This window comes from Curtobacterium sp. MCPF17_018 (assembly GCF_003234135.1).
In the GTDB taxonomy this organism is placed as follows: Bacteria; Actinomycetota; Actinomycetes; order Actinomycetales; family Microbacteriaceae; genus Curtobacterium; species Curtobacterium flaccumfaciens.
In genome coordinates, this window is record NZ_QKSJ01000003.1 from 173,014 (window position 1) to 229,913 (window position 56,900).

General features: G+C 72.3%; 53 protein-coding genes (2 of these 53 only partly in view). 32 read left to right on the top strand and 21 right to left on the bottom strand.

Annotation, left to right across the window (positions count from 1 at the left end):
* Window positions 1–74: the start of a hypothetical protein gene (locus DEJ27_RS05210; protein WP_017885770.1), read on the bottom strand. The gene continues 130 nt to the left of window position 1, outside the view; the window shows 74 of its 204 coding nt (coding positions 1–74); its start codon is at window positions 72–74; its stop codon lies off the left edge, out of view.
* Between the two features lie 283 nt (window positions 75–357).
* Here DEJ27_RS05210 and DEJ27_RS05215 point away from each other — a divergent pair, with 283 nt between their 5' ends.
* The 5 genes from DEJ27_RS05215 to DEJ27_RS05235 all read left to right on the top strand — a co-directional run bounded on the left by DEJ27_RS05215 (window position 358) and on the right by DEJ27_RS05235 (window position 5,729).
* Window positions 358–2,196: a TPM domain-containing protein gene (locus DEJ27_RS05215; RefSeq protein ID WP_181430092.1), complete on the top strand. Its 1,839-nt coding sequence runs from the start codon at window positions 358–360 to the stop codon at window positions 2,194–2,196.
* 123 nt (window positions 2,197–2,319) lie between these two features.
* Window positions 2,320–3,045, top strand: a complete 726-nt coding sequence (locus DEJ27_RS05220; protein WP_110859024.1) for a PspA/IM30 family protein — start codon at window positions 2,320–2,322, stop codon at window positions 3,043–3,045.
* A 44-nt stretch (window positions 3,046–3,089) separates the two neighbouring features.
* Complete coding sequence (locus DEJ27_RS05225) at window positions 3,090–3,911, top strand: arginase family protein (RefSeq protein WP_110859025.1); 822 nt, start codon at window positions 3,090–3,092, stop codon at window positions 3,909–3,911.
* Window positions 3,912–3,966: 55 nt separating this feature from the next.
* Complete coding sequence (locus DEJ27_RS05230; RefSeq protein ID WP_027465800.1) at window positions 3,967–5,370, top strand: NAD(P)/FAD-dependent oxidoreductase; 1,404 nt, start codon at window positions 3,967–3,969, stop codon at window positions 5,368–5,370.
* A 2-nt stretch (window positions 5,371–5,372) separates the two neighbouring features.
* Window positions 5,373–5,729: a Fe-S oxidoreductase gene (locus DEJ27_RS05235; protein WP_175330772.1), complete on the top strand. Its 357-nt coding sequence runs from the start codon at window positions 5,373–5,375 to the stop codon at window positions 5,727–5,729.
* Between the two features lie 1,013 nt (window positions 5,730–6,742).
* Here DEJ27_RS05235 and DEJ27_RS05240 read toward each other — a convergent pair.
* The gene (locus DEJ27_RS05240) at window positions 6,743–7,561 is read right to left on the bottom strand and encodes an ABC transporter ATP-binding protein (protein ID WP_027465801.1); all 819 of its coding nucleotides are present in this window, start codon (window positions 7,559–7,561) and stop codon (window positions 6,743–6,745) included.
* Window positions 7,561–8,463 (bottom strand): siderophore-interacting protein, encoded by a 903-nt coding sequence (locus tag DEJ27_RS05245; RefSeq protein ID WP_258370296.1) that lies wholly within the window; start codon window positions 8,461–8,463, stop codon window positions 7,561–7,563. Before DEJ27_RS05245 ends, DEJ27_RS05240 begins: the two co-directional genes overlap by 1 nt.
* Window positions 8,464–8,529: 66 nt before the next feature.
* Between DEJ27_RS05245 and DEJ27_RS05250 the strand changes: the two genes are divergently transcribed.
* The 7 genes from DEJ27_RS05250 (at window position 8,530) to DEJ27_RS05280 (ending at window position 16,182) form a co-directional block, all read left to right on the top strand.
* The gene (locus DEJ27_RS05250; RefSeq protein WP_146244650.1) at window positions 8,530–9,540 is read left to right on the top strand and encodes an alpha/beta fold hydrolase; all 1,011 of its coding nucleotides are present in this window, start codon (window positions 8,530–8,532) and stop codon (window positions 9,538–9,540) included.
* Entirely contained in the window at window positions 9,537–11,081 is a 1,545-nt protein-coding gene (locus DEJ27_RS05255) for an ABC transporter substrate-binding protein (RefSeq protein WP_111090445.1), read from the top strand. Before DEJ27_RS05250 ends, DEJ27_RS05255 begins: the two co-directional genes overlap by 4 nt.
* A 46-nt stretch (window positions 11,082–11,127) precedes the next feature.
* Window positions 11,128–12,081, top strand: coding sequence for an ABC transporter permease (locus DEJ27_RS05260; protein ID WP_111090446.1), 954 nt, complete (start codon window positions 11,128–11,130; stop codon window positions 12,079–12,081).
* Window positions 12,078–12,944 (top strand): ABC transporter permease, encoded by an 867-nt coding sequence (locus DEJ27_RS05265; protein ID WP_111090447.1) that lies wholly within the window; start codon window positions 12,078–12,080, stop codon window positions 12,942–12,944. Before DEJ27_RS05260 ends, DEJ27_RS05265 begins: the two co-directional genes overlap by 4 nt.
* Window positions 12,941–13,768 carry an ABC transporter ATP-binding protein gene (locus DEJ27_RS05270; protein ID WP_111090448.1) on the top strand — a complete coding sequence of 276 codons (828 nt, stop codon included), beginning with the start codon at window positions 12,941–12,943 and terminating at the stop codon, window positions 13,766–13,768. The genes DEJ27_RS05265 and DEJ27_RS05270 overlap by 4 nt, the downstream gene beginning before the upstream one ends.
* Window positions 13,765–14,550 (top strand): ABC transporter ATP-binding protein, encoded by a 786-nt coding sequence (locus tag DEJ27_RS05275; protein WP_110859032.1) that lies wholly within the window; start codon window positions 13,765–13,767, stop codon window positions 14,548–14,550. The genes DEJ27_RS05270 and DEJ27_RS05275 overlap by 4 nt, the downstream gene beginning before the upstream one ends.
* Window positions 14,551–14,703: 153 nt before the next feature.
* A complete protein-coding gene (locus tag DEJ27_RS05280) occupies window positions 14,704–16,182 on the top strand; it encodes an aminotransferase class I/II-fold pyridoxal phosphate-dependent enzyme (RefSeq protein ID WP_111090449.1) in 1,479 nt (492 codons plus the stop codon).
* Between the two features lie 93 nt (window positions 16,183–16,275).
* On the opposite strand, the gene DEJ27_RS05285 is transcribed toward DEJ27_RS05280, so the two are convergent.
* Entirely contained in the window at window positions 16,276–17,721 is a 1,446-nt protein-coding gene (locus DEJ27_RS05285) for an amidase (RefSeq protein ID WP_111090450.1), read from the bottom strand.
* A gap of 70 nt (window positions 17,722–17,791) precedes the next feature.
* On the opposite strand from DEJ27_RS05285, the gene DEJ27_RS05290 reads away from it, so the two are divergent.
* The 3 genes from DEJ27_RS05290 to DEJ27_RS05300 are packed head-to-tail and all read left to right on the top strand — an operon-like array spanning window position 17,792 to window position 20,745.
* Window positions 17,792–18,091: a hypothetical protein gene (locus DEJ27_RS05290; protein ID WP_110859035.1), complete on the top strand. Its 300-nt coding sequence runs from the start codon at window positions 17,792–17,794 to the stop codon at window positions 18,089–18,091.
* A gap of 44 nt (window positions 18,092–18,135) precedes the next feature.
* Window positions 18,136–19,809, top strand: a complete 1,674-nt coding sequence (locus DEJ27_RS05295) for an ABC-F family ATP-binding cassette domain-containing protein (protein WP_111090451.1) — start codon at window positions 18,136–18,138, stop codon at window positions 19,807–19,809.
* A gap of 24 nt (window positions 19,810–19,833) precedes the next feature.
* On the top strand, window positions 19,834–20,745 hold the full coding sequence (locus DEJ27_RS05300; RefSeq protein WP_111090452.1) for a L,D-transpeptidase: 912 nt from the start codon (window positions 19,834–19,836) through the stop codon (window positions 20,743–20,745).
* 7 nt (window positions 20,746–20,752) lie between these two features.
* Here the strand turns inward: DEJ27_RS05300 and DEJ27_RS05305 are convergent, their stop codons facing one another.
* The 3 genes from DEJ27_RS05305 to DEJ27_RS05315 are packed head-to-tail and all read right to left on the bottom strand — an operon-like array spanning window position 20,753 to window position 24,201.
* Complete coding sequence (locus DEJ27_RS05305) at window positions 20,753–22,048, bottom strand: cytochrome P450 (RefSeq protein ID WP_110859038.1); 1,296 nt, start codon at window positions 22,046–22,048, stop codon at window positions 20,753–20,755.
* Window positions 22,049–22,075: 27 nt separating this feature from the next.
* Window positions 22,076–22,648, bottom strand: coding sequence for a gluconokinase (locus DEJ27_RS05310; RefSeq protein ID WP_110859039.1), 573 nt, complete (start codon window positions 22,646–22,648; stop codon window positions 22,076–22,078).
* Window positions 22,645–24,201, bottom strand: a complete 1,557-nt coding sequence (locus tag DEJ27_RS05315) for a GntP family permease (RefSeq protein ID WP_220035371.1) — start codon at window positions 24,199–24,201, stop codon at window positions 22,645–22,647. Before DEJ27_RS05315 ends, DEJ27_RS05310 begins: the two co-directional genes overlap by 4 nt.
* Before the next feature lie 207 nt (window positions 24,202–24,408).
* Between DEJ27_RS05315 and DEJ27_RS05320 the strand changes: the two genes are divergently transcribed.
* Window positions 24,409–25,107: a FadR/GntR family transcriptional regulator gene (locus DEJ27_RS05320; protein ID WP_181430093.1), complete on the top strand. Its 699-nt coding sequence runs from the start codon at window positions 24,409–24,411 to the stop codon at window positions 25,105–25,107.
* A gap of 124 nt (window positions 25,108–25,231) precedes the next feature.
* Here DEJ27_RS05320 and DEJ27_RS05325 read toward each other — a convergent pair whose 3' ends face one another.
* The 5 genes from DEJ27_RS05325 to DEJ27_RS05345 all read right to left on the bottom strand — a co-directional run bounded on the left by DEJ27_RS05325 (window position 25,232) and on the right by DEJ27_RS05345 (window position 28,711).
* Window positions 25,232–25,837, bottom strand: a complete 606-nt coding sequence (locus tag DEJ27_RS05325) for a GNAT family N-acetyltransferase (RefSeq protein ID WP_110859041.1) — start codon at window positions 25,835–25,837, stop codon at window positions 25,232–25,234.
* Window positions 25,838–25,846: 9 nt separating this feature from the next.
* Entirely contained in the window at window positions 25,847–26,530 is a 684-nt protein-coding gene (locus tag DEJ27_RS05330) for a uracil-DNA glycosylase (RefSeq protein ID WP_111090454.1), read from the bottom strand.
* Window positions 26,531–26,535: 5 nt separating this feature from the next.
* Window positions 26,536–27,255 carry a Type 1 glutamine amidotransferase-like domain-containing protein gene (locus DEJ27_RS05335; protein WP_111090455.1) on the bottom strand — a complete coding sequence of 240 codons (720 nt, stop codon included), beginning with the start codon at window positions 27,253–27,255 and terminating at the stop codon, window positions 26,536–26,538.
* Window positions 27,252–27,779: a phosphoribosyltransferase gene (locus tag DEJ27_RS05340; RefSeq protein ID WP_051596753.1), complete on the bottom strand. Its 528-nt coding sequence runs from the start codon at window positions 27,777–27,779 to the stop codon at window positions 27,252–27,254. Before DEJ27_RS05340 ends, DEJ27_RS05335 begins: the two co-directional genes overlap by 4 nt.
* Before the next feature lie 158 nt (window positions 27,780–27,937).
* Window positions 27,938–28,711 carry an SDR family oxidoreductase gene (locus tag DEJ27_RS05345; RefSeq protein WP_111090456.1) on the bottom strand — a complete coding sequence of 258 codons (774 nt, stop codon included), beginning with the start codon at window positions 28,709–28,711 and terminating at the stop codon, window positions 27,938–27,940.
* Window positions 28,712–28,834: 123 nt separating this feature from the next.
* Here DEJ27_RS05345 and DEJ27_RS05350 point away from each other — a divergent pair, with 123 nt between their 5' ends.
* From DEJ27_RS05350 to DEJ27_RS05375, 6 genes are all read left to right on the top strand, one after another.
* Window positions 28,835–29,923, top strand: coding sequence for an acyltransferase family protein (locus DEJ27_RS05350; protein ID WP_110859045.1), 1,089 nt, complete (start codon window positions 28,835–28,837; stop codon window positions 29,921–29,923).
* Between the two features lie 279 nt (window positions 29,924–30,202).
* Complete coding sequence (locus tag DEJ27_RS05355) at window positions 30,203–31,534, top strand: bifunctional o-acetylhomoserine/o-acetylserine sulfhydrylase (protein WP_111090457.1); 1,332 nt, start codon at window positions 30,203–30,205, stop codon at window positions 31,532–31,534.
* Between the two features lie 280 nt (window positions 31,535–31,814).
* The gene (locus DEJ27_RS05360) at window positions 31,815–33,017 is read left to right on the top strand and encodes a homoserine O-acetyltransferase (RefSeq protein WP_110859046.1); all 1,203 of its coding nucleotides are present in this window, start codon (window positions 31,815–31,817) and stop codon (window positions 33,015–33,017) included.
* Between the two features lie 133 nt (window positions 33,018–33,150).
* Window positions 33,151–34,308, top strand: a complete 1,158-nt coding sequence (locus DEJ27_RS05365; protein ID WP_111090458.1) for a sensor histidine kinase — start codon at window positions 33,151–33,153, stop codon at window positions 34,306–34,308.
* Window positions 34,305–35,627, top strand: coding sequence for a hypothetical protein (locus DEJ27_RS05370; RefSeq protein ID WP_110859048.1), 1,323 nt, complete (start codon window positions 34,305–34,307; stop codon window positions 35,625–35,627). Before DEJ27_RS05365 ends, DEJ27_RS05370 begins: the two co-directional genes overlap by 4 nt.
* 86 nt (window positions 35,628–35,713) lie before the next feature.
* On the top strand, window positions 35,714–36,385 hold the full coding sequence (locus DEJ27_RS05375) for a response regulator transcription factor (protein ID WP_017888182.1): 672 nt from the start codon (window positions 35,714–35,716) through the stop codon (window positions 36,383–36,385).
* A 169-nt stretch (window positions 36,386–36,554) separates the two neighbouring features.
* On the opposite strand, the gene DEJ27_RS05380 is transcribed toward DEJ27_RS05375, so the two are convergent.
* Together DEJ27_RS05380 and DEJ27_RS05385 are read right to left on the bottom strand one after the other, a co-directional pair.
* Window positions 36,555–37,820 (bottom strand): MFS transporter, encoded by a 1,266-nt coding sequence (locus tag DEJ27_RS05380; protein WP_111090459.1) that lies wholly within the window; start codon window positions 37,818–37,820, stop codon window positions 36,555–36,557.
* A gap of 399 nt (window positions 37,821–38,219) precedes the next feature.
* Window positions 38,220–38,405, bottom strand: coding sequence for a hypothetical protein (locus DEJ27_RS05385; RefSeq protein ID WP_110859050.1), 186 nt, complete (start codon window positions 38,403–38,405; stop codon window positions 38,220–38,222).
* A gap of 125 nt (window positions 38,406–38,530) precedes the next feature.
* Between DEJ27_RS05385 and DEJ27_RS05390 the strand changes: the two genes are divergently transcribed.
* Window positions 38,531–38,719, top strand: a complete 189-nt coding sequence (locus DEJ27_RS05390) for a hypothetical protein (RefSeq protein WP_110859051.1) — start codon at window positions 38,531–38,533, stop codon at window positions 38,717–38,719.
* A gap of 3 nt (window positions 38,720–38,722) precedes the next feature.
* On the opposite strand, the gene DEJ27_RS05395 is transcribed toward DEJ27_RS05390, so the two are convergent.
* The gene (locus tag DEJ27_RS05395; protein WP_071404568.1) at window positions 38,723–39,031 is read right to left on the bottom strand and encodes a thiamine-binding protein; all 309 of its coding nucleotides are present in this window, start codon (window positions 39,029–39,031) and stop codon (window positions 38,723–38,725) included.
* On the bottom strand, window positions 39,028–40,341 hold the full coding sequence (locus DEJ27_RS05400) for a glycosyltransferase 87 family protein (protein ID WP_110859052.1): 1,314 nt from the start codon (window positions 40,339–40,341) through the stop codon (window positions 39,028–39,030). Before DEJ27_RS05400 ends, DEJ27_RS05395 begins: the two co-directional genes overlap by 4 nt.
* Before the next feature lie 83 nt (window positions 40,342–40,424).
* Here DEJ27_RS05400 and DEJ27_RS05405 point away from each other — a divergent pair, with 83 nt between their 5' ends.
* Window positions 40,425–41,135, top strand: coding sequence for a YceI family protein (locus DEJ27_RS05405; RefSeq protein ID WP_111090460.1), 711 nt, complete (start codon window positions 40,425–40,427; stop codon window positions 41,133–41,135).
* A 265-nt stretch (window positions 41,136–41,400) separates the two neighbouring features.
* On the opposite strand, the gene DEJ27_RS05410 is transcribed toward DEJ27_RS05405, so the two are convergent.
* Window positions 41,401–42,261 (bottom strand): ADP/ATP-dependent (S)-NAD(P)H-hydrate dehydratase, encoded by an 861-nt coding sequence (locus DEJ27_RS05410; protein WP_111090461.1) that lies wholly within the window; start codon window positions 42,259–42,261, stop codon window positions 41,401–41,403.
* A gap of 24 nt (window positions 42,262–42,285) precedes the next feature.
* Between DEJ27_RS05410 and DEJ27_RS05415 the strand changes: the two genes are divergently transcribed.
* The 4 genes from DEJ27_RS05415 (at window position 42,286) to DEJ27_RS05430 (ending at window position 46,642) form a co-directional block, all read left to right on the top strand.
* Complete coding sequence (locus DEJ27_RS05415) at window positions 42,286–42,918, top strand: HAD family phosphatase (RefSeq protein WP_111090462.1); 633 nt, start codon at window positions 42,286–42,288, stop codon at window positions 42,916–42,918.
* A gap of 9 nt (window positions 42,919–42,927) precedes the next feature.
* Window positions 42,928–44,010, top strand: a complete 1,083-nt coding sequence (locus DEJ27_RS05420; protein WP_110859056.1) for an NADH:flavin oxidoreductase/NADH oxidase — start codon at window positions 42,928–42,930, stop codon at window positions 44,008–44,010.
* 156 nt (window positions 44,011–44,166) lie between these two features.
* A complete protein-coding gene (locus DEJ27_RS05425) occupies window positions 44,167–45,549 on the top strand; it encodes a hemolysin family protein (RefSeq protein WP_111090463.1) in 1,383 nt (460 codons plus the stop codon).
* 55 nt (window positions 45,550–45,604) lie between these two features.
* On the top strand, window positions 45,605–46,642 hold the full coding sequence (locus DEJ27_RS05430) for a hemolysin family protein (protein ID WP_027465832.1): 1,038 nt from the start codon (window positions 45,605–45,607) through the stop codon (window positions 46,640–46,642).
* Between the two features lie 97 nt (window positions 46,643–46,739).
* Here DEJ27_RS05430 and DEJ27_RS05435 read toward each other — a convergent pair whose 3' ends face one another.
* On the bottom strand, window positions 46,740–48,179 hold the full coding sequence (locus DEJ27_RS05435) for a GuaB1 family IMP dehydrogenase-related protein (protein WP_110859154.1): 1,440 nt from the start codon (window positions 48,177–48,179) through the stop codon (window positions 46,740–46,742).
* A 177-nt stretch (window positions 48,180–48,356) separates the two neighbouring features.
* Between DEJ27_RS05435 and DEJ27_RS05440 the strand changes: the two genes are divergently transcribed.
* On the top strand, window positions 48,357–52,130 hold the full coding sequence (locus DEJ27_RS05440) for a multifunctional oxoglutarate decarboxylase/oxoglutarate dehydrogenase thiamine pyrophosphate-binding subunit/dihydrolipoyllysine-residue succinyltransferase subunit (RefSeq protein WP_181419985.1): 3,774 nt from the start codon (window positions 48,357–48,359) through the stop codon (window positions 52,128–52,130).
* Window positions 52,131–52,209: 79 nt separating this feature from the next.
* Here DEJ27_RS05440 and DEJ27_RS05445 read toward each other — a convergent pair whose 3' ends face one another.
* On the bottom strand, window positions 52,210–52,650 hold the full coding sequence (locus tag DEJ27_RS05445; RefSeq protein ID WP_110859058.1) for a GNAT family N-acetyltransferase: 441 nt from the start codon (window positions 52,648–52,650) through the stop codon (window positions 52,210–52,212).
* 115 nt (window positions 52,651–52,765) lie between these two features.
* On the opposite strand from DEJ27_RS05445, the gene DEJ27_RS05450 reads away from it, so the two are divergent.
* Window positions 52,766–53,347, top strand: coding sequence for a hypothetical protein (locus DEJ27_RS05450; protein WP_111090464.1), 582 nt, complete (start codon window positions 52,766–52,768; stop codon window positions 53,345–53,347).
* Between the two features lie 56 nt (window positions 53,348–53,403).
* Entirely contained in the window at window positions 53,404–54,852 is a 1,449-nt protein-coding gene (locus DEJ27_RS05455; RefSeq protein ID WP_110859060.1) for a LamG-like jellyroll fold domain-containing protein, read from the top strand.
* Window positions 54,853–54,858: 6 nt separating this feature from the next.
* Here DEJ27_RS05455 and DEJ27_RS05460 read toward each other — a convergent pair whose 3' ends face one another.
* Window positions 54,859–55,101 carry a zf-HC2 domain-containing protein gene (locus DEJ27_RS05460; RefSeq protein WP_027465838.1) on the bottom strand — a complete coding sequence of 81 codons (243 nt, stop codon included), beginning with the start codon at window positions 55,099–55,101 and terminating at the stop codon, window positions 54,859–54,861.
* The gene (locus DEJ27_RS05465; protein ID WP_216852363.1) at window positions 55,098–55,895 is read right to left on the bottom strand and encodes a sigma-70 family RNA polymerase sigma factor; all 798 of its coding nucleotides are present in this window, start codon (window positions 55,893–55,895) and stop codon (window positions 55,098–55,100) included. Before DEJ27_RS05465 ends, DEJ27_RS05460 begins: the two co-directional genes overlap by 4 nt.
* A 135-nt stretch (window positions 55,896–56,030) precedes the next feature.
* Between DEJ27_RS05465 and aroA the strand changes: the two genes are divergently transcribed.
* Window positions 56,031–56,900, top strand: partial view of a 3-phosphoshikimate 1-carboxyvinyltransferase gene (gene aroA / locus DEJ27_RS05470; protein ID WP_110859062.1) — the 5' portion only. 516 nt of this gene lie beyond the right edge of the window; only the first 870 of its 1,386 coding nucleotides appear in the window; it begins with the start codon at window positions 56,031–56,033; the stop codon falls past the right edge of the window.

Sequence of the window (56,900 nt, forward strand, 5' to 3'; positions counted from 1 at the left end):
CCCGTCGCCGGCGTCGACACCCGGTGGTAGCCGTCCTCGAGCGGGACGACCTCGGTGCTCGTGGTGCGTTCCATCGTTCTTCCCCTTCCGTTCATCCTCGAACAGTGGCGCCAGTCTACCCCGTCCGGGGGACAAGACGTCCACAGGAAGCACGGTCCGGAGCGTTCCCCCAGAGTCTGTCCGTGCCCCTGCGTGGCCTGGATAGACTCCGGGCGACAGCGCACTCGTGGCGCGGTCCGGTGCGGTGCCACGGGGTACCGACCGGCGACGGACGGAGGACGGATGCGAGCGGTCCAGCACGGATCGGGCAAGGACGGATCGAGCGGGCACAGGGGGACAACGCGGCTGTGGAGCCGTGTGACGGCGGCCCTGGTCGCGATGCTCATCGTCCTGGCTCCGGCAGCGACCGCCCACGCCACGGCGCCCGTCGACCTGGGCGGCGCGTACGTCCTCGACGAGGCCGACGCGCTGACCGCATCCCAGCAGGCGCGGGTCGAGCAGGCCGTGCAGGACCTGTACTCCGAGACCCAGACGCAGCTGTTCGTCGTGTTCGTGCCGTCCTTCACCGATCCCACCGACCACACCGAGTGGGGCCGGGCCGTGCTCGAGCAGAACCAGATCGACACCGACGGCATCCTGCTCTCGGTCGCGGTCGACGAACGCAACTACGACGTCCAGCAGACGAACGAGACCGCGATCTCCTCGTCCGACGTGGAGAACGCCGTCAACGACTCGCTGCTCCCCCGGCTCAAGCAGGGCGACTGGTCCGGCGCCGCCGTGGCCTTCGCCGACGGGCTGACCCAGTCGCAGGCCCCGGTGGACCTCACCTGGCTGTGGATCCTGCTGCTCGCCGTGGTCGTCGGGCTCATCGTCGTGGTCCTGGTCATCCGGACCCGGAACAAGCGCCGCACCGCCGCGGCGACCAAGGCGCAGGAAGCCTCGCTCGCCGACCTCGAACGCACCGCCGGCGGCGCGCTGGTCACCATCGACGACGAACTCCGCACCGCCGAGCAAGAGGTCGGGTTCGCGAGCGCGCAGTTCGGCCCCGACGCCGCCAAGCCCTTCGCCGACGCCGTGCAGGCCGCTCAGCGCGAGGTCCGCAAGGCCTTCACGATCCGGCAGCAGCTCGACGACGAGATCCCCGACACCCCCCAGCAGCGCGCCGAGTGGGCGAACCAGATCATCGTGATCTGCGAACGGGCGCACGCCGCCATCGAGGAGCAGACCGAGGCGTTCGACCAGCTCCGGTCGCTCGAGGACGGCATCGAGGACGCGGCCGCGTCGCTCGCCCAGGCCGTGGCCGCCGCACCGGCCTCGGTCGGAGCCGCCGCCGCTGCACTCGACCGCGTCCGCGCCCGCTACACCGGACGCACCCTCGCGACCGTGGCGAACAACGTCGACCAGGCTCACCAGGTGCTCGCCTTCGCCACCGAACGCTCGAACGCGGCCACCGCCTCGATCGCCGCCGGTGACAAGGGCGAGGCCGTCGTCGCCGTCCGTGACGCCCAGCACGCGCTCGCCCAGGTGCAGCAGCTCACCGACGGCGCACTCGCCGCCGAGCAGTCCTTCGACGAGGCCACCGCCCGCGCCGAGGCGATGCGCATCGACATCCAGGGGGACGTCGCCGCCGCCCGCAGCCTGCGCTCGGGCGGGCCGGACCTCGCCGCCGCGGTCACCCGCGCCGAGGCCGTGCTCCGCCAGGGGCTCGACCCGAAGGACCCCGTGGCGGCCGTCGACGCGCTGACCCGGGCGAACACGGAGATCGACCAGGCCATCGCCGCGGCCCGCGGTGCCGAGGAACAGCGCCAGCGCGCCACCCAGGCGCTCGACGCGGCCCTGCGCGACGCCCGGAACCGGATCAGCCAGGCCCGCGACTACGTCTCCCTGCACCGCGGCGGCATCGGCCCCACCGCCCGGACCCGGCTGTCCGAGGCCCAGCGCGCCTACGACGACGCCGTCGAGCTCGCACCGAGCAACCCGGGCCAGGCGCTCAACGCCGCCCGCGCGGCCGAGCAGTACGCCGCCGCAGCGATGGACGCCGCCAACGACGACCTCGGCGGCTGGGGTGGCGGCCAGGGCGGCGGCGGTGGTGGTGCCCAGCTCGGTGGACTCGTCACCGGACTCGTCCTCGGCGGCCTGCTCGGCGGTCGCGGCGGCAGCTACGGCGGCGGCTTCTCCGGCGGCGGCCGCTTCTGACGGGCACGCTCCCCCGCACCCGACACGACCGGACCCGACCCGACCTCCGGCACCCCAGAACCAGACACGACCCGACCCGACCCGACAACACCGTCCACAGGACTTCCACGAAAGGGAACAGCAATGGCCAAGCAGACCATCTTCGGACGCATCTCCACCCTCGTGCGCGCGAACATCAACCAGATCATCGACGACGCCGAGGACCCGCAGAAGATGCTGGACCAGCTCGTCCGCGACTACACGAACAACATCGCCGACGCGAAGACCGCGATCGCGCAGACCATCGGCAACGTGCGCCTGCTCGAGCAGGACCACGAAGAGGACAAGAAGGCCGCGGTCGAGTGGGGCCAGAAGGCCGCCAACGCCTCTGCCGCCGCCGACAAGTACCGCTCCGAGGGCAAGTCGGCCGAGGCGGACAAGTTCGACAACCTCGCCAAGATCGCGATCGGCAAGCAGATCGCCGCCGAACAAGAGGTCAAGGACGCGGAGCCGAACCTGGCGTCGCAGAACGAGGCCGTCGAGAAGCTCAAGACCGGTCTCGCCGGCATGGAGCAGAAGCTCGAGCAGCTCCGCGCGAAGCGGGACAACCTCGTCGCCCGCTCGAAGACCGCCGAGGCGCAGTCCCGCGTCAACGACGCACTCGGCAACATCGACGTGCTCGACCCGACGAGCGACCTCGGCCGCTTCGAGGAGAAGGTCCGCCGCGAAGAGGCGAAGGTGCTCGGTCAGCAGGAGCTGCAGTCCTCCAGCCTCGACGCCCAGTTCGAGAGCCTCGAGGACGTCGGCAAGGACGCCGAGGTCGAGGCACGGCTCGCCGCACTGAAGTCCGGCGGATCCTCGAGCATCTGACGAACGCCCTGACGACGCCGGACCCCAGCTGACAGACTGAGACGATGCACTTCCTCGTGGTCGGTCAGTGGCAGGGTTCGGCGTCGTCGCGCGCGATGCGACTCGGGGACGGCGCGTCGGCGATCGCGGCCGACCTCCCCCGGGCGTCCACCACCGTGGTCGACGTCCCGGCCGGAGCGGGTGACCGCCTCGAGACCGCCGTCGCCCGCTACACCTCCGTGCTCGCCGTCGCCGAACGCGTCGCGGAGGAAACCGCCGTCGCCACCGAGCCGGTGCTCGTCGTCGGCGGTGACGGCGCCAGTGTCCTCGGCGCGACCGCCGCCCTCGCACCGGACACCGCGTTCGTCCGCATCTCCGGGTCCAGCGGGTACCGCGCGCTCAACCGGGCCCAGCCCGTCGCCGCCGAGACCGCCGCCCTGCGCCTGCTGGTCGACCGCCCCGACGACCTGTTCCCCGGCCTGCCGGTGGTGCCGTCGTCCTCGGTCGTCGTCGCCGGGGTCCGCGGGGTCGAGGACGCCGAACGGGCCGCCCTCGACAAGGCCGGGATCGTGCACCTCGACGTCGACGCCGCCACCCCGGACGCCCTCGCCGCAGCGGTCGAGCGGACCGGTGCCGCATCGGTCTTCGTGCACGTCGACCTCGACGTCCTCGACCCGTCCGAGGTCGACGGACTCCTCGAACCCGTCCCGTTCGGCCTCGACGGCGCAGCGCTCGTCGAGCGCATCCAGGCCGCGACGCGCGGCCGGCGCCTCGTCGGCGCAGCGCTCACCGGCTTCGCCCCCGTCGACCCGGACCGGGCGGTGGACGACCTCGGCGTGATCCTGCGCGTCGTCGGAGCGGTGACCAGCGCCTCCCGGGTGGGCTGACCACAGGCACGACGCGACCGGCGGCCCCCCTGCCGCTCCGCGTAGGCTCGGCAGCATGACGGACTACGACCTCATCGTGATCGGAGCCGGCGCTGTCGGCGAGAACGTGGCGGACTACGCCAGGAAGCGCGACCTGTCGGTCGCGATCGTGGAGGCCGAGCTCGTCGGGGGCGAGTGCTCCTACTGGGCGTGCATGCCCTCGAAGGCGCTCCTGCGCAGCGGACACGCCCTCGCCGCCGCCAAGCGGCTCGACGGTGCGAAGCAGGCCGTGACCGGCACGCTCGACGCCGCCCACGTGCTCGCCCGCCGCAACTCGTTCACCTCCGACTGGAAGGACGACAGCCAGGTCTCGTGGCTCGAGTCCGCCGGCATCGACCTGATCCGCGGGCACGCCCGCATCACCGGCCCGAAGACCATCGACGTCGACGGCGAGACGCACACCGCGCGCGCCGCCGTCGCGGTCGTCACCGGTTCCCTGCACACGCTGCCCCCGGTGCCCGGTCTCGCCGAGGCGAAGCCGTGGGGCACCCGCGAGGGCACGAGCGCCCAGCAGGTCCCCGAGAGCCTGCTCGTCATCGGCGGCGGCGTCTCCGGCTCCGAACTCGCGACCGCGTGGGCGTCCCTCGGCGCGAAGGTCACCCTCGTCGCCCGGCACGGTCTGCTCGGCGGCATGGAGCCCTTCGCCGGGGAACTCGTCGCCGACTCCCTGCGCGAACTCGGCGTCGACGTCCGCACCGGCGTCAACCCGGTCCGGGTCGACCGCGACGAGCACGGTCTCGTCACCACGGAGCTCGACGACGGCACCACGGTCATCACGAGCGAGGTGCTCGCCGCCACCGGCCGCGCCGCGCACACGCGTGACCTCGGGCTCGAGACCGTCGGCCTGACCGCGGGCGACTGGCTCGACGTCGACGACACCATGCTCGTGCACGGCACCGACTGGCTGTACGCCGTGGGTGACGTCAACCACCGCGTCCTGCTCACCCACCAGGGCAAGTACCAGGCCCGTGCCGCCGGCGAGGCGATCGCGGCCCGGTACCAGGGCACGCCGCTGCACACCGAGCCGTGGGGTGCACACGTCGCCACCGCCGACCACGCCGCCTCGCCGCAGGTCACCTTCACCGACCCCGAGGTCGCGAGCGTCGGCCTGACCGAGGCGAAGGCCCGCGAGCAGGGGCTGAACGTCCGCGCGGTCGAGTACGACCTCGGTGCGATCGCCGGGTCCTCCCTGCAGGCCGACGGCTACACGGGCCGCGCGAAGATGGTCGTCGACGAGGACCGCGGGGTCGTCGTGGGCGTCACGTTCGTCGGCCAGGACGTCGCCGAGATGCTGCACGGCGCCACCGTCGCCGTCGTGGGCGAGGTCCCGATCGACCGCCTGTGGCACGCGGTGCCGGCCTACCCGACGATGAACGAGATCTGGCTCCGCCTGCTCGAGACGTACGGCCGCCCGGCCTGAGCGTGCGCAACCCGCTGCTCGACTCCCCCGTGTCCCGTGCGGGGTGGGTGTTCGCGACGGCCGTCGGGCTCGCCGTGGGCGTCCCCCTGTCGACCGGGCGGATCCGGGTGGAGGACGGGCTCGTGGTCTGCACGGGGCTGCCGCGCTGGGTCTTCCGGCGCGGAGGCACCTGCGTCGGGTCCGTGTACCTGACCCGCGACAACGACGGCCCGCGGGTGCTCCGGCACGAGCGGGTGCACGTCGAGCAGTGGCGCCGGTACGGCATGCTCATGCCGCTGCTCTACGCCGTCGCCGGGCGGGATCCCCTGCGGAACCGCTTCGAGGTCGAGGCCGGCCTGGAGGACGGCGGCTACCGCTGACGGGTGCGGCGGGCGCTGCGTCCTGCGTCCCGCCGAGGTCGCTTGCGGTCGCCTGCGGTGGCCTGCGGTGGCTTGCGGTGGCACGACACGCCGTGTGCGCGTCGTCGTGGTCGCGCGAACTGTCGTCCCGACGCCGGTCGGGCGGCAGTTCGTGCCACCTCGGCGGGCGTGCCGACCGGCGGCTCGGTCGGTCACAACACCCCGCCGGGTGCGCTGCGAGCGGTCGCAGACCGTCGCCTGCGGCACCCCCAGCCGACGGTTCGTGACCACTCGGCGCCAGGCCCACGACGTGTCCTGACCACTCGGCAGCGAGCCGGCCAGGCGACGAAACGCGACCGGCCCACTGCCTGGAGGCGCGTGGCGCCGCCGCCCCGGGCCTCCAGGCCGCCGCGCCCCACGCCCACTGCACCCGCCTGCCGGTCACAACACCCCGCCGGGTGCGCGGCGAGCGGTCACAGACCGTCGCCCGCGGCACCCCCAGCCGACGATTCGTGACCACTCGACGCCCGGCCCACGACGTGTCCTGACCACTCGGCAGCAGGCCGGCCAGGCGACGAAACGCGACCGGCCCACTGCCTGGAGGCGCGTGGCGGCGCCGCCCCGGCCTCCAGGCCGCCGCGCCCCACGCCCACTGCACCCGCCTGCCGGTCACAACACCCCGCCTGGTGCGCGGCGAGCGGTCGCAGACCGTCGCCTGCGGCGCCCCCAGCCGACGGTTCGTGACCGCTCGGCGCCCGGCCCACGACGTGTCCTGACCACTCGGCCGCGGGCCGGCCAGGCGACGAAACGCGACCGATCGACGGCCTGGAGGCGCGTGGCGGCGCCGGAACAGGGTCACGGCCGGTCACAACACCCCGCCGGGTGCGCGGCGAGCGGTCGCAGACCGTCGCCTGCGGCACCCCCAGCCGACCATTCGTGACCGCTCGCGCGCCGGCCCACGACGTGTCGTGACCACTCGGCGGCGAGCCGGCCAGGCGGCAGCAGGCGGCAGCAGCGGCAGCGCCGCAAGCGCGTCAGGCCGCGCGCCGCCGCGGCACCACGAGGGGCGTGCCGGTCTCGGGGTCGGGGACGACGACGCACGGCAGGCCGAAGACGTCCTCGACGAGGTCCGCGGTGAGCACCGACGCTGGCTTCCCCGCCGAGACGATCGCCCCGTCGCGCATCGCGATGACGTGGGTGGCGTAGCGCGCAGCCTGGTTCAGGTCGTGCAGCACCGCGACGACCGTGCGACCGGCGGCGTGCAGCGTGGAGGCGAGTTCGAGCACGTCGTACTGGTGGGCGATGTCGAGGAACGTCGTCGGCTCGTCGAGCAGCACGATGTCGGTCTGCTGCGCGAGCACCATCGCGATCCACACCCGCTGCCGCTGCCCGCCGGAGAGCTCGTCGACGCTCCGGTCCGCCAGTTCCACCGTCTCGGTCTGCTCGAGTGCGGCCTGCACGGCCTGCCGGTCGGACCCGGACGAGGGGTGCAGCAGGTCCTGGTGCGGGAACCGGCCCCGGGACACGAGGTCACGCACGGTGATGCCGTCGGGGGCGATCGGGGTCTGCGGGAGCATCCCGACCCGCCGGGCGACGGCCTTCGGGCGGTACGAGTCGATCGGCGCCCCGTCGAGGAACACCGTGCCGGCTCGCGGCTTCAGGGTGCGGGCGAAGGACTTCAGCAGCGTCGACTTGCCGCAGGCGTTCGGCCCGACGATGACCGTCAGCTCGCCGTCGGGGATGTCGACGTCGAGCGTGTCCACCACGACCCGGTCGTCGTAGGCCAGGGTCAGCCCGCGGGCCCCCAGCGCGGTGGTCGGGACCGGACCGAGCGCGGTGCCCGCGGCCGACATCAGTGCTCGGCCTTGCCGTGCCGCCAGTACCCCATGAACGCGACCTGCTTGCGGTCGATGCCGACGCCGCGCACCAGGTGGCGGCGGAGTTCCTTGACACAGCCGGCCTCACCAGCGATCCAGGCGTACACGGGGCGCTCGTCGACCGGGGCGGGGACGTCCCACAGCACCTGCTCGTCGACGTCGACGTCGGTGAGCTCGGCGGCCGGCTCGCACGTGGCGGCGGACGACGGCGCGACGGTGGAGGCCCAGGCGTGCACCTGGTCGGTCATCCGGACCCCGTGGGTGGCGCCGTTGCGGGCGATCCAGCGGACCTCGACCCCGGCGGGCGCGGTGACCGGCAACCGGTCGGCGTCGGTGGGCACCTCGATGAAGACGTGGCCGACGGTCGAGACGTCGAGCGCTTCGAGGATGGCGCAGATGGCCGGTGCGGCGGTCTCGTCCCCGGCGAGCAGGATCCGGTTCGCGTGCCCGGGAGCGAACTCGGCGGCCCCGGTCGGCAGGTCCTCCGGCGACTCGGGGACCCGCGGCCCGACGATGCGCAGCTCGTCACCGACGCGGCAGGCCGACACCCAGCGCGACGCCGGACCGGTGTCGCCGTGCGCGACGAAGTCGATGTCGAGCTCGCGGGCGTCCGGCCGGAACGAGCGGACCGTGTACGTGCGGAGCGGATTGCGGGTCTCGTCCGGCAGCGCGCGCCAGGCGGCGTACCAGTCCTCGTCCTCCGGCAGTTCGGAGAAACCGATGCCGGGCAGGGGCAGCACGATCTTGATCCGCTGGTCGAGACCGACCGAGGAGAAGTCGGCGAGCGCGTCGCCAGTCAGTGTCACCCGGACGAAGTTCGGGGTGAGCGACGTGACCGCGGCCACGCGGACGGAGAAGACGCGATACCGGGTTGCCACGGAATCGAGTATGGCATGCCTTACCTAACGTCTCCAGGCCCCCGGAACGGTGCGAGGATCGTCCCCGTGTCCGAAGCCCCCGACGACGAATTCGCCGACCTGCCCGCCCTCGCCAGCGCGAGCGGCGTGGACGCGCCGCTCCGCGCCTCCAGGCAGGTGGTCCGCACCGCGGACGGACAGGAGATCTCCGCGATCCGGTGGGGCGACGACGGCCAGGAGGCCCGGATCACCTACCTGCACGGGCTCGGCATCGACGCCCACAGCTTCGACACCACGGCACTCGCCGTGGGCGAGCCGGCGGTCGCCCTCGACCTGCCCGGCCACGGCCGGTCGTCGTGGCGGGAGGACGCGGACTACGCGGCGACCGCGACGGCACCGAGCGTGCTCGCCGCGCTCGACGCGCTCGCGGTGCCGCCGGGCATCGTCGTCGGCCACTCGCTCGGCGCCATCCTGTCCGCTCGGCTCGCGGCCACCGCACCGGAGCGGGCGACCGGACTCGTGCTCGTCGACATGTCGCCGGACTTCGCGCAGCGTGCGGTGGACCGGATCGCCCGCGCGCTCGAGGCCGAGGAGCCGTTCGAGTCGCTCGAGCAGGTCGTCGACCGGGCGATCGAGGCGCGGGTCGGCGACGACCGGCAGGTGCTGCTGCGCGAGGCCCGGCACACCACGGCCCTCGGAGCGGACGGGCGACTCGTGCGCCGCCACCACTTCCCGCACCTGCCGGCCGGGCGGACGTCGTCGGTGGGGCGCTTCGCCGATGCGTGGCCGGACCTCGAGGCCCTGCGCGTGCCGATCCTGCTCGTCCGGGGTGACCGCGGGTACGTCTCCCCGAAGCTGCACGCCGGGTTCGCCGACCGCCTGCCGGACGCCGAGATCGTGACGGTCACCTCGCGGCACGCGGTGCAGAACCAGGCGCCCCTCGAACTGGCTTCGGCGATCCGGGCATGGGCCGAGCGGCACGGATTGTTGCACCCGATCGAAGAACCGTCGCCGGACGGCGCCAGCCGCCGGTACCCTCGTGCGAGCGCGAGGCCCGATCCAGACCCTCGTGCCCGGAAGGAACCCACCACCCCATGAGTCCGCTCCTGCCCCGTCGCACCGCGCGCACCTCGCGCATCGGGCGCGCTGCCCTCGCCGCCACCGCGGTCGCCGTCGTCTCCGCCCTGGCGCTGGCCGGCTGCTCCGGCTCGTCCGACACCACCGGGGGCAAGGACGCCACGGTGCGCGTCGGGCTGGTGCTCGAGCCGACGAGTCTCGACATCCGCACCCAGTCCGGGGCGGCGCTCGACCAGGTGCTCATCGACAACGTGTACCAGGGGCTCGTCGGCCGGACCGCCGACGGCGAGATCCGTGACGTGCTGGCCTCGTCGCACGAGGTCTCGGACGACGGCCTGACCTACACGTTCACGCTGCGGGACGGCACGACGTTCCAGGACGGCGAGCCGGTCACCGCGGCCGACGTCGTGTGGTCGCTCGAGCAGGTCAAGTCGAACGACTCGTACGTCGACTCCGCCAAGCTCGCGGGCGTCACGTCGATCACCTCGCCTTCGGACGACTCCGTCGTGCTGAAACTCGCGAAGCCGGACTCCGACCTGCTCTGGAACCTGACCGGCCGCTCCGGTCTGGTGCTCGAGAAGGCCGCGGACAACGACCTGTCCGACAGCGCGAACGGCACCGGTCCGTTCGAGGTGGCCGACTGGAAGCAGGGCGACTCGCTCACGTTCGACCGCAACGAGGACTACTGGGGCACGAAGGCGAAGGTCGCGAAGATCGTCTTCCGGTACATCACGGACCCGTCGACCGCCGTCAACGCGATGGCGAACGGTGACCTCGACGTCCTGAACCCGGTCGACGGCACGCTGAAGAGCCAGCTGCAGGGCAACGCCGACATCGCACTGCACAGCGGCAAGACGACCGACAAGTACACGCTGGCGTTCAACAACCGCAAGGAACCGTTCACGGACGAGCGCGTGCGCCGGGCCATCCGGCAGGCGATCGACGCGAAGGCGCTCATCAAGGCGATCGGCGGCACCGGCGTGGAGCAGGGCGGCCCGATCCCGGAGCTCGACCCCGGCTACGAGGACCTCACCGACATCGACGCGTACGACCCCGCGAACGCGAAGAAGCTCCTGGCCGCCGCCGGCCAGCAGGACCTGAAGCTGACGCTCACCTACGCGAACATCTACCCGACCACGATCGGCGACGTGCTGAAGTCGCAGCTCGCCGACGTCGGGATCACCCTGACGGTCAAGCGTGTCGACTTCGCCACCTGGCTGTCCTCGGTGTTCCAGGCACCGAAGTCCGGCGAGCGGGACTTCGACCTGTCGATGGTCGACCACGTCGAGGCCCGTGACTTCGGCAACTGGGCGAACCCGGACTACTACTTCGGCTACGACAACGCGGAGGTGCAGGCGCTCTACGCCCAGTCGATCGCGGCGACCGACGAGGCCACCAAGACCGAGGCGCTCCGCAAGGCTGCACGCATCGTCAGCGAGGACGCGGCCGGCGAGTGGCTCTACACGGCGACCGAGATCACCGCGGTGCGCTCCGGCGTGACGGGCTTCCCGGTCGACGGCGGGAACTCGCGCCTCGACCTGGCGAAGCTCGCGGTCAAGTGAACCGGAGCGGCCGCGGCGGGGTGTCCGTCCCCGTAGCATCGGTGTCGTGACCCGGTTCCTCATCGGGCGGGTGCTCTTGCTCGTCGTCGGCCTGCTCGTGGCGAGCGTCATCATCTTCGCCACGCTCCGCGTGCTGCCCGGTGACGTCGCCCAGGTCGTCGCCGGCACGCAGTCGACCCCGGCGCAGGTTGAACAGCTCCGGCAGCAGCTCGGACTCGACCGGCCCGTCGTGGTGCAGTACCTCGACTGGATCGGTGGGGTGTTCCGCGGTGACCTCGGCCGCTCCCTGGTGACGAACGGTGCCGTCGCGCCGGAGATCGTGCAGAAGCTCGCGATCACCCTGCCGCTCGCCGCGATGTCCCTGGCGACCGCGCTGGTGATCGGCGTCCCGCTCGGGGTGATCGCCGCGGTGCTCCGCCGCCGTCCGGGGGGCGCGGTGATCGGGTTCGCGGCGCAGGCGGTCGCCGCCGTACCCGTCGTGTGGGCCGGCATGCTCCTCGTCGCCCTGTTCGCGGTGACGCTGCACTGGCTGCCGACGCAGGGCTTCCCGCTCGACGGCTGGTCGGAACCCGGGCGGGCGTTCGCGTCGCTCGTGCTGCCCGCGCTGACGATCGGTGCGGTCGAGGGCGCCGTGATCCTCCGGTTCACCCGGTCCGCGACGCTCTCCGTCCTCGACGCCGACCACCTGCGCACCGCCGCCGCCGTCGGCCTCACCCGCACGCAGGCGCTGCTCCGCCACGGTCTGCCGAGCGTCGCCCTCACGGTGCTCGCCGTGCTCGGTGTCCAGATCGCCGGGCTGCTCGTCGGTGCCGTCGTCGTCGAGCAGCTGTTCTCCCTGCCCGGGGTGGGCCGGATGCTCGTGACCGACGTCGGCCGCCGCGACATCACGAAGGTGCAGTCGGAACTGCTCGTGCTCACCGGACTCGTGCTGCTCGTCGGGTTCGCCGTCGATGTCGTGCACCGCACCCTCGACCCCCGACAGCGTGAGGTGCAGGGATGATCCGCCGCCTGGTGTCCCGGCCGACCGGGGTCTTCGCCGTGGTCGTGCTCGGCCTGCTGCTCGTGCTCGCCGCCGTGTCGCTCGTCTGGACGCCGCAGAACCCGTTCCGCGCCGACCCGTTCCACCAGTGGGAGGGGCCGAGCGCCGCGCACTGGTTCGGCACCGACGCCGCCGGCCGCGACATCGCGAGCTACCTGCTCGCCGGCACCCGCACCACCATGCTCGTCGCCGTCGGCTCCGGGGTGATCGCGAGCGTCGTCGGCATCGTCCTCACCGCGATCGGGTCGCTCACCGCCCGCTGGGTGCGCGAGGGCACCGCGGTCCTGCTCGACATCCTGGTGGCGTTCCCGACCCTGCTCACCGCGATGCTCCTGACCGCGGTGTTCGGCGGGTCGCTCGGCGTCGTGATCGTCAGCGTCGGGCTGTCCTTCGGCGTGACGATCGCCCGCGTGGCCCGCGGTGAGATCCGCCGGATCGCCCGGAGCGACTACGTCACGGCGGCCCGGGCGTCCGGCGTCGGCGGTGCCGGGGTGCTCTTCCGTCACCTGGTGCCGAACGCGGCGCCGCTGTTCACCGTGCAGCTTTCGCTCGCGATGGCCACGGCCGTGCTCGCCGAGGCCGGGCTGTCCTACCTGGGCTACGGCGCCGGATCGGACACCGCTTCGTGGGGCAGCCTGCTGTCCGACCTGCAGACCTACATCGGGGTCCACCCGTGGAGTGCGACCTGGCCGGGAGCCGCCATCGCCCTCGTCGTCGCGGCACTGTCGTTGCTCGGCGACGCGGTGCGTGACGCCTCGGACCCGCGGCTGACGACGAGCGACCGGACCGATCCCGGCACGACCACGCCGGGGGTGACCGCATGACCGACCACGCAGCCAACACCGACGCAGCCGGCACCGCCCACGCCACCGCAGCCTCCGGGCTCGAGGTGCGCGGGTTGTCGGTCCGCATCACGGGGCGGACGATCCTCGACGACGTCAGCTTCACCGTGCCTCCCGGCCAGCGCGTCGGCGTGATCGGCGCGAGCGGATCCGGAAAGTCCATGACCTCGCTCGCCCTGATGGGCCTGGAGCCCACCGGCGCCGTCGTGACCGGCAGCATCCGCCTGGACGGCACCGAACTCGTCGGCCTGCCCGACCGCGAGCGCGCGCGACACCGCGGCGCGGGCATCGCGATGGTGTTCCAGGAGCCGGGCACAGCGCTCGACCCGCTGCGACGGGTCGGCGCGCAGATCGCGGAGCCGCTCCGGCTGCACCGCGGGCTCGACCGGCGTGCGGCCCGCGCGGCAGCGATCGACCTGGCGGCGTCCGTGGGCCTCCCCGACCCGGAGTCGCTGCTGCGGCAGTACCCGCACCAGTTGTCCGGCGGGCAGCGGCAGCGGATCTGCATCGCGATGGCGATGGCGGGCGAGCCGTCGTACCTGGTGGCCGACGAACCGACCACGGCGCTCGACGTCACCACCGAGGCCCGCATCCTCGACCTGTTCGAGCACCTGCCGGCGGGCATGGTGTTCGTCACCCACGACCTCGCCGTGCTCGCGCGCATCGCCGACACCGCGGTCGTCCTCGACGCCGGTCGGGTGGTCGAGCAGGGCCGCGTCGCGGACCTGCTCGCCGCACCGCAGCACCCCGCCACCGCCGCGCTCGTCGACGCCGCACGTGCCACCGCCAGGAGGACCGCCCCGTGACCCTCCCCGTCCTCGAGGCCGCCGGTCTCCACCGCACCTACCGACTCCCCCGCCGCGGCCCGTTCGAGCCCGGTCCGGTCCGCACCGCGGTCGACGGCGTCGACCTGACGGTCGCCCCCGGCGCACGGCTCGGCATCGTCGGCGAATCGGGATCCGGCAAGTCCACGCTGGTCCGGTTGCTCGCCGGCCTGGAGGCCCCTTCCGCCGGCACCGTCGCCGCCTCCGGCCGTCCGGTGGTCGCGTCCCGGTCCGCGCGGGCGTTGCGCTGGTTCCGTCGCGAGACCGGGGTGGTGTTCCAGGACCCGTACGCGTCCCTCGACCCGCGGATGCGCGTCGGGGCGATCGTGGCCGAGCCGTTGCGGGCCCTGCAGGTCCCGGGCTCGCACGACGACCTGGTCCGTGCCGTGCTGGAGCGCGTCGACCTGCCCGCCGACACGGTCGACCGATACCCGCACGAGTTCTCCGGCGGGCAGCGACAGCGGATCGCGATCGCCCGGGCCGTGGTGCACTCGCCCCGGATCCTGTTCGGCGACGAGCCGATGAGCGCCCTCGACGTGGTGGTCCGGGCCCGGGTGATCGAGCTGTTCCGGTCGCTCGCTGACGATCTCGGGCTGACGCTCGTGCTGGTGTCCCATGACATCGGCGTCGTGCAGCGGTTGTGCGACACCGTCGCGGTGATGTCCGACGGCCGGATCGTCGAGCACGGGCCGGTGTCGCTCCTCGACGATCCGCAGCACCCGGTGACGCGGGCGCTGGTGTCGGCGGCACCGACGCTGCCGTAGGGCGGCCGGCGCGGCCCGGGGCGAACGTGGGGGTGCCGACGCGGAGCGACACCGTCGACGTCGTACGACGACGACTCCGTCGCACCTCCCGCCGCGCCCACCGAGTCCGGCGTCCTGAGCCGACGGTGCACGCCGCCCGGGTAGACGGGATCCATGAGCGGCGACCTCGACCAGACCCAGGCACCCTTCCTCGACGCGCTCCGGGACTACCACGCCCGAGACCGCTACGGCTTCTCGCCACCGGGCCACCGGCAGGGCCGCGGCGTCGACGCCGACACCCTGGCCGTGCTCGGCAAGGACCCGTTCCGCGCCGACGTGCTCGCCAGCGGCGGACTCGACGACCGGAAGTCCTCGAACGGGTACCTGACCACCGCGGAGTCCCTGATGGCCGAGGCCGTCGGTGCCGACACGGTCTTCTTCTCGACGTGCGGGAGCTCCCTGTCGGTGAAGGCGGCGATGCTCGCGGTCGCCGGCGTCGAGGGCGGGATCCTGGTCAGCCGTGACGCGCACAAGTCGGTGACCGCCGGCCTGGTGTTCTCCGGGCTGCAGCCGTACTGGGTGGAGCCGCGACTCGACCGTGACCAGGGGATCTCCCACCCGCCGTCGCCCGCCGACTACGCCGCGGTGTGGGACGAGCACCCGGACGCCGCCGCCGCACTCGTGGTCAGCCCGACCCCGTACGGCACCTGTGCGGACATCGCCGGCATCGCGGCGGTGTGCCACGAGCGCGGCAAGCCCCTCATCGTCGACGAGGCCTGGGGTGCGCACCTGCCCTTCTCCGAGCAGCTGCCCTCGTGGGCGATGGACGCCGGCGCCGACGTCTGCGTGACGAGCGTGCACAAGATGGGCCTCGGCTTCGAGCAGGGGTCCGTGCTGCACCTCCGTGGCGACCTCGTCGACCACGACCACCTGTGGTCCTGCGCGGACATGCTCATGACGACGAGCCCGAACGTGCTCGTCTACGCGGGCATGGACGGCTGGCGTCGGCACATGATGCGCGACGGCACTGGGCTGATCGCGCGGACCATCGTGCTCGCCGAGCAGACCCGGCAGCGCATCGAGGCGATCGACGGCATCCACGTCCTGCACGACGAGCTGCTCGGGGCGGAGGCATCGCACCAGCTCGACCCGATGCGCATGCTGCTCGACGTCGAAGCGCTCGGGATCACCGGGTACCAGGCGCACGACTGGGTCCGCGAACACCACCGGCTCGACCTCGGGCTCTCCGACCACCGGCACCTCGGCATCGACGTGTCGCTGGCTGACGACGACTTCACCACCGACCGGCTCGTGCACGCCCTGCAGTCGCTCGCCGTGGCGGCACCGGACCTGCCGCAGACGCCGCCGGTCCGCATCCCGGAACCGTCGGGCCTGCTGCTCGAGTCGGTGATGACACCCCGCGACGCCTTCTTCGGCGCGGTCGAGCTCGTGCCCGCCGACCAGGCAGCGGGGCGGATCGCGGCCGAGCAGGCGACCCCGTACCCGCCCGGGATCCCGGCGTACGTGCCCGGAGAGCGGCTGACGGCCGAGGTGATCGACTACCTGCGCAGCGGGCTCGAGGCCGGGATGGTCATTCCGGACCCCACCGACGGGAGCCTCGGCGTGATCCGGGTGGTGCGGGAGACGAGCTGAGCGGGCGCACGAGCGCTGCGACATTCCACGCGTCGTTCGACTGGTGGTCTGTCGGAGAACGCGTGTTTGTGGGACCCGGCCCCGGGCCTCTCGTCAGGCGGTCCAGGCGGCCGGGTGCCGCCGCTGCCAGCGCAACCGGCGCTCGAGCTGCGCGCCGATCGCGAGCAGGACGCGCTCACCGCCGGGACGTCCGATCAGCTGCACGCCCATCGGCAGCCCGCCACCGTCAGGGTGGTCGTCGTCGGTCACGCCGACGGGCAGGGTGATCGCGGGGAGCCCGGACACGTTCGCCATCGACGTCCACGGCGAGTAGGCGCACTGGCGGCGGAAGTCCTCGTCCGGGTCGTCGCCGTACCAGCCGAGGGGCCGCGGCGTCATCGCGAGGGTCGGCGTGAGCACCGCGTCGAACCGGTCGAAGGCGCCGATGAGCGTCGTCGAGAAGGCGTCGAGCGTCGTCATCGCGTCGAGGACCTGCGTGCCGGACAGTGCCTGTCCGCGGGCCACGAGCCACGCCACGAGCGGGGTCAGCGACGTCGGGTCGATGCCGGGCACCTGCGGCAGGCGGGCGGCGGAGCTCTCCCACGCCACCCGGAACGCGTCGGCGTACGGCACCCGGGGCATCCGGACGTCCTCGACGCCGTGCCCGACCTCGCCGAGCACCCGCACGGCGGTCTCCACGGCGGCCCGGGCCGCGGGGTCCACGACCACGTCGACGGTGTCGTCCCACGGCGACCCCTCGAGCACCCCGACGACGAACCGGCCCTCGCCGCGGACGGCTGCCGCGGTGAACGGCCCCTCGCCGACGTCGGGGGTGACGAGGGCGTAGGGCGACGGCTCCGGCAGCCCGGTCGGCGCGACCAGCGCGTCGAGCAGCATGCCCGCGTCGGCGACGGAGCGGGTGAGCGGCCCGGCCACGGACAGGCCGCCGACGCCGGAGCGGCCGGGCATCGACGGCACGCGGCCGCGGCTCGGCTTCAGCCCGACGAGTCCGGTCGCCGCGGCGGGGATCCGCACCGATCCGCCGCCGTCCGAACCGACCGCGGCCGGCAGCAGTCCGGCGGCGACGGCGACGGCCGCACCGCTCGACGACCCGCCCGGCGCGCGCGCGGTGTCGTAGGGGTTCCGCGTCACGCCGAGCCGGGTCTCGGACGACGAGGACATGCCGAACTCCGGTGACGCGGTCTTGCCGAGGCTGACGGTGCCGGCCGCGTCGAGCGCGGCGACGAGCGGGTGGTCGGCCGACGCGGGCCGCTCCGGCAGGCTCGCGGTGCCGTTCCGCGTGGGGACCCCGGCGCGGTCGTACAGGTCCTTGTCGGCGGACGGGAGGCCCCACAACGGTCTCGACGTCGGCACCAGGTGACCGAGGCGATCGGCTCGGGCCCGGGCAGCGTCCGCGGTGACCGTCACGAAGGCGCCGAGTCCGGCGTCCAGGCGTTCCACGCGGGCCAGGTAGTGCTCGGTGACCTCGAGGGCGGTCGCCTCGCCCCGGCGGATCCAGTCCCAGAGTTCCTGTGCGGAGAGGTGGTGGAGTTCGAACACGGCTCCGAGCCTAGGCGGCGGCGGCCCGTGCGTGCCCGGCCGGTGCTCCGGTGCCCCGTATCCTTCGACGGTGGACACCACTCTCCCCTCCGGCACGACGAAGCGCCGGATCGAACTCCGGCTCGTCCGGCCCCTGTTCGCCTGGTTCGCACGGCCGACCGTCACCGTCGACGGGGTGGGGCACCCGGCCCAGTGGGGCACCGGCACGTGGGCGGTGCCGGACGACGGCGACACGGTGATCGGCGTGTACCTGTTCAACCGAGCGTGGCGGTTCGGGGCGGCATCGGTGTCGGTCGGCGGCGCGACGGCGCTCGAGTACCGGAGCGGGCTGCTGCCGGTGGGTGCGGGTCGACTGGCGCCCAGGGGCTGAGGGTCGCGCCCGGGGGTGCCGCTTCCGCGTGGGACGATGGGCGCATGACCGCCACGCTCGTCGCCAAGGGCCTGTCCGGCGGGTACGCCGCTCGCACGCTGTTCGACTCCCTCGACCTGACGGTGGCGCCGGGCGACGTGATCGGGGTCGTCGGCGTGAACGGTGCCGGCAAGTCCACGCTGCTCCGGCTGCTGGCCGGGGTCGACGAGCCGCTGGCCGGCACGGTGTCCCTGGCGCCGACGGACGCGTTCGTGGGGTGGCTCCCCCAGGAGCACGAGCGCATCGCGGGCGAGACCGTCGCGGCGTACCTCGGGCGGCGGACCGGCTGCACCGAGGCGACCGTGACGATGGACGCGGCGGCGGCGGCGCTCGGGGACCCCGATGCCGGCGACGCAGCGGCCGACCGGTACTCGACGGCGCTCGACCGCTGGCTCGCCGCGGGGGCCGCGGATCTGGAGGACCGGATCCCGGCGGTGCTCGCCGACCTCGGGCTCGAACCCGGCACCGGCGACTCCGGTGCGGACGGCGTCGGCCCGGACTCGCTGATGACCGCGCTGTCCGGTGGGCAGGTCGCCCGCGTCGGGCTCGCTGCGCTGCTGCTCTCGCGGTTCGACATCGTCCTGCTCGACGAGCCGACCAACGACCTCGACCTGGACGGCCTCGACCGGCTCGAGGCGTTCGTGCGCGGGCTGCGCGGCGGGGTGGTGCTCGTCAGCCACGACCGTGAGTTCCTGGCGCGCTCGGTGACCTCGGTGCTCGAGCTCGACCTGGCGCAGTCGTCGAACCGGCTGTTCGGCGGCGGGTACGACTCGTTCCTCGAGGAGCGCGAGATCGCCCGGCAGCACAAGCGTGACGCGTACGACGAGTTCGCGTCGACGAAGGCCGACCTGGTCTCGCGGGCACGGACGCAGCGCGAGTGGTCGAGCCAGGGTGTCCGGAACGCCATGAAGAAGAGCCCGGACAACGACAAGATCCGCCGCCGTGCCGCCTCGGAGTCGAGCGAGAAACAGGCGCAGAAGGTCCGGCAGATGGAGTCCCGCATCGCCCGGCTCGACGAGGTCGAGGAGCCGCGCAAGGAATGGCAGCTCGAGTTCACGATCGGCAGCGCACCCAGGTCGTCGGCCGTCGTCGCGACGCTGTCGGACGCCACGTTCACCCAGGGCGACTTCACCCTCGGCCCGGTCTCGCTGCAGGTCGACGGCGGTGACCGGATCGGCATCACCGGTCCGAACGGCGCCGGCAAGTCCACCCTGCTGCGGGCACTGCTCGGCAAGCAGGCGCCGACGACGGGCACGGCCTCGCTCGGCTCGAGCGTCGCGGTCGGCGAGGTCGACCAGGCGCGTGCGGCGTTCACCGGTGACCAGCCCCTGGCAGCGGCGTTCGAGGCGATCGTGCCCGAGTACACCACCGCCGACGTCCGGACGCTGCTCGCGAAGTTCGGGCTGAAGGCGGACCACGTCGGCCGACCGGCCTCGGCGCTCTCCCCCGGCGAACGCACCCGGGCCGGGCTCGCGCTGCTGCAGGCCCGCGGGGTGAACGTGCTCGTGCTCGACGAGCCGACCAACCACCTCGACCTGACCGCGATCGAGCAGCTCGAGCAGGCGCTGGAGTCCTACGACGGGACCCTGCTGCTCGTCACACACGACCGGCGCATGCTGGAGACCGTCCGACTCGACCGGCAGTGGCGGGTCGAGGGCGGCACCGTCACCGAACGCTGACGGATCGACCGAGGAGGACGCACCATGCGACGCAACACCTGGATCGCGACGACCGCCGGGTTGGTGGTGCTCGCCGTCGCCGCCGTCGTGGTGGGGGCGACCGTCGGGTCACCGGCGCCGGAGCCGACCCGGGCGGCACGGGCGACGACGACACCGACCCCGAGCGCCACGCCGACGCCGACGCTCGCGGCCGTCCCCGCTGCACCGTCCGACGCGACCCTGGCCGCGCTGCCGTTGGCGTTCCACGACGCCGTCGTGCCGCAGTTGCTCGACGGCGGGGACGTGGAGCCCGAGGACACCTGGCAGATCGCGACCCCGCGCACGCCGCTCGTCGCCCTGTACGCGAGCCCGTCCAGCCGCGCCCGACCGGTGGCGACCCTGTCCCACCTGGTGTCGACGATCAACCGACCCGCGGCGACCGCGGTGTGGGGTCGCTCCCCCGGCCGGGACGGCGGGATGCTCCTGGTGTCGACTCCGTCCCGCAACCGCACCCCCGGTGACGGCGGCGACCCGGACGCGCCGAGCGCGACGTTCGCCTGGGCCCGGGCGTCCGACTTCACCGTGACGCGGACCGACCGGATGATCCGGGTCGACGTCGCCGCCAGCACGGTGTCCGTCGTCACCCGGACTGGCGAGGTCACCGCGACCGAGGCCGGCCGGCTCGGGACGCCCGAGGACCCCACACCGGTCGACACCGCCACCTACGTCGAGGCGGCGTACGTCGACACCCGCGTCGCGTACACGCAGGGCAACCCGATCATCCTGACCGGGGCGCACTCGTCCCGGATCCCGTCGTACGGCGGCAACGCCGCACTGACCGCGTTGCACTACTACCCGGACCCGACCGGCAGCTCGCACGGCTGCGTCCGGATCTCGGCGGAGATGACCCGGACCCTCGCCGCGCTGCCCGTCGGCACGCCGATCCGGTTCAGCTGAGACCGGGTCAGTGGAAGGGGCAGCGGCCCCGGACCTCGCCACCCGAGGCCGGCTTCGTCGGCAGCCGGCGGCGGTCCACCTGCAGCCCGTCGTCGAGGATCGTCAGCCGTGGGTCGCTCAGCACCGAGACCGCGGCCGCGAGCGCGGCGACGGCGACCTTCTCGCCGGGGCACCGGTGTCCCGTGGCGACGTCGGCGCCGCCGTGCGGGACGAACGTCGTGATCGCCTCGGAGTCGTCCACGCCGAGGAACCGCGACGGGTCGAAGTCGCCCGCACGGTCCCACGAGCGCTCGTCGGTGTCGGTCCCGGTGATGTCGAGCACCACGCGCCCGCCGGCGGGCAGGTGCTCGCCGTCGAGCTCGACGTCCGTGGTGGCCCAGGCGGGCAGCATCGGCACGAACGGCGCCGTCCGGCGGATCTCCTGCGCGAAGGCGACGGCGAGCGGGCCGTCGACGCGCGGCCCGTCGACGCGCGGCCCGTCCGCGGTGTCGGCCGCCCCGCTCTCGGCGGCGATCCGTGCCCGCCACTCCGGCCGGTCGTGCAGCTCCTTCGCCGCGAACGCCACGAACCGGGCCACCGCGATGGCCGGCCGGATGCTGTTCTGCAGTTCGATGCCGGCCAGCCGCGCCGGCAGCAGCGCCCCGGAGGGGTCCCGGTGCCACGCCCACTCGTGCAGGGCGGTGTGCGGCTCGGGGGCCAACCGGCCACCACGCACGGCCTCGACCAGCCGCCGGGCGTGCCGGTCCGACCAGTGCCGGTTCAGGACGGCCTGCAGGTACTCCGGTGAGTAGGGCACCCCGAAGCCGTCGACGACCTGGGCGAGCCGTGCCGCCCACCGGGTCTTCGCCGCCGGCGTCCCCGGCAGTCCGGCCCACCGCATGACCGCACGGCCGATCGCGCCGACGGCAGCGTCGTACGCCGACCGGGTGCCGCCGGCGAGCCACGCGTCGCGTTCGGTCGCCCACTCCCGGGTCAGCAGGGGTGCGAGCCGCCGGACCTGCTCGTCCTCGTACGCGACGTCGACGAAGGTCGCCTTGCGGTGGTGGTGCTCCGCCCCGTCGAGGCTGTGCACCGACCCGACACCGAACAGCGTCCGCTGCACGATCGCCGGCATCGCGCCGTGGCGTGCCGTGCGGTCGCCGTCGTAGAACAGCCCGACGCCCTCGGCGCCACGCACGAGCAGCGCCGGACGTCCGAGCAGTCGGAAGCCCACCGCTCGCGCCCCCGGACGGGTCCGGCGCCACAGGTGGGCACCGAACCCGTAGCCGCGGGTCAGGAGCGAGAGGGAGTCGTCGATCGCCATGCCGCCATGCTGCCGAGCGCCACCCGATCAGGCTCTCGGGATCCGGACCAGTCCGAGCCGCGCCACGACCTCGGCGCTCTCCGCTTCGGGGGTGCGGTCGGCGGCGATCGTCACGTGGGCCTCGTCGGGTTGCGGCGGCTCGAGCGTGGCGAGCTGCGACTGCAGCAGCGACGTCGGCATGAAGTGCCCGGAACGCTCGGACATCCGCTCCTCGATGAGCGCACCGTCACCGGCCACGTGCACGAACACCACCCCGGGGGCCCGCAGCACGTCGCGGTACGAGCGCTTCAGGGCCGAGCAGGTCACGACGCCGTTCGTGCCGGCGTCCAGGTGTCCGCGGATCCAGCCGGCGACGACGTCGAGCCACGGCCAGCGGTCCTCGTCGGTGAGCGGGGTGCCGGCGTGCATCTTGTCGACGTTCGCCTGTGGGTGCATCGCGTCGCCCTCGGCGAACTCCCACCCGATCTGCTCCGCCACCATGGCGGCGACGGTCGACTTGCCGGACCCGGAGACCCCCATCACCACCAGGACACGTGCGTCCAGCCCGGTGTCGGCCGCCCCGGCAGCATCGGCCGCACCGAGGTCTGCTGCGCCGCTCATCGGATGAACACCCCGGCCAGCAGGACCCCGACCAGACCGAACACCGAGATGAGGCACTCGAGCACCGTCCACGTCTTGAACGTCTGCCCCACCGTGGTGCCAAGGTACCCCTTCACCAGCCAGAACCCGGCGTCGTTGACGTGCGACAGGAACACCGACCCGGCTCCGATCGCGAGCACGAGCAGCGACGTCATCGGGGTCGACAGGTCGGCGGCGATCGGTGCCATGATGCCGGCGGCGGTCACGGTGGCGACCGTGGCGGACCCGGTCGCCACGCGGACCAGGGCCGAGACGACCCAGGCGACGAGCAGCACCGAGACGCCGGAGTCCTTGACGGCGTCGGCGATCACGCCGCCGATCCCGGTGTCGATGAGCACCTGCTTGAAGCCACCGCCGGCGCCGACGATGAGCAGCACCCCGGCGATCGGGGGCAGCGCGCTCTCGAGCGACTTCGACACCGCCGAGCGGTCCATGCCACCGCCGATCGCGAAGAAGACCATCGCGTAGACGGCCGCGATGCCGATGGCGATCATCGGCGAACCGAGGAAGTCGAGCAGGCTCACCCACGAGCCGGCGGCGTCGGGGGCGGTGGCCTCACGGACCGCCTGGGCGAGCATGAGCACGACCGGCAGCAGGATGCCGACCAGGGCGACGGTGAACGACGGGCTGCGCGGTTCGCTGATGACGCGCGTGAAGTCGCTCTTGCCGTTGGGCAGGGACGCGGTGTCCTGCGTGACGGGGCCGCGCCGGGCCTGGCGTCCGGGGTGTGCCGGGTCGTCCACGAATGCGGCGGACCCGGAACCCGACCCCGAGCCCGGGCCGGCGGTGGCGACCGCCCCGCGCGACCCGAACATGTCGGGGACGGGGATGTCGACCCAGCGGGCCGCGAACCGGGCGAAGAGCGGCCCGGCCAGGATGATCACCGGGATCGCCAGCACGATGCCGAAGGCGAGCGTGGTGCCGAGGTTCGCGCCGACGGTGGAGATCGCGACGAGCGGGCCGGGGTGCGGCGGGACGAACGCGTGCATCGTCGACAGGCCGACCAGGGCGGGGACGGCGATCTTCATGATCGGCACCTCGCTCCGCTTGGCGACCAGCACGATGATGGGGATGAGCAGGACGAGGCCGACCTCGAAGAACATCGGCAGCCCGATGAGCGCCCCGATCAGGGCCATCGTCCACGGCAGCGCCGCCTTCGACGACTTCCGCACCAGGGTGTCCACGACACGGTCCGCTGCGCCCGAGTCGACGAGCATCTTGCCGAACATCGCCCCCAGCCCGACCAGGATGCCGACGCTCGTCATGGTCGCGCCGAAGCCGTCGCCGAAGCTCGTGACCGCCTTGTCCGGCGCGAGGCCTGCGCCGATCCCGACGCCGAGCGCACCGATCGTGAGCGCGATGAACGGGTGCACCTTGAGCCAGGTGATGAGCGCGATGATCACCACGATGCCGACGAGCGCCGCGATGATCAGCTGCGGGATGGAACCGGACGGGTCGACCGTCTCGGTGGTGCCACCCGCGGCGAGCAGGTGGTCCGGGAGAGCGTGAGGCATCAGCGCCCCTTCCTGGAGTCGCTGCTGCGCGGCTCCGTCGCCTTCGTGTCGAGGGTGGACTGGCGCGACGAACGCCGACCCTCAATAATCTGATTAATCAGACTATACGACGTCGTCCCGCGCGCCGACCGCCCGTCTCCGGAGTCTGCCGCTTCGATGGGACCGGCGTCACGGCGACCGCGTGACCCGTACTGCACGGAGGAAACGATGCCCACCGCACGCGGACTGCACGCCCACGTGCTCGACACCCTGGGCCAGCGGATCGTCGACGGCGACCTGGCCGCGGGCGCCGTCGTCCGACCCGAACTGGTGGCCGACGAGTTCGGGGTGTCCCGCTCGGTCGTCCGCGAGGCCCTGCGCGTCCTGCAGTCCCTCGGCCTGGTCGAGCCCCGGCAGCGGGTCGGCACGCTCGTCCGCGACATCACCGCGTGGGAGCTGCTCGCCCCCACGGTGATCCGGTGGCGCGGCGGATCACCGGCGTACTTCGTGCAGCAGCGGGAGCTCGTCGAACTCCGACTCGGCGTCGAACCGGTCGCGGCGTCCCTGACCGCCGGCTCCGAGGGCGCGGACGCCGTGCTCGCCGCCGCCGAGGACATGCTCGACGCCTGCGGGCGCGAGGACAGCCGCGCTTACCTGGAGGCCGACGTCCGCTTCCACCGTGCACTGCTCACCGGGTCGGGGAACGCCGTGTTCGCGCACTTCGCCGGGACGGTCGAGGCCCTCCTGCGCACCCGCACGTCGGAGTCGCGCGACCCCATCACGCGCTGGACGCGCGAGGCGGCGCTCCGGCACGAGGCCGTCGGGCGCGCAGCGGTCGACGGTGACGCGGACGCCGCGGCGGCGGCGGCCACCGCGCTGCTCCGCGTGACGCGCGACGAGTTCATCACCGAGGCCCCGGCGGGCTGACCCGGCCACGGCGGTCCGGCGCGACCCGGAGACGGCCTGGAGGCGCGTGCCGGGCCCGCCACGCGCCTCCCGTCCGCACCGCCCACGTTCTCGTGCGTGACGCCCGTCGACCGCGTCGGGTCCGTCAGCGTCGTCGTGCGAACAGCCGCGGGCCGCGCAGGCGGAGCCGCATCGTGACGGTGCCGAGCCAGCGGTCGTACTTGTAGCCGACCTTGCCCATCCGGCCGACCTCCTCGAAGCCGAGCCGCTCGTGCAGCCGGATCGACGCCTCGGCCTGGCGGTCCGCGATGACGGCGACGACCTCGCGCACGCCGGCCGACCGGCACTCGTCGAGCAGCGCCTCCATCAGTGCGCGGCCGAGCCCCTTGCCACCGGACGCGGCGCCGAGGTAGATCGAGTCCTCGACGACGTGGTTCGAGCGGTCCCGGGGGTTCCACGCGTCGACCAGGGCGTACCCGAGGATCTGTCCGGCAGGGTTCTCCGCCACCAGGAACGGCAGGCGGCGCTTCCGGATGTCGTCGTAGCGCTTCTTCCACGCGGCGTACGTGAACGCCGCCGGGTCGAAGGTCACCGACGAGTTGCGGACGTAGTGCGTGTGGATCTCGCGCACGTGGGGCAGGTCCCCCACCTCGGCCGCACGGATGCGGTACTCGAAGGCCGTCTCGGTCGCCACGGGGGCACGCAGGTGTCGCGGCAGGACCCGCCGTCGCTGGTATTCCTCCTCGAGCACGTGCCGAGCCTACTGAGCGGGCAGCGTCCAGTCGACGGGCGGTGCGCCCTGCGACTCGAGCAGGGCGTTCACCTGCGAGAACGGGCGGCTGCCGAAGAACCCGCGCGACGCGCTGAGCGGGCTCGGATGGGCCGACGCGACGACCGGGGTGTCACCGAGGAGCGGTCGCACCGACCCGGCCTGGGCGCCCCAGAGCACGGCGACGAGCGGGCCGCCACGGGCGACGAGGGCACGGACGGCCTGGTCGGTCACCGCCTCCCAGCCCTTGCCGCGGTGACTGCCGGCCTCGCCCGCCTGCACGGTGAGCACCCGGTTGAGCAGCAGGACGCCCTGGTCGGACCAGGCCCGCAGGTCGCCGTGCCGCGGCGGCGTCACCCCGAGGTCGTCGGCGAGCTCGCGGTAGATGTTCGCCAGGCTGCGCGGCACCGGACGGACGGTCGGGTCGACCGCGAACGACAGGCCGATCGGGTGGCCGGGCGTCGGGTACGGGTCCTGCCCGACGACCAGCACCCTGACGGCGTCGAACGGGGTCGTGAAGGCACGCAGGACGTCGCCGCCAGCGGGCAGGTAGTGACGGCCCGCAGTGGTCTCGTCCCGCAGCCATGCGCCGATCCGGTGCACGTCGGGCTCCACGGGTGCGAGCGCCGACGCCCAGCCGGGGTCGACCAGGTCGGCGAGCGGCCGGGGTTCCACGTCGGCTACGCGCCCATGGTGGCGACGGCCACCGACTCCTCGCCGGCCATCACGCGCCAGACGCTGCCGGTCCCGCGGACCTCGAGCGCGCCCTCGCCGACGACGAGCGTGGTGTCCTCGTCGATCGCGAGTCCGGCGGTGACGAACTCGGCCTCGGCGCTGGCGATGAGCCGCGCGAGCGTGCCGGCCTGCACCGCGTGCACGTCGATGGTCAGGTCGACCAGGCCGAGGCCCTCGCGGAGCTCGACCTCGTCCAGGCCCTCGGACGCCGCTTCGGGGCAGATCTCGACGCCGCCGATGCGCCAGCCGCCCACCAGGGCACGGTCGGCGGCGATCATCGCACCGGCCGAGTAGCCGAGGTAGGGCAGACCGTCGGAGACGAGCAGCCGGAGCTGGTCGACGAGCGGGGCGATCGCCACCAGGTAGTCGGGGGTGACACCGCCACCGACCACCAGGGCGTCGACGTCGCTCAGGACGGTGGTGTCGAAGACCTGACCGGCTGCGACCTCGGTGACGAGCACCTCGGCCGTGCGCGGGCCGCCGAGGACCTCGGCGATGTCGGCGGTCGACGACGGGCTGCCGCCGTCCGGGCCCGCCACGGAGAGCAGGGCGATGCGCGGGGTGCTCCGGCCGACCGCTGCCGAACGGGCGGTGGCCTCGGCGAGGAACGGCGCTGCGGCGTCCGAGGCGGCGAACAGACCGCCGCCGACCAGGTGGATGCTCACGACTCGGCCGTCACGGGGGCGAGGGCGCTCCACGGGAACGTGATCCAGCCGTCGACCCGACGCCACACGTGGTCGGGTTCGAGGACGGTGCCGGGCTTCGAGTACAGGCAGGCGCTCCGGACGTCGGCACCGGCGTTCCGGATGATGTCGACCACCAGGCGCAGGGTGCGGCCGGAGTCCGACACGTCGTCGACGACGAGGACCCGCTTGCCCGCCAGGCTCGGGGCGTCGAGGGCGGGGGCGAGCACGACCGGCTCCTCCAGCCGCTGCTCGACGTCGGTGTAGAACTCGACGTTGATCGAGCCGCACTCCTTGGTGCCGAGCGCGTACGCCACGGCGCCGGCGATGATCAGTCCGCCGCGGGCGACGGCGACGACGACCTCGGGCTCGAAGCCGCTGGACAGGACGTCCTTGGCGAGCAGGCGTGCGGCGTCACCGAACTCGAGCCAGCCGAGTACCTCGGGCCCGCTCGTCACGGTCACGGTGGACGGAGCCGCGGGCTCGGGTTCGCTGCTGATCGGCATCCGACCACGGTACCGGCAGGGAGCCCACGCCCGCGACCCGCGCCCGCCGCCCGGGCGCTGCGTGGGGCCGGCGCGGGTCCGGCGCGGGACCGGCGCGGGTCCGGCGCGGGTCCGGCGCGGGGCCGGCGCGGGTCCGGCGCGGGTTGGGCGCGGTCCGCTCAGCGGGGCGTCAGCGGGCCGCGGGCCAGCTTGTGCTGCGCCGACTGCGCCACCGGCCGGATCGTCACGAGGTCGAGGTTCACGTGGGCCGGCAGCTCCACGGCGTGCACGATCGCCCCGGCGACGTCGTCGGCCACGAGCGGCTCCGGCACGTCGTCGTACACCGCGGCGGCCTTCTGCTCGTCCCCGCGGAACCGGGTGAGCGCGAACTCGTCGGTCTTCACCATGCCCGGCGCGATCTCGACGACCCGGATCGGCTCCCCGTTCAGCTCGAGCCGGAGTGCGCCGACCAGGGCGTGCTCGGCGAACTTCGCGGCGTTGTAGCCGCCACCGTTCTCGTACGCGACGAAGCCGGCGGTGCTGGTGACCGTGACGATGTCCGCTCCCCCGGACGCGCGAGCGCGATCGCGCAGGTGCGGCAGCAGCGCGGAGACGACACGCTTCGTGCCGATCACGTTGACCTCGAACATGGCGCGCCAGTCGTCGACGTCGGACTCCTCGACACTCGCCGAACCGAACGCCCCACCGGCGTTGTTCACGAGCACGTCGGCGCCGCCGAGGTCCGCCACCCGCGCGGCGAGCGCCGCCACGTCGTCGGCGTCCGTGATGTCGGCGACCAGGGTCTCGGCCCCGGTCTCCGCGGCGAGCGCCTCGAGCTTCGCGGCGCGGCGGGCCACGGCGAGCACGTCCCAGCCCCGCGACCGGAACAGCCGAACGGTGGCCGCCCCGATGCCCGAGCTCGCTCCGGTGACGACTGCGCGCCGTGCTGCCATGTGATCTGCCTCCTGCGTCGGTGACCGGGGCACGTCGTGGCCCGGTCCGTCCACCGTACCGAGCGGGACGGTTCCGGCACCGCACCAAGCCGTCCAGGTCACGATCCGGTAACGTGACCGGCGATGACGACGGATGCCGCCCCTCCCGCCCCCTCGGCCCCGGCGACGCAGCTCGAACCCGGTCGAGCCCCGCGCCGGATCCCGATGTGGGACACCGCGCGGTTCGTCGCGGTCACGCTCGTGGTCATCGGGCACGCGATTCAGCGGCAGACGCCGGCGAGCGAGCACGCCCTGGCCCTCTACACGTTCATCTACGCGTTCCACATGCCGGCGTTCGGCGTGATCAGCGGCTACTTCTCGTCGGCGGACACCCCGACCGCGAAGCGGATGCGCCGGACGATCACGGACATCGTCGTGCCGTACATCATCATGCAGACGATCTGGACCGTGGTGCAGGGCCTCGTCGAGGGCGGCAAGGACTTCAACCCGACGAAGCCGACGTGGACCCTGTGGTTCCTGCTGGCCCTGGGCATCTTCAAGCTGATCCTGCCGTACCTGGCGCAGCTGCGGTGGCCACTGTTCTGGGCGGTCGTGTTCAGCATCGGCGTCGGCTACTTCGACAACGTCGACTCGACGCTCTCGCTGTCCCGCGCGATCAGCCTGCTGCCGTTCTTCCTGCTCGGGTGGCAGGTCAAGCAGTGGGGCGTCTTCGACCGCTGGTACGAGGCGTCCCGTCGCACGGTCGTCCGGGTGCGGATCGCCGCCGTCGTGGTGTTCGCCGCCTGGGCGGTGTCGTGCGCGGTCTGGATCCCGCAGTTCAAGGAGTTCGACCTGCACCACTGGTTCTTCTACGACGACTCCTACTCGGGGCTCGGCGAGGACGCCTGGTGGGCGGGTGCGGTGCGGTTCGGCCTGATGCTGCTCGCGACCCTGCTGACGGCGTCGTTCCTGGTGCTCATCCCCCGTCGGAACATCTGGATCACGCAGTTCGGCGCCGCGACGATGTACGTCTACCTGCTCCACACGTTCGTCCTCTACCCGATCCGGGAGTCCGGCGTCCTGGCCGGCGAGCACTCGGCCTGGCCGTTCGTGCTCCTCATGGTCGTCATCGCGTGCGTCGTCAGCCTCTTCCTGGCGCAGCCCTTCGTGCGGCGCGGGATGCGGTGGCTGCTCGAGCCGAAGGTCGACTGGCTGTTCCGCCGCGACGCGTGACATTGCCGCGCAAGCAGTCGTCTTCGCTGCGCTCAGTCGGCAGCGCGCGACGTCGCGGCAGGCCGCGACCGATCCCCGTGGTCGCCGCCGTCAGCCCCGGGCACCATCCTGGCCTGGAGGCGCGGGGCGGGCCCGGCGGGTGCGTTACGTCCCGAGGCGGGTGCGGTGGTGCGGGCCCGGCCACCTGCGTACCGTGACACCCGACGCACAGCAGCGCCGAGCCTCCGGGCCGAGCGCAAGGCGACCCGACGACCAGCCGCACCGGACAGGAGCACCAAGATGACCGAGCACGACGCCGCGCAGTGGCAGTTCGAGACCACCCAGGTCCACGCCGGCGCACAGCCGGACCCGACCACGGGCGCCCGAGCGACGCCGATCTACAAGACGACCTCGTACGTCTTCGCGAACTCGGACGAAGCGCGCGACCTGTTCGCGCTCGCCAAGCCGGGCAACATCTACTCCCGGATCATGAACCCGACGAACGACGTCGTCGAGCAGCGGATCGCCGCGCTCGAGGGCGGGTCCGGGGCCCTGCTCGTCGCGTCCGGCCAGGCTGCCGAGACCTACGCGGTGCTGAACATCGCGGGGGCGGGTGACCACATCGTGTCGTCGTCGTCGATCTACGGCGGCACGTACAACCTGTTCAAGTACACGCTGGCGAAGCTCGGCATCGAGACGACGTTCGTCGAGGACCAGGACGACCTCGAGGAGTGGCGCCGCGCGGTCCGCCCGAACACGAAGCTGTTCTTCGCCGAGACCATCGGCAACCCGAAGATCAACGTCCTCGACATCACGGGTGTCAGCGACGTCGCCCACGAGTCCGGCGTCCCGCTGATCGTCGACAACACGATCGCGACGCCGTACCTGATCCGTCCGTTCGAGCACGGCGCCGACATCGTGGTGCACTCGGCCACGAAGTTCCTCGGTGGCCACGGCACGGTCATCGGCGGGATCATCGTCGACGGCGGGAAGTTCGCCTGGTCGCAGCACGCCGACCGGTTCCCGGAGTTCAACACGCCCGACCCGTCGTACCACGGTGCGGTCTTCGCCGAGGCGGTCGGCAACGAGCTCGCCTACATCGTGAAGGCCCGGGTGCAGCTGCTCCGCGACCTCGGTGCGTCGAACTCGGCGGACACGGCGTTCGCACTGCTGCAGGGCATCGAGACCCTGTCGCTCCGCATCGAGCGGCACGTGTCCAACGCGCAGGAGATCGCGGAGTGGCTCGACCAGCACCCCGACGTCGCCACCGTGGCCTACGCCGGTCTGCCGACGTCGCCCTGGTACGCCGCCGCGAACCGGTACGCGCCGAAGGGCGTCGGCGCCGTGCTGTCGTTCGAGCTCAAGGGCGGGGTGACCGTGGGCAAGGCGTTCGTCGACAACCTGCAGCTGTTCTCGCACCTGGCGAACATCGGCGACGTCCGCTCGCTCGTCATCCACCCGGCGTCGACCACGCACTCGCAGCTCACTCCCGAGCAGCAGCTCACTACCGGGGTCACGCCCGGCCTGGTGCGCCTGTCGGTCGGCATCGAGAACATCGCCGACCTGAAGGCCGACCTCGAGGCCGGGCTCGCCGCGGCCCGGGCGATCGCGCAGGAGAGCCAGCGCGCGTAGGGCTTGCGCGCCGCCTGCCTGCCCGCCCACCTGCCTGCCCGCCTGCCCATGCGCGTGCATGTTGCGACGTCCCACGTGTCGATCGACGCGTGGGACGTCGCTCGTTGCACACGCATCCGGTACGTGCGCATCGTGCGACGATCCACGAGTCGAACGACGCGCACGATGTCGGAACATGCGTACGCACGCAACGGCGAGCGCGGCCCGGAGCCCGGCCGCGCGCCGGGCGTGACGTAACACGGCGGCGGCGACCCGCGCCTCCCGGCAGACTGGACCCACGATGGACTGGCAGACGACCCCCGAGGACTCCGTGCCGTCCACCCTGGTGCCCGGCACCGAACTCGGCACCCTCGGCAAGCCGCCCGTGACCGGTGCCTGGCGTCCCGGTGACCACCCGGGTGCACGCCACTTCGAGTCCCTCGGCGAGCAGTGGGTGCGCGGCGGTCGCCTCCCGTCCGTGCGCGTGGCCTACGAGACGTGGGGCACGCTCAACGCCGCCCGCGACAACGCGGTGCTCGTCCTGCACGCACTGACCGGTGACTCGCACGTCGCGGGCGCCCCCGGCCCGGGCCACCGCACAGCCGGCTGGTGGGGTGACGTCGTCGGGCCCGGCCGGGCGATCGACACCGACCGGTGGTTCGTGATCGCGCCGAACATGCTCGGCGGCTGCCAGGGCACCACCGGGCCGTCGTCGGTGTCGCCGACGGGCGCGGAGTGGGGCTCGCGGTTCCCGTTCGTGACGGTGCGCGACCAGGTCGAGGTGCAGGCGCAGCTCGCCGACCGGCTCGGCATCGAGACCTTCGCGGCGGTCGTCGGCGGGTCGATGGGCGGCATGCACGCCCTCGAGTTCGCGGTCTCGCACCCCGCGCGTGTGCAGCGTCTGGCTGTCCTGGCGTCGACGGCGCAGACCACCGCCGACCAGATCGCGGCGAACTCGCTGCAGCGGGCGGCGATCCAGATGGACCCGGCGTTCGCCGGCGGCGACTACTTCGAGGCCGAGGCCGGCGAGGGACCGCACCGGGGACTGTCACTGGCCCGGCGGATGGCGCTCATGACGTACCGCGCGTCGGACGAGCTGAACAGCCGCTTTGCGCGGTCCTGGCAGAGCGACGTCTCCCCGCTCGGCGACGACGGCCGGTTCTCCGTGGAGAGCTACCTCGACTTCCACGGCAACAAGTTCACGCGGCGGTTCGACGCCTCGAGCTACGTCACGCTGACGTACGCGATGGACTCGCACGACGTCGGTGCCGGTCGCGGCGGAGTGTCGGCCGCCCTCGGGCTGGTGACCGCGCGGACCCTGGTGGTGGGCATCTCGAGCGACCGGCTGTTCCCCGTCGAGGACCAGCACCGGATCGCCGCGGGCGTGCCGGACGCGCTCGACGGGGACACCGCAGCGGTGATCGAGAGCGAGTTCGGACACGACGGGTTCCTCATCGAGCACGAGCAGGTCGGGGCGCACCTGCGGCGGTTGCTCGAGCCCTGAGCGGGGCCTGCCGTCACCGCGGCGCGCCGAAGACCCCCCAACGGGTGGCGCGCGTGGAATGATGGCGTGGAGCCCGGCACTGACCGACGCTCGGTTTCCCGCACCACCCAGATCGTCACCAACCAGGACATCGATGGACTTCATCGCACAGGAACGCGACCGCTTGCTGCGGTCGGCGACCCGTGTCGTGGGCATCGTCTGCGCGCTCGTCAGCGTCGTGGGCATCCTCTCCGCGGCCGCCGTGCCCACGGCGTCCCTCATCGGCGCACTCCTCTGCATCGCCGCGATGATCACCGCGCTCGTGTGCTTCGGCCGCGGCGGTGAAGTGTGGTGGACCGCCGCCATCGTCGTCGCCGGGCTCGCCACGATGGTGTTGCTCTTCACCGGCGTCGACGACTCGGCGCGGCCCCTCGTCGCCAGCGCCGTCATGCCCCTGGCTGCCGGCGGGCTCTCGGCACCGCTGATGGCACAGCGCGGGCACCCGGTCGGTCTCGGCATCACCATCGCCGGCGGCGGTGCCGTGGTGGTGCTCATGCTCTGGGGATCGGGCTCGCTCCTGTCGACCCCGGTCAGCGGCGCACTGCTCGGGTGGATCCTGATGGCCGTCGTGGCGATCTGGATCTCGCGCAGCATCCCCCGCGTCGCCCGCCGCATCTACAGCATCGGCACCGCCCACCGCGCCGAACGGCAGGCCAGCGAGACCGAGGCGCAGCGCCGCCAGGGTGCCCGCCTGCTGCACGACACCGTGCTCGCGACCCTGACGCTGCTCGCGCACTCCGGCGTCGGCGTCTCCGAGCAGGCGATGCGCGAGCAGGCCGCCGAGGACGCCCGACTGCTGCGGCACCTGCGCCTCGGTGCGACCCCGCAGCCCTCGCAGTCCGGTGACTACTCGCTCACCCGTGAAGAAGAGTCACCGCTCGGGCAGACCCTCGAGTCGGTCAAGCAGCGCTTCGGCCGGATGGGGCTCGAGGTCAGCTGGCACGGCACCGGGCAGGTCCTGCTGCCGTCGAACGTGCTCGACGCGTTCCTGCTCGCGCTCGGCGAGTGCCTCGAGAACGTCCGTCGGCACGCCGGCGTCGGCGAGGCCCACGTCACCATCGTCCACGACAACGAGGTCGTCCGTGCGATGGTCACCGACTCCGGCGTCGGCTTCGACCTCACCACCGTCAGTGCCGAGCGACTCGGCTTCAAGGAGAGCGTCGTGAACCGCCTGCGCGAGGTCGGCGGCGACGCCAAGCTCTTCTCCGCGCCGGGCTCCGGCACCACCGTCGTCCTGGAGGCACCGCGATGACCCGGGTCCCCGAGGACACCATCGGCCGCCGCCTGCCCGGTGAGACGGCTCCGCCCGCACCCCGCACCCGCCGCGAGGCGCGTGAGCGGTACCGCACGAGCGAACGCCGCCAGGCCAGAGGGCTCCCGTCGACGTCCACCGGCGCCCGGTCCCTGCGGCAGGCCGCGAAGCCCGGCGCCTCGCTCGGTGCCGGCTACCTCGGCCTCGGCGCCGCGGTCCTCACCGCGATCGAGGCCGTCGCCGGCATCGCGTTCTTCCTGGTGCGCTGGAACGAGTACTCCGACCCGTGGCTGCCCGCCGTCGCCTGGGCGCTCTACCTCGTCGCGGCCGTCGGGGTCGGACTCAGCGTCCTGACCTACGGCGAACGCCTGACGGGTCCGGCCTTCGCGCTGATCTGCGTCGTGCTGGCCTGCGTCGTCACGCTCGACTTCATCGGCATCTGGCCCGAGCACGACATCGCACACACCGCCACGGCGTCGATGGCCGCGGGCTTCGCCCTGCTGCCGATCGCCACGCTCCGACCCGCCCGCGAGGTCGCCGCCGCCATCGGCGTGCTCGGCATCGCGTTCATCGTGATGGCCGTCGCGTCGACGCCGATCACGCACGACACCATGCCCGGCATCGTCTCCCTGCTGTCACTCGTCGTCGTGCCGCCGGCGCTCGCGCTGTACGTCGTGCAGCGGTTCCGCCAGCTCGTGCAGCGCGAACTCGACCGGGTGCTCGTGCAGAGCAACGTGCAGGCGCCGCAGTTCGCCGTCGGCATGCTCGCCTCGGACGAGCTCGCCCGGCTCGACCTGGCCGCCGAGAAGCTGCTCGACGCCGTCGCGAACGGCACCGACCCGCTGCCGTTGTCCGACGCCTCGAGCTCCGTCGCCGCGTCGCTCGCCACCGAGCTCCGCCTGCACCTGATCGAGGGACGCCGCGAGACCTGGCTTTACCACGCCATCACCGAGTCCGACCACCTCGGTCGCTCGGTGAGCGTCGCCGACCCGACCGCCCTGGCCGGGCACCTCTCCCCCACGCAGCGCGACGGGTTGCTGCAGGCGATCTGGCAGATGGTCGGCGACGGCCGCACCGCGCAGCCCGGCATGCCCGTCGTCTCCGTCACCCTCGGTCCGATCGGCTCCGACGGTCACCCGGTCAGCGACGACACGATGGACGTGCCCGTCGTGATCGAGTCCCGCGGGGTGCCCCGGCGCAGCCTCGGCCCGACGGCCTGGAGTGCCCTGCAGCGCATCGGCCCGTACACCGAGACCGTCCGCGACGGCACGCTGCACATCGTCGCGCACTGCGTCGTGAACCGACATCCGTCGATGTAGCTGCCGGACACCCGCACGCCTCACCGATTTCCGGCCCTCATCCTCCTAGGATCGGCCGAGCAACCGCACCGAGAAAGGACGCCAGCATGGCGACTCCAGAGGAACCGATCCGACTCGCACTGGTCGACGACCACAGGATGCTCCTCGGCGCGCTCACGGAGTGGATCCGGAACGCCGCCGACGACATCACCCTGGTGGCCGCCGTCACGACCTGGCCCGAGCTCCTGACGAGCCCGGCGTTCCCGGTCGACGTCGTGCTTCTGGACCTGGACCTCAAGGACTCCATCCCGGTGTCGCTGAAGATCTCGACCCTCAAGACCGCGGGCGTCAAGACCGTCGTGATGAGCACCTACTCGGAGCCGAACGTCGTGCGCGAGGCCCTCGGTGCCGGCGCCCTCGGGTACCTCGTCAAGAGCGAGGACGCCGACATGATCGTCGAGGCGATCCGCTCCGCCCAGCGCGGCGAGCAGTACGTCTCGGCCGAACTCGACCTCGCCATCAACAGCGGTGACGTCGGCGGTGTCCCGAAGCTCAGCGCCCAGGAACGTCGCGTGATGGCCCTGTACGGCGGTGGCGAGCCCGTCAAGAGCGTCGCCTACCAGCTCGGCATCTCCGAGGAGACCGCGAAGAGCTACCTCAAGCGCATCCGCGAGAAGTACCGCGTCGCCGGCTTCGACGTGGGCACGAAGGTGGCGCTCCGGAAGCGTGCGATCACCGACGGCATCATCGTGCAGGACGGCAGCCCCCTGGGCCTGTAGCGCCGCGTGCACGCTGCGCTTCGTGCGCACAGATGGTCGGGTCCCGTCACGGGAACCGACCATTTCTGCTCACCATGGGCGGTCTCCCGCACCCACCGGACGGACGGGAGGCCCGTGGCGGCGTCGCCACGGGCCTCCCGTCCGTCGGTGCGCGCGCGCACCCCGCGTGTCAGGCCGTCGGGACCGGTGCGGTGATCGGACCGGTCGACGGCGACGAGGAGCGCAGCGACGCGCGACGGGTGCTCCGCCGCTCGACGGCGTAGCTCACCATCGTCACCAGCACACCGAGCAGCGCCAGGCCGATGCCCAGCCAGCCCGGTGCGAGGAACCCGAAGCCGGCGGCGATGACGGCGCCGCCCAGGGCCGCACCGATCGAGTTGCCGATGTTGAACGCCGAGTGGTTCAGCGCCGCCGCGATCGTGCGGGCATCCCCCGCGACGTCCATCAAGCGCGACTGCACCGCCGGCGGGATCGCCGACGAGGTCGCCCCGAGCAGGAACGCGCCGAGCAGCATGCCCCAGAGCCACTGCGCCGTGAGGACCGTGAGGAGCAGCGCCCCGATCAGCGCGAACATGCCGACGTAGATGGTGCGCTTCACGCTGTGGTCGGCCAGGTGTCCGCCGAGCACTCCGCCGACGACCATGCCGATGCCCACGACGACGAGCACGATCGGCACGAACGACTCGGGCATCCCGGTGGTGTTCTGCACGAGCGGCGAGATGTACGAGTACACCGCGAAGAACCCGCCGAACCCGACGGCGCCGAGACCCATCACGATCCACACCTGCGGCACACGGAACGCCCGGAGCTCACGACCGATCGTGGCGTGCTCGTCGCGGGCGCTCTTCGGCACGAAGGCCGCGACGGCCAGGAACGTCAGGGCGAACAGCGCGGCGACCACGCCGTAGGCGACCCGCCACCCGGCCACCTGTCCGACCCAGGTGATCGCCGGGACCCCGACGACGTTCGCGACCGACAGGCCGAGCAGCACCATGGCGATGCCCTTGCCGCGCTTGCCCGGGCCCATCATGTCGCCGGCGACGATCGACGCGATGCCGAAGTAGGCGCCGTGCGGCAGGCCCGCGACGAAGCGGGCGACGAGCACCAGACCGAACGAGGGCAGCAGCGCACTCGCGATCGTCGCGACGACGAACCCGACGAGCAGCACGAGGATCAGGCCCTTGCGCGGGAACCGGGCGGACATCGCCGCGATGGTCGGCGCACCGACGACGACCCCGAGGGCGTACGCGCTGACGAGCCAGCCGGCGTGGGCGATCCCGGCGTCGGGGTCGATGCCGTACTGCTCGGGGAGCAGGGCCTGCGCGATGTTCGGCAGCAATCCCATCGCGACGAACTCGGTCGACCCGATGGCGAACCCGCCGAGGGCGAGCGAGATGAGCGCGAGGGTGCGACGCGCAGGCGTGAGCTGTGACATGGGGCCTGTTCTCGTGACGGGAGGGTCTGGGCGGCCGTCACAGCGGGACTGCCGTTCGGGCAGCGCGGTCACGGCGGGGAGTGCCGGTCCGGGTTCAGCGGCGAACGGGACTGGCCGGGCGGTGTCGATCACCCGGTCTTCGCAGTGTAGACCGCTCCAAAGCCTCAACGGAAGCCGGACTGCGCCCGGTGGTCGCCGCGCTGGCAGCCGCGCTGCGCACGCCGGAGCGGTCAGCGGGTCGGCGGCGGCGGGTCGGCGGCGGCGGCGGCGGGAGTCTCGGCCAGGCGGACAGTTCTTGCGGTCTGCGACACGTGCAGTGCCCGTCGGCGCGAGACTCGGGTCAAACCCCTCGGCAAGCCCCGGGGGCGAGCACGACCGTCGGCCCGCCAGCGCGTCAGGTCAGGCCGCCTGACGCTCCGCGTGGGCCTGACGTGCGGTGGTGACTGCGGGCTCGGGCAGCTCGTCGCGGTGGACCCATCCGGTGCCGCACTCCGCGCAGGTCGCCCAGGCGTTGTCGCCCTGTTCATCCGTGTCGATGACGACCGTTCGCAGGTCGCAGTCGGGGCACCAGCCGTCGTGCATCATCACGCGCTCCTCGTCGTCTCGCAGGCCACCCGGTGTGGCTCGATGCAGACCATGAGACACCCGACCACCGACATCCGAGGGAGGGCACCGGCGTGTCGTCCGCGCCGAGGACGCAGGATGGCGACGTGCCCACCGTCACGACCGTCCTGGCCTCCTGCGCCGCCGGCGCGCCTGCGAACTGCGAGGACGTCACCGACCCGGTCGGGATCGTCGTCGTCGTGGTGTTCGCGGTCGCCGGCCTCGTCCTGCTGACGGTCGCCGCGGTCTTCGGCACCGACCCTCGTCGCCGTAGGCGTCCGCGTCGGCGCCGCTGACCGCTACTCGCCGAGCGCGGCCTCGAGCCGTTCGAGCTTGCCGTCGATCTCACCGGTGTGCCCGGGGCGGATGTCGGCCTTGAGCACGAGCGACACCCGCGTGCCGTACTCGCCGACGGCCTCGGTGGCGCGCTTGACGACGTCCATGACCTCGTCCCACTCCCCCTCGATCTCGGTGAACATCGACGAGGTGCGGTTCGGCAGCCCGCTCTCGCGCACCACGCGCACGGCGGCCGCGACGGCGTCGTGCACGGACCCGTCGGACGTTGCAGCGGGACCACCGGACGGAGCGACGGAGAAGGCGACGATCATGCGTCCATCCTGCCCGGCTCGGGCTGGTCGCGCACGGACGGCGACGAGCGCGCCGACACCCGTCCGGACCCCGCAGCCCGTCCCATCCGCACCAGCACGACCACGCTCCACACCAGGATCGCCACCTCGAGCACGTTCCGCAGCGTGAGCACCACGAGGATCCACGGCTGCACGGTGAGCACCTGGTCGTAGTAGCCCGGGTAGACCAGCTGCGTGAGCAGGGCCATCGGCAGCGCGAGCACCGCGATCGGCACGAACCGACGCGCACTCGGGGTACCCGCCGCGAGTCCCCACACGATCGGCACCGCGAACCAGCCGATGTACTGCGGCGACCCCACCTTGTTCGTCGCGATGAGCGCCGCGACGAACAGGAGCGCGAGGACCGGTGCGAGCTCGGCCCGACGGGCGCCCAGGTGTGCGGCCCAGAGCGCGAGCACGACCCCGGCCACCACGACGACGGCCATCAGCGGCGTCGACACCGCGGCGGCGGCGGACGTGCCGGCACCGGACACCTCGAACGTCAAGATCTCCTGGTCGTAGAACACCGCTGCGCCCGGGACGCCGAAGGCTGCGGCCCACATGAAGGGCGTCGCGAGCGGTGACTCGATCTGCAGCGCACGGCCGGTCTGCTCACCGACGAAGGACAGCAGGTACGGCGCACCGCCCCACAGCACGTCGACGAGCACGATCAGGGCGCTCAGCACCAGGGCTCCGGCGAGCACACCGCGGCGGTGTCCGCGACGCAGGAGCAGCAGCACCGCGACGAGCGCCGCGGGCCACACCTTCGTCCACGCGCCGGCGGTGAAGAGCGCGGAGGCGACGGCCGGCCTCGAGGCCACGAACGCCACGCCCACCAGCGCGAACACCGTCGCGACGGTGTCGATCCGACCGAGCGCGATCGGCCCGAGCGCGAGCAAGAACAGCAGCCACCACCAGACGACCCGCACGCCGTGCACGCCGAAACGGTCGGACGACCCCACCCGCGCCCGGAACCGCCACAGGGACGCGCACGCCATGGCGTCGAGCAAGACCATCAGCAGCAGCCAGCCGGTGCCGATGGACTCGACTCCCCCGAGCGCCGCAGCCGCCATCGGCACGATCGCCAGGATCGGGTACACCCACGCGCCGTCGATGCCGACCCAGAAGTCCGCGGTCCGCCCGGTCTCGATCCAGCGACTGTAGGTGATGGTCACGTCACCGAGCGGCAGGTTCGCCGACACGAGGGTCAGCCACCACAGGAACCCGTGCACGGCGACGAACGCCAGGACGAAGCCGGCGAGTTCGAGCCACCGGGTCGAGGTCCTCTGCACCGGACGAGCGTAGCGGCCGGACCAGGGGCGATCGATGCCACGATCTCAGGCTCTCCCGAGCATGACGTGTCACCGTTCCTTTCGTGACCTCCGACACCCCGCGCAAGCGCCGCAAGGCCGTCATCTGGATCTCCGTCATCGCCGCCGTCGTCGTCCTCGGCGTCGTTGGCGCGGTCGTCTTCACGAACGTCTACACGAGCACCGAGAACGCGAAGGCCTCGGCCGCGCCGTCCGTCGCCGCCACCCGCGAGGCCTCCACCCTTGACGACACGCACCTGTCCGGCGAGTGGACGGTCGGCGGGGACTCCGAGGCCGGGTACCGCGTCCACGAGGTCCTGAACGGCTCCGACGTCACCGTCACCGGCCGCACCGACAGCGTCGCCGGCACCGCGACCGTCGACGGCACGAGCATCACCGCCGCGAAGATCACGGTGCAGGTCGCCGACATCACCACCGACTCCGACCAGCGCGACGCCTACTTCCGCGACTCCGCGATGGACGCGGCGGCGTTCCCCGAGGCCACCTTCGAACTCACCGAACCGATCGCCGACGCGGTCCCGAGCGGCTCCGACACGACGACCGTGACGGCTCCGGGGAAGCTCACCCTGCACGGCGTCACGAAGGACGTCACCGCGAAGCTGCAGGTCGGCCTGAACGGCAACGGCGTCGACATCTCCGGTTCGGTCCCGATCACCTTCTCGGACTACGGCGTGCAGGCCCCGAGCCTGGGGTTCGTCAAGGTCGACGACGCCGGATCCGTCGAGTTCCTGGTGCACGCGACACCCGCGAGCTGACGTCCGCGACGCGCGTCACGCCCGTGAGGTGACCGCCGACGGCCTGGAGGCACGGTGCCAGCTGGCACCGCGCCTCCAGGCCGTCGGTCGCTTGCGTCCTGGGGCCGCACCCGCTCGCTGATGCGTGCGCATGTTGCGACCTTCCACCTGTCGAACCCGTGGTGTCCTGTCGGGACATGCGCACGAACCTATTGCGTGCGCATCCGGCGACAGAACACGCGTCGATCCCCTCGTCGATCGTCGGAAGGTGCACGCGCACCGACCGCTAGCCGCGCGCGTCCCCGTCGACCACCAGGTCCCGCACGACCCCCGGCAGCTCGGCGATGAGCGTCGTCATCGGGAACGGTCCGCCGCCGGACGCCCGCCGCGCCGCGATCCCGTGCACCACCGCGGCCGACGCGGCCAGGTGGGCGAGGTCCGACGGGGTGAGCGACGAACCGGCCGTCTCGACGGAGCCCTGCCGCGCGGCGACGAGCGCACCGAGCACCCCGCCGAGCACGTCCCCGGCACCGGCCGCCGCGAGCCAAGGCGTCGCCGAGGACGCCACGAGCCGCACCGACCCGTCCGGGGTGACCACGTGGGTCCGCTCCCCCTTGAGCAGCACGACGCTGCCGGTCTGCTCGGCCGCACGGAGCGCTGCGGCGGCCGGGTCCTGCTCGATCTCGGCGCGATCGACTCCCAGGAACGAAGCGAGCTCACCGGCGTGCGGAGTGAGCACGGCGAGCGGCCCGAGGTCGACGAGCGGGATCGCCCCGGCGTCGACGACGACCGGTACGCCGTCGTCGGACGCGTGCGAGAAGCCCGACGCCGTCGTCGCGTCCAACTCTCCGAGCGACGATACCGAGACACCGGAGCCGACGAGCCAGGCCTGCACCCGGCCGACGCCGGACACGACCTCGGGGCGGCGGGTGAGCACGTGGTCGGTGGCGCGTGTGGGTCCGACGTACCGGACCATGCCGACGCCGGTGTGCACGGCGGCGTCGACGCCCAGCACCGCGGCGCCCGGGTACTGGTCGGAGCCGGTGGCGACGCCGAGCACCCCGCGGCGGTACTTGGTGGACTCCCCCGTCGGCGCGGTGACCCACGCGGCGGCATCGGACGGTCGGACGGGCACGAAGTCGTTCACCGGCCCCACGTTACGGTGGAGCACATGAGCCTGTTCCTGCCTGGTCGCGTGGTGGTCTTCGACTACGGCGAGGTGATCAGCCGGACGCCGCACGCCTCGCGGGACGCACTCGTGGCCGCCACCGGGGTGCCGGCCGACGAGCTGTTCCCGGTGTACCAGGAGCTCCGGCACGACCTGGACCGCGGCGACCTGTCGGTCGTGGCGTACTGGCGTGCCATCGCGGAACGGACCGGACGGACCTGGAGCACCTCCGAGATCCACCGGTTCTGGGCGATCGACTTCACCGGGTGGTTCGAGGTCGAGCCGGAGACCCTCGAGATCGTCGAGGAGCTGCACGACGCCGGCACCCGTGTGGCCCTGCTCTCGAACGCGGGCTTCGACTTCGGCGACCCGTACCGCCGGTCCCCGATGGGCTCGTTGTTCGAGACCGTGGTGGTGAGCGCCGAGGAGCACGTCCTGAAGCCCGCTGCATCCATCTACCGCGACACCTGTGCGCGCTTGGGAATCGACCCGGGTCAGATGGTGTTCGTGGACAACAGGGCCGAGAACGCCACCGGTGCGGAAGCGATCGGGGCGGTCGGCCACCACTACACGTCGCCGGCGTCGCTGCGGTCGTTCCTGAAGGGACTGGCCGAGGCGCCGGCACCCGTCCTCTGAGGAGCCCGCGTGACGCACGCCCTGTTCGACCCGATCACCGTCCGTGACCTGACCGTCCGCAACCGCATCTGGGTCTCCCCGATGTGCCAGTACTCGGTGGACCAGCAGGACGGCATCCCGACCCCGTGGCACCTCGTGCACCTGGGCGGCTTCGCCAAGGGCGGTGCCGGCGCGGTCGTGGTCGAGGCGACGGGCGTCGTGCCGGAGGGACGGATCACCCCGCAGGACCTCGGGCTGTGGAACGACCAGCAGCGTGACGCCTACAAGCCGATCGTCGACTTCCTGCACGAACAGGGCGCCGCCGCGGGCATCCAGCTCGCACACGCGGGCCGCAAGGCGTCGACCTACCGGCCCTGGGACACCACGCACGGCACCGTCCCCGCCGACCAGGGCGGCTGGACCACGGTCGCACCGTCCGCCGTGGCCTTCGACGGCTACGACGTGCCGCGCGAGCTCGCGGTCGAGGACATCCGCGTCGTCGCCCTCGCCTTCGCGCAGTCCGCCCGCCGCGCGGTGGAGGCCGGGTTCGACCTGGTCGAGATCCACGCCGCGCACGGGTACCTGCTGCACCAGTTCCTCTCGCCCCTGAGCAACCAGCGCACCGACCAGTACGGCGGCTCGCTCGAGAACCGTGCCCGCGCGCTGCTCGAGGTCGTCGACGCCGTGCGCGCCGAGGTCGGCGAGGGCTTCCCGATCGTCGTCCGCTTCTCGGCCACCGACTGGGTCGAGGGCGGACTCACCCTCGACGAGACCACCGTCGTCGCCCGCTGGGCCGCCGAGCACGGTGCCGACCTGGCCGACGTGTCGACCGGCGGCAACGTCGCGAGCGCCCCGATCCCGGTGGGGCCCGGCTACCAGGTGCCGCACGCGGCGGCGATCAAGCGCGACGCCGGCATCCCGACGATCGCCGTGGGCATGATCTCCGAGGCGTTCCAGGCCGAGCAGATCGTCGCGACCGGCCTCGCCGACGTCGTGATGATCGGTCGCGAGATGCTCCGCGACCCGTCGTTCGCGCTCCGTGCCGCCGTCGAGCTCCGCGTGCCGGTGGACTACGAGCCGCAGCAGTACCACCGCGCGCGGATCACGGCCTAGGCGCGGTCGGTTCTGTACGGATTCACGGTTCAGCGACCGCGCAGGCAGTACGATTGGCAGCACTGTGGACGATCCCCCGAATAGTTCTTCGCCTCACTCATCCGCCGCTCACTCGGTGAGCTGCACGTCATCCCTGTGCGCGAACGGGGGTGAATCATGAGTCCGATCGACATCGTCATGCTGATCGGCGGCATCCTGCTGACCCTCGGCACGGGTGTCTTCGTCGCGTCCGAGTTCGCACTGGTCAACCTCGACCGCGCCGACGTCGAAGCGCGGCGCGACCGGGGTGAAGCCGGCCTCGCACCGGTCATCGGCGCGCTGAAGGTCACCTCGACGCACCTGTCCAGCGCGCAGCTCGGCATCACGCTGACCACGCTGCTGACCGGCTACCTGCTCGAACCCTCGATCGCGAAGCTGCTCGAGGCACCGTTCCTGGCGATGAACCTGCCAGAGGGCATCGTCGAGACCGTCGGCTCGATCGTCGCGCTCGTCATCGCGACCCTGCTGTCGATGATCCTCGGCGAGCTCGTGCCGAAGAACTTCGCGCTCGCGCTGCCCCTGCAGACCGCCAGGCTCGTGGTCCCGCTGCAGATCGCGTTCACGACGGTCTTCAAGCCCGCCGTCGCGCTGCTGAACGGCACCGCGAACGCCGTGCTCCGGTCGCTGGGCATCGAGCCGCAGGAGGAACTCTCCGGTGCCCGCAGCGCCGAGGAACTCACCTCGCTGCTGCGCCGGTCGGCGTCCGAGGGCTCGCTCGAACAGGACACCGCGACGCTCCTCCAGCGCACCATCTCGTTCTCCGAGCTGAGCGCCAGCGACGTGATGACCCCGCGCCCGAGGCTCTCCACCATCCGCGTGTCCGAGTCCGCCGAGGACGTCATCGCCCTCGCCCGCAAGACCGGCTTCAGCCGCTTCCCCGTCATCGAGGAGGACGCGGACGACGTCGTCGGCATCGTGCACGTCAAGCAGGCCGTCGCCGTGCCGCGCGAGAAGCGTCCGGAGGTCCCCGTCGGGGCGCTCATGACCGACGCCGAACGCGTGCCGGAGACCATGCCCGGCGACACCCTGCTCGCCGAGGTCCGCGGTCGCGGCTACCAGATGGTCATCGTCGTCGACGAGTACGGCGGTACCGCCGGGGTCGTCACGCTCGAGGACCTGATCGAGGAGATCGTCGGCGAGGTCTCCGACGAGCACGACCGCGCCCGAATCGACGTGGTCCGCTCCCGCGACTGGCTGACCTTCCCCGGTCTGCTGCGTCCCGACGAGCTCGAGGACCGCGCCGGCGTGAAGGTGCCCGAGGAGGGCCCGTACGAGACCGTCGGCGGGTTCGTCATGTCGACGCTGGGCCGTCTGCCCGTCGTCGGCGACGAGGTTCCCCTGGACGGCGGCGTGTTCCGCGTCGAGCGGCTGGACGGCCGTCGGATCGACCGCATCCGCTGGACCCCGACGCGCCCGTCGACCGACACGGCGGCGACCGCGATCATCATCCCGTCCACCGGGAGCACCCCGACCACCACGACGAAGGGCAGCACCCGATGAGCTCCGATTCGGTGATGGGCGCAGCGGGATCTTCTGGCTGCAAGGAGGGACTGCGATGAGCTCCGATTGGTGGGGCATCTTCTGGCTCGTCGTCCTCTTGATGGGCAACGCGTACTTCGTCGCGGCAGAGTTCGCGGTCATCTCCGCACGCCGCTCGCAGATCGAGCCACGCGCCGAAGAGGGCTCGAAGGCCGCGCAGATGACCCTGTGGGCGATGGAGCACGCCACCCGCATGCTCGCGACGACCCAGCTCGGCATCACGGTCTGCTCGCTGCTCATCCTGAACGTGTCCGAGCCGGCGATCCACCACCTGCTCGAGGTCCCGCTGCACCTGACCGGCTGGAGCGCCGAGGTGATCGGCACCGTGGCCTTCGTGTTCACGCTGCTGCTGGTGTCGTTCCTGCACGTGGTGTTCGGCGAGATGGTGCCGAAGAACATCTCGTTCTCGATGCCGGACCGCGCCGCGCTGCTGCTGGTCCCGACGCTCTGGTACATCGGTCACGGCCTGCACTGGGTCATCGTCGGCCTGAACGAGGTCGCGAACGCCGTGCTGCGGCTGTTCCGCGTCGAGCCGAAGGACGAAGCGGTGAGCGCGTTCACGGTGGAAGAGGTGCAGACCATCGTGGAGCAGTCCCGCCGCGAGGGCACCCTGACCGACGACGGCAAGCTCGCCCTGGCGTTCGAGTTCACCGAGAAGAAGGTCCGTGACGTCGCCGTGCCGATGGCCGAGCTCGTCACCCTGCCCGACGACGCCACCCCGGCCGACGTCGAGCACGCCGTGGCCCAGCGCGGGTTCTCCCGCTACGTGCTCGTCGGCGAGGACGGCTCCCCCACGGGCTACGTGCACGTCAAGGACGTCATCGACCTGCGGCCGGACGAGTTCGACGATCCGGTGCCGCCGAAGCGCATCCGCCAGCTCATCTCGCTGTACACCGAGATGGACCTCGAGGACGCGCTCGCGACCATGCGGGCCGCGGGGCGCCACGTGGCCCGCGCCTTCGACGCGGACGGCCGCACGATCGGCGTGCTGTTCCTCGAGGACATCCTCGAAGAACTGGTGGGCGAGGTCGAGGACGCGACCCGACGCCGGTAGACGCACCGGCAGGACGGACGGGAGGCACGGGGCCAGCTGGCACCGTGCCTCCCGTCCGTTCGTGGTCGCGACCAGGGCGACGCGCGCCCCGCCCGCGCTACCAGCTGACGGGCAGGGGCTTGCCTTCCTCGTACCCGGCGGCGGACTGGATGCCGACCAGCGCACGCTCGGAGAACTCGGCGAGGGACGACGCACCCGCGTAGGTCGCGGAGCTGCGGACGCCGGTGGTGATCATGTCGAGCAGGTCCTCGACGCTCGGGCGCTCCGGGTCGAGGTAGATCGTCGACGACGAGATCCCCTCGGCGAAGAGCGCCTTGCGGGCACGCTCGTACGGGTCGAGCCGCTCGAACCGCTCACGCACGGCCTTGGCCGAGGCCATGCCCCAGCTCTCCTTGTACGCCTTGCCCGCGGCGTCACGACGCAGGACGCCGGGGGCCTCGAGCGTGCCGGCGAACCACGAGCCGATCATGACGGCGGACGCCCCTGCTGCCAGCGCGAGGGCGACGTCGCGCGGGTAGCGCACCCCGCCGTCCGCCCAGACGTGCGCGCCGAGGGAGCGGGCCGCCGCGGCGGTCTCGAGCACGGCGGAGAACTGCGGACGACCGACGGCCGTCATCATGCGGGTGGTGCACATGGCGCCCGGGCCGACGCCGACCTTGATGATGTCCGCTCCGGCTCCGACCAGGTGCGCGACGGCGTCGGCGGTGACGACGTTGCCGGCGACGAGCGGGATGCCGAGCTGCAGCGACGCGACCGTGCGGAGCGCGCGGAGCATGCCGTCCTGGTGGCCGTGCGCGGTGTCGAGGACCAGGACGTCCACGCCCGCGGCTGCCAGCGCCTTCGCCTTGGCTGCGACGTCGCCGTTGATGCCGAGCGCGGCGGCGACCCGGAGCCGCCCGGAACCATCGACGGCGGGCGTGTAGATGTCGGAGCGGATCGCGCTCGTCTGGCTCGTGGTGCCGACGACGCGGCCGTGCCGCACCACCGGCGCGAAGTCGACCTCGGCGGCCGAGAGCACGTCGTAGACGTGCCGGGGCGTGCCGGCGTCCTCGGCGTCGATCGCGGTCGAGGCGCCGTGCAGCAGGTCACCGAGGACGGCGTCGGGGCCGGCGGTGCCGAGGCGGGTCGCGGGCACGCAGCCGAGGTACTCCCCGTCGGCGTCGCGGACGACCACACCACGGCCGGCCACCGGCAGGAGCTGCTCGAGGGCCTCGGCGACGGTGGTCTGCGCGCCCATGTCGTAGGCGGTGTCGAAGTCGACCGGCTGGTCCTTCACCCAGCGGATCGCGGCGTCGAGGTCCTGCAGGTGCATGTCCTGCGGCAGCACGCCCAGACCACCGCGGCGGGCCAGGGTGGCGGCGAGCCGGGGGCCGGTGACAGAGTTCATGTTGGCGCTGACGATCGGGATCGTGGCACCGCTGCCGTCGTTCGCCGCGAGGTCGACGTCGAAGCGGCTCGTCACGCCGGAACGGCTCGGGACGAGGAAGACGTCGGAGTAGGTCAGGTCGTGCGTCGGCCGCGTCTCGTAGAACCTCATGCGCTCCACTGTACGGCTCCCGTCAGGGCCCCGACCGGGTGCTCGGGGGCTGCCGACTCGCGTCGCGGCTGACACGGAACGGACATGTCGGAGCGGCTAGGCTTGGCACCTGTGCGGCGCAGGGTTGCTCCGCACGACACACACGAGCATCTATCGACGGAGAGTGGGCGATCGGCTGTGTCGAGCCATCTGACCGGAACGGACGAGACCGCGGGCGAATTCGGGGCGAACGAGTGGCTCGTCGACGAGCTCTACGAGCAGTTCGTCGCGGACAAGGAGTCGGTCGACAAGTCCTGGTGGCCGGTCCTCGAGAGCTACCACCGCACGCAGGTCGGTGACGCTCCGGCTCCCGCGGCTCCGGCGGGGTCCCCCGCGCAGCAGGCAGCGGCTGCGCAGCAGGCACCGAGCCAGCAGCAGTCCTCGACGCAGCAGCCGGCCACCGGGGACACCCCGGGCGAAGCCAAGCCGGGCCCGATCCAGGCGAAGACCACCTCGCGCCAGCCGGCACCGCAGCCGATCCCGGCCGAGGCGAACGACGCCGCCGACGACCACGAGGAGACCCACGAGGACGTGGCGACCCCGCTCCGGGGCATGGCGAAGACGCTGGCGTCGAACATGGACGCCTCGCTGACGGTCCCGACCGCGACGAGCGTCCGGACCATCCCGGCGAAGCTGATGATCGACAACCGGATCGTCATCAACAACCACCTGCGACGCGCCCGCGGCGGCAAGATCTCCTTCACGCACCTGATCGGGTGGGCGATGGTGCAGGCGCTCAAGGACTTCCCGAGCCAGAACGTCTTCTACGAGGAGCGCGACGGCAAGCCGTTCGTCGTCGCCCCGGCGCACGTGAACCTCGGCATCGCGATCGACGTCCCGAAGAAGGACGGCACCCGCTCGCTCCTGGTGCCGAGCATCAAGCGCGCGGAGACCCTGACGTTCGGCCAGTTCCTCTCCGCCTACGAAGACCTCGTCAGGCGTGCCCGCGACAACAAACTCACCCCGGCGGACTTCCAGGGCACGACGATCTCGCTCACCAACCCGGGTGGCATCGGCACCGTGCACTCGGTCCCCCGCCTGACGAAGGGGCAGGGCTCGATCATCGGTGCCGGCGCCCTGGAGTACCCGGCGCAGTTCCAGGGCTCGGCGTCGAAGACCCTGGTCGAGCTCGGCATCGGCAAGACCATCACGCTGACGAGCACCTACGACCACCGCGTCATCCAGGGCGCCGGTTCGGGCGAGTACCTCAAGCACGTGCACGAGCGCCTGATCGGCGAGCACGGCTTCTACGACGGCATCTTCGCCGCGCTCCGGATCCCCTACAAGCCGATCCAGTGGGCGAACGACATCAACGTCGACCTGGCGCACCGGGTGAACAAGACCGCCCGCGTGCAGGAGCTCATCAACAGCTTCCGAGTCCGTGGGCACCTGATGGCCGACATCGACCCGCTCGAGTACCGCCAGCGCACGCACCCGGACCTCGAGATCGAGAGCCACGGGCTGACCTTCTGGGACCTCGACCGCGAGTTCGTCACCGGCGGGCTCGCCGGCACCACCTCGGCACCGCTGCGCGACGTCCTCGGGATCCTGCGCGACGCCTACTGCCGCACGGTCGGCATCGAGTACATGCACATCCAGGACCCGGAACAGCGTCGCTGGGTGCAGGAGCGCATCGAGGTGCCGTACTCGAAGCCCTCGAAGGAAGAACAGCTCCGCGTCCTCGGCAAGCTCAACGAGGCCGAGGCGTTCGAGACCTTCCTGCAGACCAAGTACGTCGGCCAGAAGCGCTTCTCGCTCGAGGGCGGCGAGTCCACCATCGCCTTCCTCGACACCTTGATCCAACACGCCGCCGGAGCCGGGCTGGCCGAGGTCGCGATCGGCATGGCCCACCGTGGCCGCCTGAACGTGCTGACGAACATCGCCGGCAAGACCTACGGGCAGATCTTCCGTGAGTTCGAGGGGTCTTCGCTGCCGGGCACGGTGTCCGGTCAGGGCTCCGGCGACGTGAAGTACCACGTCGGCACCGAGGGCGTGTTCCGCACGTCCGACGGCTCGAGCATCCCGGTGACGATCGCCGCGAACCCGTCGCACCTCGAAGCCGTCGACGGCGTGCTCGAGGGCATCGTCCGCGCCAAGCAGGACCGCGAGGCCCCCGGTAGCTTCGGTGTGCTCCCCGTGCTCGTGCACGGCGACGCGGCGATGGCCGGCCAGGGTGTGGTCGTCGAGACGCTGCAGATGTCGCAGCTCCGCGGCTACCGCACCGGCGGCACGGTCCACCTCGTCATCAACAACCAGGTCGGGTTCACCACCCCGCCCGAGTCGGCGCGCAGCTCGGTGTACTCCACCGACGTCGCGAAGACGATCCAGGCGCCGATCTTCCACGTGAACGGTGACGACCCCGAGGCCGTCGCCCGGGTCGCCGAACTCGCCTTCGCGTACCGCGAGGAGTTCCACCGCGACGTCGTGATCGACCTGATCTGCTACCGCCGTCGTGGGCACAACGAGGGCGACGACCCCTCGATGACGCAGCCGCTGATGTACAACCTCATCGAGGCGAAGCGCTCCGTCCGCACGCTGTACACCGAGGCCCTCGTCGGCCGTGGCGACATCACGCAAGAGGAGTACGACGAGGCGCACCGCGACTTCCAGGACCGCCTGGAACGCGCCTTCGCCGAGACGCACGAGGCGCAGACCGGCACCATCCCGGTCATCGAGGTCGACGACGACGGCGCGGTGCAGGGTCTCGAACGCCCGGCCGCGCAGCGCGACGACTCCGAGGTCGAGGTGCACGAGACCGCCGTGTCCGAGGAGCTCGTCCGAGCGATCGGCGACGCGCACAGCAACCCGCCCGCCGGGTTCTCCATCCACCCGAAGCTGCAGCAGCTGTTGACCAAGCGCACCGAGATGACGCGCAACGGCGGCATCGACTGGGCGATGGCCGAGCTCATGGCGATCGGGTCGATCCTGGTCGAGGGCAAGCCCGTCCGCCTCGCCGGACAGGACGCCCGACGTGGCACGTTCGTCCAACGTCAGTCGGTGTTCCACGACCGGGTGAACGGCCAGGAATGGCTGCCGCTGTCGAACCTCACCGAGGACCAGGCCCGGTTCTACGTGTACGACTCGCTGCTGAGCGAGTACGCGGCGATGGCGTTCGAGTACGGCTACTCGGTGGAGCGCCCCGAGTCGCTCGTGCTCTGGGAGGCGCAGTTCGGCGACTTCGCGAACGGCGCCCAGATCGTCATCGACGAGTTCATCTCGTCCGCCGAGCAGAAGTGGGGGCAGCGCTCCGGCCTCGTCCTGCTGCTGCCGCACGGGTACGAGGGCCAGGGGCCAGACCACTCGTCGGCGCGCATCGAGCGCTACCTGCAGCTGTGCGCCGAGGACAACATGATCGTCGCGCGCCCGTCGACCCCGGCGTCGTACTTCCACCTGCTCCGCCGTCAGGCCTGGGCCCGTCCGCAGAAGCCGCTCATCGTGTTCTCGCCGAAGGCGATGCTCCGGCTCCGCCAGGCGACGAGCGCGGTCGAGGACTTCACGACCGGTACCTTCGAGCCCGTGCTGGACGACGCACGGATCACCGACAAGGGTGCCGTGCGCCGCGTCGTGCTGCACTCCGGCAAGGTGCACCACGACCTGCGCGCCGAGGTCGACAAGCGCGGCATCACCGACGTCGCACTGGTCCGCCTCGAGCAGCTCGCCCCGCTCCCCCTCGACCGCATCCTCGAGGTTCTGGCGGGCTACCCGGACGCCGACGTCGTGTGGGCGCAGGAGGAACCGGAGAACCAGGGCGCCTGGCCGTTCGTCTGCATGAACCTGTCGCCGCACCTGGGCGGCCGGCAGCTGTCTGTGGCGGCCCGCTCGGCGAGTGCCGCACCGGCCACGGGTTCCTCGAAGCGCTCCGCGCAAGAGGCCACCGAGGTCATCAACACCGCGTTGAGCGCATCGGCCTAGCCACGAGGAAGCGCCCCGTGCAGGAGTCCGAGGGACTCCGGCACGGGGCGCTTCGACGTTCGCGCGGAAGGCGGCGGCGCTACGCGATCTTCGTGTACCGCACCCCGGCGTCGTGGTACCCGCGCTTCTGGTAGAAGCGGTGCGCGCTGTCGGTGGCGGCCGCACTGACGGCGCTGAGGCGACGCGCTCCCTGCTCGACCGCCCATGCCTCGAACGTGCCGATGAGCGCCGAACCGGTGCCGAGCCTCCTGGCCGTGTCGTCGACGACCAGCAGCAGCAGCTGCGCCGTCGGCTCGTCGCTCGCGTACGCCCAGGTGACCTGGGCACCGGCGACGGCGACCACGCGACCGTCGTCACCCCGCACCACCCAGGTCCGGTGGCCGGCTTCGGGTGTGAGTCGAGCGAGGCGCGCACGCATCGACGCATCGTCGACGTCGTGACCGAGCAGACGGACGAGGGCGGCGACGTCGGCGACGTCCGTGTCGGACCAGGTGGAGGTCGACTCGACGGAGAGGGTCATGTCGGCCAACCTACCCGTGCGTTCGGTCGTGTTGCGACGGGGTTCCGTTGCAACTGATATTCATATACCCTGTTTGCATATCACCCGCCGGGTGATCCCGACCGACAGGACAGCCATGCACATCACCTCCCGCCACGGCCGCACCGCAGCCTGGATCGCGTTCCCGCTCGCCGTCGTCGCCAGCGGCGCACTCATCGCCACGGCCTCGTACGCCGCCTTCTCGAGCAGCACCGACAACGCCGCGAACAGCTGGCGCACCGGTGCCGTCTCGCTCACCGACGACGACCAGGGCCTCGCGATGTTCGACGTCGACGACCTGGTGCCCGGGTCCGCCGGCTCCAACTGCATCACCGTCACGGCGAACACCACCAACGCCTCGACCGTGAAGCTCTACGCCGCAGACGCGGCCGACGCCGACTCCCTCGCTGAGCACGTCGGGCTGACCGTCGAGCGCGGCAGCCTCGGCACCGCGGGCGACTGCAGCACCTTCACCACGGGGACGACCGTGCACGACGGCACGCTCGCCGGTCTGATGGAACTCGAGTCGTTCGGCACCGGGGTCGATGCGTGGCAGCCCACCACGGGGACGACGAGCACGACCTACCGCTTCAGCTACGACCTGGGCGAGGGCGCGCCGAACACGGTTCAGTCGTCCGAGGCCGGCACCACGTTCGTGTGGGAAGCGCAGACCGACTGATCCCCGTCCCCATCCCGATCCCTCCCGCCCGACCCGACCGAACCGAGGAGCAGCCGATGTCCACCGCCACCCACCGACACGTCCGGTGCACCGGCGACGTACCACGGCTGCTCCTCGCGGTCGCGTCGCGCACGGTCCTGTGGTCCGTGCTGCTGCTCGCCGTCTGGGCCGCACTGCCGGCATCCCTCGGCTGGCACGTCACGACGGTGGTCTCGGATTCGATGGCCCCGGGCATCCGGACCGGTGACGTCGTCGCCGCCATGCCCGCCGGTCCCGATGCCGTCGATCCCGGTCGCGTGCTGCTCGTCGACGACCCCGATCACGCCGAGCGGCTCCGGCTCCACCGGCTGGAGCGCATCGAGCAGGACGGCCGCCTGCGGCTCCGGGGTGACGCGAACCCGACCGCGGACCGGACGGCGGTCATGCCCGAGGCCGTCCTCGGCGTCGGCGTGCTGCGCTTCCCCGGCATCGGGCTCCCGACCGTGTGGTCACGGCAGCAGTCCTGGGTGCCGATCGGCATCGCCGTCGTGGCGGCGCTCGCGCTCGTGCGGGCGGCACGGGCCGATCGCGACATCACCGCTGGCCGACCCTGTCGACGGTGTGGGACGCCGCGTTGGGACCTCGGCACGGCTGCCCTGACGCCCGGCACCGGAGCACCCGTGTCCGGAGCAGGGGGTACCGGCGCTCCGGACGTCGCGGCGAGCCTTTCGCTGTCCGTCGTCGCCGCGGTCACCGTCCTGACCATCGCACTCGCCGCCGGCTCTGCAGGGGCGGGGTTCAGCGGCACCACGGCGACCGCCACGACCCTCGGCACCGGTACGTTCCCGTGCTTCCACGAACCCGCTCCCGCCGGCAGCCAGCTGGCGTGGGACTTCGCCGAGAAACAGGGCGACATCGTGCAGGACAGCAGCGGACACGGCGCGGACGGACGCTTCGTCGGCGACGCGTCACGTGTCGACGGAAGCTGCGCGGCGAACCCGTGGAGCACCTACCCGGGCGCGGGCACCGACGACTACGCCGTCACCGACCGGCCCACCACCGGACCGCAGGTCTTCTCACTCGAGGTGTGGTTCCGGTCCGCCGATCCCGCGGGCGGCCGGGTGTTCGGCTTCACGTCCGACACCGCCCCCGCATCGACCTACCGCGACCGGCACCTGTACATCGACTCCGGCGGCGGCCTGCGCTTCGGCGTGCAGGGCGCCGGCAACCTCTTCAACTTCACGGTCGGCGGCGGTGACGTCGCGGACGGCGAGTGGCACCACGCCGTGGCGACGTTCGAGTCACGATCGATGACCCTCTACGTCGACGGCCAGCGCAAGGAGCGACGAACCGATGCCGTCGCCGCTCGGCAGTACGACGGACACTGGCGCACCGGCCGCGGAACCCTGGTCGGCTGGCCCGACTCGGGGAACTTCGGGTTCACGGGCGACATCGACTCGGCAACCGTCTACGACCGTGTCCTCGACGCCGAGACCGTCGCAGCCCGGTTCACCGCCGGCCGCTGACACCGGTCAGTGCGTGGCCTGCTCCACCCGGATGCGCGCGAGGATCTCGCTGCGCAGCTGGTCGGGAGCGGTCTCCTTGCAGGCGCGTCGCACGGTCTCCATGAGCACGACGCCGACGCGGTGCTCGGTCTGGCAGTCCTCGCACCCGTCCATGTGCTCGCGGATGTCCGCGGCGTCCTCGTGCCGGAGCTCGTCGTGCAGGAACTCCTCGAGCTCGGCCTTCGCCTTCGAGCAGTCGCAGCCGCTCATCGTGCGTCCTTCCGTCCGGTGCGACCCGTGGCCGCGGTTGCCTTCGTCGTCTGTGCCGCGCCTCGGCCCCGTCCACGCATCGTCGCCGTCGACGCTGCGTCCGGGACGATGCCGGTCTCACGGGCGTGGTCCGCCAGGAGCCCACGGAGGAGCCGGCGGCCACGGTGGAGGCGGCTCATGACCGTCCCCACGGGGGTCTTCATGATGTCGGCGATCTCCTGGTACGAGAAGCCTTCGACATCGGCGAAGTACACGGCCATCCGGAAGTCCTCCGGGATGGCCTGCAGTGCGTCCTTCACGGCGGAGGACGGCAGGTGGTCGATCGCGTCGGCCTCGGCGGACCGGGCGGAGATCGACTGGGTGACGCTCTCCGCTCCGCCGAGCTGCCAGTCCTCGAGCTCGTCGATGGTGCCCTGGTACGGGTTCCGCTGGTTCTTGCGGTACGTGTTGATGAACGTGTTCGTGAGGATCCGGTACAGCCAGGCCTTCAGGTTCGTGCCCTGCTTGAACTGGCGGAACGCGGCGAAGGCCTTGACGAACGTCTCCTGCACCAGGTCCGACGCGTCGGCCGGGTTGCGGGTCATCCGCATGGCCGCGCCGTAGAGCTGGTCCATGAAGGGCAGCGCCTGGTCCTCGAACAGGGACCGCAGCTCCCCCTCGGAGACGGTCTTCGCGTCCACCGGCTCGTCTGCGGCGTCGTCGAGGGCTTCGTGCTCCTCTTCGACGGCGTCGAGCTGCACCTCGGTCTCGTCGACCAGGTGGTGCGGAGCTGCCTGCGGTTCGTCGGTCGTCATCGCCGCCAAGTCTAGGCCGAGCGTGCCGAGCGTCGTCGGCACCGCGGTCAGCACGGTTGCCGTGCCGGTCCGCTCTCGTGCGAGTGTTGCTGTCGCCACTGATCCTCCCGGTGCGTTCAGTACCCTGGTGAACCGATGGCAGACACGATGCATTCCCACAGCGGGGCCCAGCCCGCCGACCCCTGGATCGCCCCGGTCGCAGGGGGTCCGCTGCGCGGTGACGTCGCGCTGCCCGGGTCGAAGTCGCTGACGAACCGGGAGCTCGTGCTCGCGGCCCTCGCGGACGGCCCCTCGACGATCCGGCTCCCGCTGCACTCCCGTGACTCGGCGCTGATGATCGCGGGCCTCCGTGCGCTCGGCGTCGGCATCGAGGAGCTCGAGCCGGCGGCCGGCACCGCCCCGAACCCCTACGGTCCGGACCTCCGGATCACGCCCGCCCCGATGCACGGCGACGTCCGCCTGGACTGCGGGCTGGCCGGCACCGTGATGCGCTTCCTGCCACCGCTCGCCGCCCTGGCCGTCGGGCCCGTCACGGTCGACGGCGACCCCTACGCCCGCAAGCGGCCGATGCACGCCATCGTGCAGGGACTCGTGGACCTCGGTGTCGACGTCACGGACGACGGCGGCGGGTCGATGCCGTTCTCGTTCACCGGCACCGGCTCGGTCCGCGGTGGGGCCCTGACGATCGACGCGTCGGCGTCCTCGCAGTTCGTCTCCGGGCTGCTGCTGTCGGCGCCCCGCTTCGACGAGGGCCTGCACCTCACCCACGTGGGCGAACGCCTGCCGAGCATGCCGCACATCGAGATGACCGTCGCGACGCTCCGCGCCCGCGGCGTCCGGGTCGACGAGCCGTCGGTCGGCGAGTGGGTCGTGCACCCCGGCCCGATCGGCGCGCGTGACGTCACGATCGAGCCCGACCTGTCGAACGCGGCGCCGTTCGCCGTCGCCGCGCTCGTCGCCGGCGGCACGGTGCGCATCCGCACCTGGCCCACCGAGACGACGCAG

Bases quoted from the DNA above. Each gene is read 5' to 3' on its own strand.
- DEJ27_RS05220 (WP_110859024.1), top strand. From the start codon at position 2,320: ATGGCCAAGCAGACCATCTTCGGACGCATCTCCACCCTCGTGCGCGCG.
- DEJ27_RS05225 (WP_110859025.1), top strand. From the start codon at position 3,090: ATGCACTTCCTCGTGGTCGGTCAGTGGCAGGGTTCGGCGTCGTCGCGC.
- DEJ27_RS05230 (WP_027465800.1), top strand. From the start codon at position 3,967: ATGACGGACTACGACCTCATCGTGATCGGAGCCGGCGCTGTCGGCGAG.
- DEJ27_RS05240 (WP_027465801.1), bottom strand. From the start codon at position 7,561: ATGTCGGCCGCGGGCACCGCGCTCGGTCCGGTCCCGACCACCGCGCTG.
- DEJ27_RS05255 (WP_111090445.1), top strand. From the start codon at position 9,537: ATGAGTCCGCTCCTGCCCCGTCGCACCGCGCGCACCTCGCGCATCGGG.
- DEJ27_RS05265 (WP_111090447.1), top strand. From the start codon at position 12,078: ATGATCCGCCGCCTGGTGTCCCGGCCGACCGGGGTCTTCGCCGTGGTC.
- DEJ27_RS05270 (WP_111090448.1), top strand. From the start codon at position 12,941: ATGACCGACCACGCAGCCAACACCGACGCAGCCGGCACCGCCCACGCC.
- DEJ27_RS05280 (WP_111090449.1), top strand. From the start codon at position 14,704: ATGAGCGGCGACCTCGACCAGACCCAGGCACCCTTCCTCGACGCGCTC.
- DEJ27_RS05295 (WP_111090451.1), top strand. From the start codon at position 18,136: ATGACCGCCACGCTCGTCGCCAAGGGCCTGTCCGGCGGGTACGCCGCT.
- DEJ27_RS05300 (WP_111090452.1), top strand. From the start codon at position 19,834: ATGCGACGCAACACCTGGATCGCGACGACCGCCGGGTTGGTGGTGCTC.
- DEJ27_RS05305 (WP_110859038.1), bottom strand. From the start codon at position 22,048: ATGGCGATCGACGACTCCCTCTCGCTCCTGACCCGCGGCTACGGGTTC.
- DEJ27_RS05310 (WP_110859039.1), bottom strand. From the start codon at position 22,648: ATGAGCGGCGCAGCAGACCTCGGTGCGGCCGATGCTGCCGGGGCGGCC.
- DEJ27_RS05315 (WP_220035371.1), bottom strand. From the start codon at position 24,201: ATGCCTCACGCTCTCCCGGACCACCTGCTCGCCGCGGGTGGCACCACC.
- DEJ27_RS05320 (WP_181430093.1), top strand. From the start codon at position 24,409: ATGCCCACCGCACGCGGACTGCACGCCCACGTGCTCGACACCCTGGGC.
- DEJ27_RS05340 (WP_051596753.1), bottom strand. From the start codon at position 27,779: ATGCCGATCAGCAGCGAACCCGAGCCCGCGGCTCCGTCCACCGTGACC.
- DEJ27_RS05345 (WP_111090456.1), bottom strand. From the start codon at position 28,711: ATGGCAGCACGGCGCGCAGTCGTCACCGGAGCGAGCTCGGGCATCGGG.
- DEJ27_RS05350 (WP_110859045.1), top strand. From the start codon at position 28,835: ATGACGACGGATGCCGCCCCTCCCGCCCCCTCGGCCCCGGCGACGCAG.
- DEJ27_RS05355 (WP_111090457.1), top strand. From the start codon at position 30,203: ATGACCGAGCACGACGCCGCGCAGTGGCAGTTCGAGACCACCCAGGTC.
- DEJ27_RS05360 (WP_110859046.1), top strand. From the start codon at position 31,815: ATGGACTGGCAGACGACCCCCGAGGACTCCGTGCCGTCCACCCTGGTG.
- DEJ27_RS05365 (WP_111090458.1), top strand. From the start codon at position 33,151: ATGGACTTCATCGCACAGGAACGCGACCGCTTGCTGCGGTCGGCGACC.
- DEJ27_RS05370 (WP_110859048.1), top strand. From the start codon at position 34,305: ATGACCCGGGTCCCCGAGGACACCATCGGCCGCCGCCTGCCCGGTGAG.
- DEJ27_RS05375 (WP_017888182.1), top strand. From the start codon at position 35,714: ATGGCGACTCCAGAGGAACCGATCCGACTCGCACTGGTCGACGACCAC.
- DEJ27_RS05380 (WP_111090459.1), bottom strand. From the start codon at position 37,820: ATGTCACAGCTCACGCCTGCGCGTCGCACCCTCGCGCTCATCTCGCTC.
- DEJ27_RS05385 (WP_110859050.1), bottom strand. From the start codon at position 38,405: ATGATGCACGACGGCTGGTGCCCCGACTGCGACCTGCGAACGGTCGTC.
- DEJ27_RS05395 (WP_071404568.1), bottom strand. From the start codon at position 39,031: ATGATCGTCGCCTTCTCCGTCGCTCCGTCCGGTGGTCCCGCTGCAACG.
- DEJ27_RS05415 (WP_111090462.1), top strand. From the start codon at position 42,286: ATGAGCCTGTTCCTGCCTGGTCGCGTGGTGGTCTTCGACTACGGCGAG.
- DEJ27_RS05425 (WP_111090463.1), top strand. From the start codon at position 44,167: ATGAGTCCGATCGACATCGTCATGCTGATCGGCGGCATCCTGCTGACC.
- DEJ27_RS05430 (WP_027465832.1), top strand. From the start codon at position 45,605: ATGAGCTCCGATTGGTGGGGCATCTTCTGGCTCGTCGTCCTCTTGATG.
- DEJ27_RS05435 (WP_110859154.1), bottom strand. From the start codon at position 48,179: ATGAGGTTCTACGAGACGCGGCCGACGCACGACCTGACCTACTCCGAC.
- DEJ27_RS05445 (WP_110859058.1), bottom strand. From the start codon at position 52,650: ATGACCCTCTCCGTCGAGTCGACCTCCACCTGGTCCGACACGGACGTC.
- DEJ27_RS05450 (WP_111090464.1), top strand. From the start codon at position 52,766: ATGCACATCACCTCCCGCCACGGCCGCACCGCAGCCTGGATCGCGTTC.
- DEJ27_RS05455 (WP_110859060.1), top strand. From the start codon at position 53,404: ATGTCCACCGCCACCCACCGACACGTCCGGTGCACCGGCGACGTACCA.
- DEJ27_RS05460 (WP_027465838.1), bottom strand. From the start codon at position 55,101: ATGAGCGGCTGCGACTGCTCGAAGGCGAAGGCCGAGCTCGAGGAGTTC.
- DEJ27_RS05465 (WP_216852363.1), bottom strand. From the start codon at position 55,895: ATGACGACCGACGAACCGCAGGCAGCTCCGCACCACCTGGTCGACGAG.